59 protein-coding genes (1 of these 59 running past the window's edge) are annotated in these 57,296 nt (G+C 42.9%); 13 read left to right on the plus strand and 46 right to left on the minus strand.

Annotated elements, in window-relative coordinates; genetic code table 11:
• Positions 1–62: 62 nt before the first annotated feature.
• The 12 genes from FEM55_RS21390 to FEM55_RS21440 all read right to left on the minus strand — a co-directional run bounded on the left by FEM55_RS21390 (position 63) and on the right by FEM55_RS21440 (position 14,202).
• A complete protein-coding gene (locus FEM55_RS21390; protein WP_138283445.1) occupies positions 63–929 on the minus strand; it encodes a sacsin N-terminal ATP-binding-like domain-containing protein in 867 nt (288 codons plus the stop codon).
• Between the two features lie 592 nt (positions 930–1,521).
• The gene (locus tag FEM55_RS25240) at positions 1,522–1,881 is read right to left on the minus strand and encodes a recombinase family protein (RefSeq protein ID WP_229209369.1); all 360 of its coding nucleotides are present in this window, start codon (positions 1,879–1,881) and stop codon (positions 1,522–1,524) included.
• Between the two features lie 662 nt (positions 1,882–2,543).
• Positions 2,544–3,236 (minus strand): DUF3800 domain-containing protein, encoded by a 693-nt coding sequence (locus tag FEM55_RS21400; RefSeq protein ID WP_138283446.1) that lies wholly within the window; start codon positions 3,234–3,236, stop codon positions 2,544–2,546.
• A gap of 208 nt (positions 3,237–3,444) precedes the next feature.
• Positions 3,445–6,114 carry a DEAD/DEAH box helicase gene (locus tag FEM55_RS21405; RefSeq protein ID WP_138283447.1) on the minus strand — a complete coding sequence of 890 codons (2,670 nt, stop codon included), beginning with the start codon at positions 6,112–6,114 and terminating at the stop codon, positions 3,445–3,447.
• Positions 6,115–7,758: a site-specific DNA-methyltransferase gene (locus FEM55_RS21410; protein WP_138283448.1), complete on the minus strand. Its 1,644-nt coding sequence runs from the start codon at positions 7,756–7,758 to the stop codon at positions 6,115–6,117.
• Positions 7,755–9,545: an AIPR family protein gene (locus tag FEM55_RS21415; RefSeq protein ID WP_138283449.1), complete on the minus strand. Its 1,791-nt coding sequence runs from the start codon at positions 9,543–9,545 to the stop codon at positions 7,755–7,757. The genes FEM55_RS21410 and FEM55_RS21415 overlap by 4 nt, the downstream gene beginning before the upstream one ends.
• A 282-nt stretch (positions 9,546–9,827) precedes the next feature.
• Entirely contained in the window at positions 9,828–10,124 is a 297-nt protein-coding gene (locus FEM55_RS21420; RefSeq protein WP_138283450.1) for a recombinase family protein, read from the minus strand.
• Positions 10,125–10,261: 137 nt separating this feature from the next.
• Positions 10,262–10,465, minus strand: coding sequence for a hypothetical protein (locus tag FEM55_RS25245; RefSeq protein ID WP_229209370.1), 204 nt, complete (start codon positions 10,463–10,465; stop codon positions 10,262–10,264).
• Positions 10,466–10,500: 35 nt separating this feature from the next.
• The gene (locus FEM55_RS25250) at positions 10,501–10,866 is read right to left on the minus strand and encodes a recombinase family protein (RefSeq protein ID WP_229209371.1); all 366 of its coding nucleotides are present in this window, start codon (positions 10,864–10,866) and stop codon (positions 10,501–10,503) included.
• A 202-nt stretch (positions 10,867–11,068) separates the two neighbouring features.
• Positions 11,069–12,316 (minus strand): PDDEXK family nuclease, encoded by a 1,248-nt coding sequence (locus FEM55_RS21430; RefSeq protein ID WP_138283451.1) that lies wholly within the window; start codon positions 12,314–12,316, stop codon positions 11,069–11,071.
• Positions 12,317–12,360: 44 nt separating this feature from the next.
• Positions 12,361–13,476 (minus strand): type II restriction enzyme NmeDI-related protein, encoded by a 1,116-nt coding sequence (locus tag FEM55_RS21435; protein ID WP_138283452.1) that lies wholly within the window; start codon positions 13,474–13,476, stop codon positions 12,361–12,363.
• Positions 13,477–13,581: 105 nt separating this feature from the next.
• Positions 13,582–14,202, minus strand: coding sequence for a recombinase family protein (locus FEM55_RS21440; protein WP_138283453.1), 621 nt, complete (start codon positions 14,200–14,202; stop codon positions 13,582–13,584).
• 641 nt (positions 14,203–14,843) lie between these two features.
• Here FEM55_RS21440 and FEM55_RS21445 point away from each other — a divergent pair.
• The 4 genes from FEM55_RS21445 to FEM55_RS21460 all read left to right on the plus strand — a co-directional run bounded on the left by FEM55_RS21445 (position 14,844) and on the right by FEM55_RS21460 (position 18,743).
• Positions 14,844–15,473 carry a DUF305 domain-containing protein gene (locus FEM55_RS21445; protein WP_082217961.1) on the plus strand — a complete coding sequence of 210 codons (630 nt, stop codon included), beginning with the start codon at positions 14,844–14,846 and terminating at the stop codon, positions 15,471–15,473.
• Between the two features lie 2 nt (positions 15,474–15,475).
• Positions 15,476–16,873, plus strand: coding sequence for a YncE family protein (locus FEM55_RS21450; RefSeq protein WP_229208587.1), 1,398 nt, complete (start codon positions 15,476–15,478; stop codon positions 16,871–16,873).
• A gap of 102 nt (positions 16,874–16,975) precedes the next feature.
• Positions 16,976–18,010 (plus strand): sensor histidine kinase, encoded by a 1,035-nt coding sequence (locus FEM55_RS21455; RefSeq protein ID WP_229209372.1) that lies wholly within the window; start codon positions 16,976–16,978, stop codon positions 18,008–18,010.
• Positions 17,979–18,743, plus strand: a complete 765-nt coding sequence (locus FEM55_RS21460) for a LytR/AlgR family response regulator transcription factor (protein WP_082217964.1) — start codon at positions 17,979–17,981, stop codon at positions 18,741–18,743. The genes FEM55_RS21455 and FEM55_RS21460 overlap by 32 nt, the downstream gene beginning before the upstream one ends.
• A gap of 300 nt (positions 18,744–19,043) precedes the next feature.
• On the opposite strand, the gene FEM55_RS21465 is transcribed toward FEM55_RS21460, so the two are convergent.
• The 6 genes from FEM55_RS21465 to FEM55_RS21490 form a co-directional block, all read right to left on the minus strand.
• Complete coding sequence (locus FEM55_RS21465) at positions 19,044–19,967, minus strand: molybdate ABC transporter substrate-binding protein (protein ID WP_082217998.1); 924 nt, start codon at positions 19,965–19,967, stop codon at positions 19,044–19,046.
• A 26-nt stretch (positions 19,968–19,993) separates the two neighbouring features.
• The gene (locus FEM55_RS21470) at positions 19,994–20,455 is read right to left on the minus strand and encodes a DsrE family protein (protein ID WP_082217965.1); all 462 of its coding nucleotides are present in this window, start codon (positions 20,453–20,455) and stop codon (positions 19,994–19,996) included.
• A 36-nt stretch (positions 20,456–20,491) separates the two neighbouring features.
• Positions 20,492–21,505 (minus strand): c-type cytochrome, encoded by a 1,014-nt coding sequence (locus FEM55_RS21475; protein ID WP_374756488.1) that lies wholly within the window; start codon positions 21,503–21,505, stop codon positions 20,492–20,494.
• Between the two features lie 192 nt (positions 21,506–21,697).
• On the minus strand, positions 21,698–22,636 hold the full coding sequence (locus tag FEM55_RS21480) for a LysR substrate-binding domain-containing protein (RefSeq protein WP_229213953.1): 939 nt from the start codon (positions 22,634–22,636) through the stop codon (positions 21,698–21,700).
• A 35-nt stretch (positions 22,637–22,671) separates the two neighbouring features.
• Complete coding sequence (locus tag FEM55_RS21485; protein WP_082218000.1) at positions 22,672–23,649, minus strand: YeiH family protein; 978 nt, start codon at positions 23,647–23,649, stop codon at positions 22,672–22,674.
• 573 nt (positions 23,650–24,222) lie between these two features.
• The gene (locus FEM55_RS21490) at positions 24,223–24,810 is read right to left on the minus strand and encodes a chemotaxis protein CheB (protein ID WP_082217967.1); all 588 of its coding nucleotides are present in this window, start codon (positions 24,808–24,810) and stop codon (positions 24,223–24,225) included.
• 376 nt (positions 24,811–25,186) lie between these two features.
• On the opposite strand from FEM55_RS21490, the gene FEM55_RS21495 reads away from it, so the two are divergent.
• Both FEM55_RS21495 and FEM55_RS21500 read left to right on the plus strand, forming a co-directional pair.
• Positions 25,187–25,369, plus strand: coding sequence for a helix-turn-helix domain-containing protein (locus FEM55_RS21495; protein WP_229208588.1), 183 nt, complete (start codon positions 25,187–25,189; stop codon positions 25,367–25,369).
• Positions 25,370–25,466: 97 nt separating this feature from the next.
• Positions 25,467–26,456 (plus strand): DUF1259 domain-containing protein, encoded by a 990-nt coding sequence (locus FEM55_RS21500; protein WP_082217968.1) that lies wholly within the window; start codon positions 25,467–25,469, stop codon positions 26,454–26,456.
• Positions 26,457–26,840: 384 nt separating this feature from the next.
• Here the strand turns inward: FEM55_RS21500 and FEM55_RS21505 are convergent, their stop codons facing one another.
• Together FEM55_RS21505 and FEM55_RS21510 are read right to left on the minus strand one after the other, a co-directional pair.
• The gene (locus FEM55_RS21505; protein WP_082217969.1) at positions 26,841–27,845 is read right to left on the minus strand and encodes a phosphotransferase; all 1,005 of its coding nucleotides are present in this window, start codon (positions 27,843–27,845) and stop codon (positions 26,841–26,843) included.
• A gap of 20 nt (positions 27,846–27,865) precedes the next feature.
• Positions 27,866–28,639, minus strand: a complete 774-nt coding sequence (locus FEM55_RS21510; protein WP_166444593.1) for a DUF547 domain-containing protein — start codon at positions 28,637–28,639, stop codon at positions 27,866–27,868.
• 154 nt (positions 28,640–28,793) lie between these two features.
• On the opposite strand from FEM55_RS21510, the gene FEM55_RS21515 reads away from it, so the two are divergent.
• The 4 genes from FEM55_RS21515 (at position 28,794) to FEM55_RS21530 (ending at position 31,600) form a co-directional block, all read left to right on the plus strand.
• Positions 28,794–29,486 (plus strand): TIGR04283 family arsenosugar biosynthesis glycosyltransferase, encoded by a 693-nt coding sequence (locus FEM55_RS21515; protein ID WP_082217971.1) that lies wholly within the window; start codon positions 28,794–28,796, stop codon positions 29,484–29,486.
• 68 nt (positions 29,487–29,554) lie between these two features.
• A complete protein-coding gene (locus tag FEM55_RS21520) occupies positions 29,555–29,887 on the plus strand; it encodes an arsenosugar biosynthesis-associated peroxidase-like protein (protein WP_082217972.1) in 333 nt (110 codons plus the stop codon).
• 38 nt (positions 29,888–29,925) lie between these two features.
• Positions 29,926–30,972: an arsenosugar biosynthesis radical SAM (seleno)protein ArsS gene (arsS, locus tag FEM55_RS21525; RefSeq protein WP_082217973.1), complete on the plus strand. Its 1,047-nt coding sequence runs from the start codon at positions 29,926–29,928 to the stop codon at positions 30,970–30,972.
• Entirely contained in the window at positions 30,923–31,600 is a 678-nt protein-coding gene (locus tag FEM55_RS21530) for a TIGR04282 family arsenosugar biosynthesis glycosyltransferase (RefSeq protein WP_229208589.1), read from the plus strand. Before arsS ends, FEM55_RS21530 begins: the two co-directional genes overlap by 50 nt.
• A 1-nt stretch (position 31,601) precedes the next feature.
• Here the strand turns inward: FEM55_RS21530 and FEM55_RS21535 are convergent, their stop codons facing one another.
• The 7 genes from FEM55_RS21535 to FEM55_RS21565 form a co-directional block, all read right to left on the minus strand.
• The gene (locus tag FEM55_RS21535) at positions 31,602–32,735 is read right to left on the minus strand and encodes an MFS transporter (protein ID WP_082217975.1); all 1,134 of its coding nucleotides are present in this window, start codon (positions 32,733–32,735) and stop codon (positions 31,602–31,604) included.
• 358 nt (positions 32,736–33,093) lie between these two features.
• Complete coding sequence (locus FEM55_RS21540; RefSeq protein WP_082217977.1) at positions 33,094–33,843, minus strand: metallophosphoesterase family protein; 750 nt, start codon at positions 33,841–33,843, stop codon at positions 33,094–33,096.
• On the minus strand, positions 33,840–34,616 hold the full coding sequence (locus FEM55_RS21545; protein WP_082217978.1) for a metallophosphoesterase family protein: 777 nt from the start codon (positions 34,614–34,616) through the stop codon (positions 33,840–33,842). Before FEM55_RS21545 ends, FEM55_RS21540 begins: the two co-directional genes overlap by 4 nt.
• Positions 34,617–34,627: 11 nt before the next feature.
• Positions 34,628–35,665: an ACR3 family arsenite efflux transporter gene (gene arsB, locus FEM55_RS21550; protein WP_082217979.1), complete on the minus strand. Its 1,038-nt coding sequence runs from the start codon at positions 35,663–35,665 to the stop codon at positions 34,628–34,630.
• Entirely contained in the window at positions 35,662–36,111 is a 450-nt protein-coding gene (gene arsN2, locus FEM55_RS21555) for an arsenic resistance N-acetyltransferase ArsN2 (protein ID WP_082217980.1), read from the minus strand. Before arsN2 ends, arsB begins: the two co-directional genes overlap by 4 nt.
• 15 nt (positions 36,112–36,126) lie before the next feature.
• Complete coding sequence (locus FEM55_RS21560) at positions 36,127–36,699, minus strand: DUF6428 family protein (protein WP_229208591.1); 573 nt, start codon at positions 36,697–36,699, stop codon at positions 36,127–36,129.
• A gap of 56 nt (positions 36,700–36,755) precedes the next feature.
• Positions 36,756–37,088, minus strand: coding sequence for an ArsR/SmtB family transcription factor (locus FEM55_RS21565; RefSeq protein WP_082217981.1), 333 nt, complete (start codon positions 37,086–37,088; stop codon positions 36,756–36,758).
• A 108-nt stretch (positions 37,089–37,196) separates the two neighbouring features.
• Between FEM55_RS21565 and FEM55_RS21570 the strand changes: the two genes are divergently transcribed.
• Together FEM55_RS21570 and FEM55_RS25520 are read left to right on the plus strand one after the other, a co-directional pair.
• Positions 37,197–37,898 carry a low molecular weight phosphatase family protein gene (locus FEM55_RS21570; RefSeq protein ID WP_138283454.1) on the plus strand — a complete coding sequence of 234 codons (702 nt, stop codon included), beginning with the start codon at positions 37,197–37,199 and terminating at the stop codon, positions 37,896–37,898.
• 353 nt (positions 37,899–38,251) lie between these two features.
• Complete coding sequence (locus FEM55_RS25520) at positions 38,252–38,596, plus strand: four-helix bundle copper-binding protein (RefSeq protein WP_082217982.1); 345 nt, start codon at positions 38,252–38,254, stop codon at positions 38,594–38,596.
• A gap of 356 nt (positions 38,597–38,952) precedes the next feature.
• Here the strand turns inward: FEM55_RS25520 and FEM55_RS21580 are convergent, their stop codons facing one another.
• From FEM55_RS21580 to FEM55_RS21655, 16 genes are all read right to left on the minus strand, one after another.
• A complete protein-coding gene (locus tag FEM55_RS21580; RefSeq protein ID WP_082218003.1) occupies positions 38,953–39,468 on the minus strand; it encodes a TlpA family protein disulfide reductase in 516 nt (171 codons plus the stop codon).
• Positions 39,469–39,479: 11 nt separating this feature from the next.
• Complete coding sequence (locus FEM55_RS21585) at positions 39,480–39,917, minus strand: rhodanese-like domain-containing protein (RefSeq protein ID WP_082217983.1); 438 nt, start codon at positions 39,915–39,917, stop codon at positions 39,480–39,482.
• Positions 39,918–39,946: 29 nt separating this feature from the next.
• Positions 39,947–40,837, minus strand: a complete 891-nt coding sequence (locus FEM55_RS21590) for a substrate-binding domain-containing protein (RefSeq protein ID WP_229209373.1) — start codon at positions 40,835–40,837, stop codon at positions 39,947–39,949.
• Positions 40,838–40,876: 39 nt separating this feature from the next.
• Positions 40,877–41,338, minus strand: coding sequence for a DsrE family protein (locus tag FEM55_RS21595; protein WP_082217985.1), 462 nt, complete (start codon positions 41,336–41,338; stop codon positions 40,877–40,879).
• A 207-nt stretch (positions 41,339–41,545) separates the two neighbouring features.
• Positions 41,546–42,130, minus strand: coding sequence for a TlpA family protein disulfide reductase (locus FEM55_RS21600; RefSeq protein WP_082217986.1), 585 nt, complete (start codon positions 42,128–42,130; stop codon positions 41,546–41,548).
• 18 nt (positions 42,131–42,148) lie between these two features.
• Positions 42,149–43,267: an efflux RND transporter periplasmic adaptor subunit gene (locus tag FEM55_RS21605; protein WP_171036627.1), complete on the minus strand. Its 1,119-nt coding sequence runs from the start codon at positions 43,265–43,267 to the stop codon at positions 42,149–42,151.
• 8 nt (positions 43,268–43,275) lie between these two features.
• Positions 43,276–46,404, minus strand: a complete 3,129-nt coding sequence (locus FEM55_RS21610; RefSeq protein ID WP_229208594.1) for an efflux RND transporter permease subunit — start codon at positions 46,402–46,404, stop codon at positions 43,276–43,278.
• 48 nt (positions 46,405–46,452) lie between these two features.
• On the minus strand, positions 46,453–47,733 hold the full coding sequence (locus FEM55_RS21615; RefSeq protein WP_171036628.1) for a TolC family protein: 1,281 nt from the start codon (positions 47,731–47,733) through the stop codon (positions 46,453–46,455).
• A gap of 186 nt (positions 47,734–47,919) precedes the next feature.
• Positions 47,920–48,357, minus strand: coding sequence for a hypothetical protein (locus FEM55_RS21620; RefSeq protein WP_082217990.1), 438 nt, complete (start codon positions 48,355–48,357; stop codon positions 47,920–47,922).
• Between the two features lie 155 nt (positions 48,358–48,512).
• Positions 48,513–49,868, minus strand: coding sequence for an MBL fold metallo-hydrolase (locus FEM55_RS21625; RefSeq protein WP_082217991.1), 1,356 nt, complete (start codon positions 49,866–49,868; stop codon positions 48,513–48,515).
• 33 nt (positions 49,869–49,901) lie between these two features.
• Positions 49,902–50,411, minus strand: coding sequence for a DUF6691 family protein (locus FEM55_RS21630; protein WP_082217992.1), 510 nt, complete (start codon positions 50,409–50,411; stop codon positions 49,902–49,904).
• Positions 50,412–50,417: 6 nt separating this feature from the next.
• Positions 50,418–51,038 (minus strand): class I SAM-dependent methyltransferase, encoded by a 621-nt coding sequence (locus FEM55_RS21635; protein WP_082217993.1) that lies wholly within the window; start codon positions 51,036–51,038, stop codon positions 50,418–50,420.
• A gap of 4 nt (positions 51,039–51,042) precedes the next feature.
• Positions 51,043–51,606, minus strand: a complete 564-nt coding sequence (locus FEM55_RS21640) for a YeeE/YedE family protein (RefSeq protein WP_082217994.1) — start codon at positions 51,604–51,606, stop codon at positions 51,043–51,045.
• A gap of 20 nt (positions 51,607–51,626) precedes the next feature.
• Positions 51,627–51,935: a rhodanese-like domain-containing protein gene (locus FEM55_RS21645; RefSeq protein ID WP_082217995.1), complete on the minus strand. Its 309-nt coding sequence runs from the start codon at positions 51,933–51,935 to the stop codon at positions 51,627–51,629.
• A 9-nt stretch (positions 51,936–51,944) separates the two neighbouring features.
• Positions 51,945–53,366: an MBL fold metallo-hydrolase gene (locus tag FEM55_RS21650; protein WP_082218004.1), complete on the minus strand. Its 1,422-nt coding sequence runs from the start codon at positions 53,364–53,366 to the stop codon at positions 51,945–51,947.
• A gap of 140 nt (positions 53,367–53,506) precedes the next feature.
• Complete coding sequence (locus tag FEM55_RS21655) at positions 53,507–54,307, minus strand: sulfite exporter TauE/SafE family protein (protein WP_170916749.1); 801 nt, start codon at positions 54,305–54,307, stop codon at positions 53,507–53,509.
• Between the two features lie 177 nt (positions 54,308–54,484).
• Between FEM55_RS21655 and FEM55_RS21660 the strand changes: the two genes are divergently transcribed.
• A complete protein-coding gene (locus FEM55_RS21660) occupies positions 54,485–55,129 on the plus strand; it encodes a Crp/Fnr family transcriptional regulator (protein WP_082217997.1) in 645 nt (214 codons plus the stop codon).
• Between the two features lie 77 nt (positions 55,130–55,206).
• Here FEM55_RS21660 and FEM55_RS21665 read toward each other — a convergent pair whose 3' ends face one another.
• The 3 genes from FEM55_RS21665 to FEM55_RS21675 all read right to left on the minus strand — a co-directional run.
• Positions 55,207–55,359: a lmo0937 family membrane protein gene (locus FEM55_RS21665; RefSeq protein WP_138283681.1), complete on the minus strand. Its 153-nt coding sequence runs from the start codon at positions 55,357–55,359 to the stop codon at positions 55,207–55,209.
• A 242-nt stretch (positions 55,360–55,601) separates the two neighbouring features.
• Positions 55,602–55,997 (minus strand): YidH family protein, encoded by a 396-nt coding sequence (locus tag FEM55_RS21670; RefSeq protein WP_082218093.1) that lies wholly within the window; start codon positions 55,995–55,997, stop codon positions 55,602–55,604.
• A gap of 368 nt (positions 55,998–56,365) precedes the next feature.
• Positions 56,366–57,296 carry the 3' portion of an efflux RND transporter periplasmic adaptor subunit gene (locus FEM55_RS21675; RefSeq protein ID WP_166444595.1) on the minus strand. It continues 170 nt past the right edge of the window, so the window shows 931 of its 1,101 coding nt (coding positions 171–1,101); its start codon lies beyond the right edge, outside the window; its stop codon occupies positions 56,366–56,368.

Genomic DNA, 57,296 nt, shown 5'->3' on the forward strand with positions numbered 1-57,296 from the left:
CATTACAATGAAAGTCGCCTGCATCGTTCAATCGGTTTCGTGACGCCCCAACAAAAGTGGGATCAAGCAATGGTTTGTGACACAACTATTATTGAAAAAGTGTCCAACTTATAAGGGGTCAAGACAATGTTTCCGATTATTCTGTCCTCAATGTGTTTGCCATTTTTATGGCAAACAGTTTTAATGATTATGAGGTCTTCTATATCACTTTCAACTTCTTCACGTTTAAATGTTAATTTGGTTGTTGTAATCCTGCGGTCAATAACTTCAATTTCTTCTAATTGAGGTCTAAAAGTCAAAACGTATGGAATTAATTCTTTGAAACTTTCAATTCCATCATTTACAATTTCTTTCCCTTTCAAAGAAGAATAGGCGTTGTCAATATGATATGTAAATGACGTTTGAAATTCATCTTCTGGTAGTTCGTCAATTTCTTTAAGGTTTTCCCGATACTCAGTTTCTGCGTCTTTAATTGACTGAATTAAAAAATCCTTGTCGTTTCTTTCGCTTCTGTCAAGGTGAAAATTGAAGCTGTAAAGTTGCTGGTCATCTTCTATTATTCCTTCAATTTGAATTATCTTGGAAAGTATATGTGTTGAAATAAAACCTGTCCCAAACTGTCCGATAACACTTTTTTTGTGTGTTGTTTCGTCATCTTTGGTAGAGTCGGGCATAATTAAGTTATATGCTTCGTCCAATGAGAACGGCTTTCCGTTGTGGCTAAATTTAAGTCTGTCAGCAGTTATCTCAAATCTTGCTTTTACATTGTCGCCTAAATCACTTGCATTTTGAAGTAATTCCCACATCCATCTTTGTCGCAAGTCGTTTGATTTGCTTAGGATAGGTTTCAAATGTTCCATTACCCTTTTCGCAGGAATACTATAACTCTTTTGGTCTTTAAGGTCTCTAAGTTTATTCTGTATGTTCATTCGTTGAAGTGTCGGTTTACCATTGCCTATAACTTGTTGATTGACGCACTTTCAATATAAAATACGCATTTTGTATTGTTGTAGAGTAAGTATGTTTGAAAATATACTTGTAGGGCGGGCCTATTTAATAGGCCCACAAAATGTCCAATCAGAGCGACGGATTAAATCATAATGGGGTAGGGAAAACTTATCTTGTGAATAGGATTTGCACTCTGAAAGATTTTTAAACTTCTCAAATTGTCATCTCACAAATCAACGTCTCACATTTACGCCATTGACTGAGTTTGTGAAAAATATTGCTTTAAACAGAAAGACGTTTTAGCAAGCGATGGACTGATGTACGGTGCCACTGTTTCCCCTCATTCCGAAACGTCTTAATAGTTCGTCGGTTTAGCTCGTCTGAGATCCCGCGCACACTTGTACTGCCTTCTGCTCTCAATTTATCGACAATTGATCGCATAGTTTCTGCAAATTGACTTGCAGCTTGCGCGTTCTTTTTACTTTCAATCTCCCGGCCATGCTTACCAATTTTCACACCACCGCGCTTCGCGGCCTGCAATGCCTCTTTCGTCCGAGTACTAATCTGCTTCCGCTAATGCTCAGCAAATGCGGCTAGTAAATGCACCATCAAGGGATTTGCATGTGGGTTATCGACTGCCAGGAACTCAACCTTGCTTTCCATTAAATTGGCAATGAAAGCAACATTCCGACCAAGCCGATCCAGCTTCGCAATGATCAGCGTCATTTTCTGTTTTTTGCACAGCAATAAAGCCTTCATCAGCTGCGGCCGCTCATTCTTTTTACCACTCTCAATTTCGGTAAATTCAGCTGTGACTTGGTATCCTTGATGTTGTGCGAACACATGAACCGCTTCGTGCTGCGCTTCCAGACCCAAGCCGCTCTTTCCCTGGCGATCTGTCGAGACTCGAAAATATGCGACGGCTTTTTTCATGCCGGTAAAATCAATAATTTCAGAACACTTTGTCCACATATATACGGTCGTATGTATGTGGACAGCCTATTAATTCTAGATTGCACTCAACATAGTAGCTGCTATACAACAAAATATTATTTGGTTTAGAGCTTAAGAATAACCAAAAATTACAGGATACGTTCATGGAAAGCTAACCTTTCCAGAAATGGATCGAATAGCAGCCATTAAACACATTAATTATTCCCTACCAATATTATATTCAATATAAAAATTTATATTTAAGGATGAAATAACATAAATACGATGCTGTTAAGGTCTGGAAACCCTTTCAGAGTTTTTTGTAGAGTGGCATTTGAAGGAAGTGTTAGTGGTTACAATTAGCCATGTACTTATTCACCCTAAATCTAGTTTTATGGAAATGACGAAAACTATTGTAATACATTTATTAACAGGGTTATGCCTGGCTTTTTTAAGCAACCTGATGTTGCTAATTTGTGGTGGTGTTGGCGTCGAGGGTGAGTTTGCCAACTAACTGCTGATAGTGTTTACATACAAATTGCAAAGTCAGGGGCCTGGTTCGACGCCAGGACTCACCACTTTTGTGGCAACAGAACTTAGTATCAAGAATACATTTTCTGTTGCCCTTTTCTACAAACTTGTAGGTTAAAATCTTATAATTATTATAGCCGCTCGCAAAGCCCGTGCTTCACCCCACCAACTTCATCGAAACGATCATGAAAAATTGAAAAGAAATCATCGTCTCCGTGCTCGTACTGTCTAAATATTGAGTAAGCAATAAGATCTGCTAACTGTATTAATCGCGACGCTTTTGAGTCTAAAAATAACGGCACTTCAGAAAGATTTCTTAAAACACCCCACTTATGTCCAATTGTGCGAAAGTCAGTTGCTAAGCCTTGAATGGTTGTTTCATATGTAGACTTATCAAAGATGATAATACCTCTCTGCGCGTTGTTCTCTTTGTGAAGTCTGGATAAATAATGATCAAATCGACTAGCAAGTTGCTCGAAGGAAAACTCGACAGGGTCATTGGGAGAAATTTTTGTCTTATCAACTACACAAGCAAAAATTCTATTCGATTGATGAGAATAGGCAAAGATTTTTAGCGCCTCACGAATTATTCGGCACCTATCTGCCTTCATGTGCTTTCTCCAAATTCCTTTACCACCAAACATTGGGCTACCATGAAACTCAATGCTACTAGGGTCGGCAGGATTTATCTCCCTAGCCAAGTTATCTAACTGATTGGCAAGCCAATATCCTTGTCTTTCAAACAGCGAAATACCGGCTAAAACAAAGTAGGTTTGGGCAGCATCACCGGTATTTCCTGATTCATCGGCGTAGAGTAGATGCATAAAAAAGGCAGTTAAGGAGAAACCATGTTCTCACGGTCTAAATTAGTCAGACCTCTCAACTGCAATACAAAGTTAACGTATTTTTAGATAAATCCTAATGATAACCATTATGTAAATAGCATATCTAGCAATTAGAAATGCAAATCTCTAACGTTGGTCGGAAGCACAATTCACATGAAATACACGTAATCAAATCTATTAACTAACTTTATATTGTGGTTAATCCAGAAAGCGTTAAATTTTCTGATATGACGTCATGAGGAACAAGGACATAAATCCACCTTTTCCCATTGTGCTTTAATGCATATTCAGTCGCATTGCTGCACCATTCTTCGGCCGCATGTTTTTTTGCCAATACCACAGCGGCATCAATCTCACTCTTTCGCTTTGCTTCAAGCATATATATCAAATCGTTGGCCTCTGCAACAAAATCCGGTTGGTATTCAGACACACCTAACTCATCTCGATAAGAGATTTGGAATTGACCTCTTACCGGCTTAAACCATTTAATTGCATCACGTTCCAAAATTACTGAAAGAATTCTTTCGGCCTCAGAATCAAATTTTTGAATTGCGTATAGACACTTTGAAAATCCTTTAAATAAATACTTTGACATATTACTTTTATCCGAAGGAGAAATTTGATAGTCTATGATAGGATCTCCTTGAAGAATTTTGTAAGCACTTGGTTTAAGCTCAGTAAATCCCTTATTGACTATTACCTCATAACCCGAATCAGATTTGGTCCATGCATGTTTCTGCATTTGTGCATGGATAAATTGACCAATATTTTTTTTATATACGAGAACAACCTTTCTGATATCCTCATACGAAAGATAAGTTTGAAGATGTCGAATGGTCTGGCCGGCTAAATCAAAAAGAAGATCTGACTGCTGTTCATAAAATATGTCATCGAAATCATTCAGTGCCTCAACGATTAACTTTTCCAGCGTTATCTCATTATCATCGTTATCTATCAAAGATATGACGTCTCTTTTTCCAGTTCTCAAATGTTGTATCCATAAGTCATCCGAAACTGGTGGATATTTTAATGAACTTAATTCTAGGCCAAATGAATTAAAGCCACTTTCAACTTGGCCCTTTGGAATAACCAATATAAACGGTATATCTATACTCTGTTGATTTACTGTTTTAATTGTTCGACTAACAATGTCTTCTACCGAAATTCCGGGGTAATTCAATTCGAGTTCCAATTGTGAAGATGGCAATTGCTCTCTAACAGATCGAGCTATATCCTTTTGAATTAACGGATCCAATAAATAATTTAAATGGCTAACAACATTGGGTTGGTTCTCAAATTTTCGTATAATGGAATATGTAATTTGTGCTACCTTTTGATCACCTGGCTTAGTAAAAATTGGTGTGGTATTTAATTCGGATAAGTATGTGTTATTAATTAACAATGACGGATTTAAACCAAGGTGATTTGCCAATGATGACTGAGAAATAATAATTTCCGCTTTTCTTGTTAGCTGTTCTTGGTCCAACATCAATAATTTTATTCTGATTGAAGAATTTGGTTTGCGAGCTTCGTCAACAATCTCCTGAAACTTATCGTGAGCAATAATGTTAAGCCGATCAATAGAGGCCATCCCAGTTCTCTTGCCATAAGGAAGTCGGAGACCTCGACCAATCGATTGCTCAATAAGAGTCCTTGCGTTCGCTGCCCTTAGAGGAATAATTGTATAAAGGTTTGTGACATCCCAGCCCTCCTTTAACATGTTAACGTGTATTACAATTTCAGTAGGCTCATCTGAATTTTCTACTTTCAAAAGTCTATTTATTACCTCATCCTCTTTTGTACTAGAATCAACCTGAATTACCTTATCTGAATACCTGCCTTCAAAAAAACTATTAGATTTTATATTGTGTAACAATAGCCCAGCATGTGATGTATCGCGGGCAATTATTAATATGAACGGTTTAACTACTGGTCTTCCAGCTTCTATAGCATATGTTTCTAAGTCAACCTTGACACTTTCATGAAGGCGAATTCCATCTGAGAGCTTCATTGATTCAATCGCTTCGGAACTCATCCCAATAGGACTAAAATCTTTTCTTGTGACAACCGCAGGCTCCTTTACAAAGCTATCCGCCATTGCATCAGCTAATGGATAATCATATATGATATTCTTGAACAAAACATTTCCACGGGAAGTCTCAATAAATGGTGTTGCAGTTAACTCTAGACCTAAAATCGGCTTGAGCTCATTGATGGCTCTCACACCTGCACTAGCACGATACCTATGTGACTCATCCATTAACAAGACAAGATCCGGTAGAGCAGACAGATATTCAAAGTAACTTATTCCAATGTATTCTGACAACTGTTTAATTTTAGGAGCTTTACCCCCTCTTACTTCGGAATTAATTTTTGAGATGTTAAAAACATTTATCTTACATGTATAGGCATCATCAAATAAGGTGCCAACTCTTTCACCATATGTCTCACCAGTAATAATTTCCGGTGGAGTTGTGGAAAACTCGGCAATACCCTTAAATACATATTTTGGCGTTCCCGGAGTGAAATCAGTTACAAGTTTATCATAAACAGTTAAGGATGGCGCGAGAATAAAAAAATTATTTATTCCATGTGCTAAGTGCAAATATGCTACAAATGCTCCCATCAGGCGAGTTTTTCCAACACCAGTAGCCAATGAAAAGCAAACTGAAGGAAATTCTCGTTCAAAATCTGAAATCGATGGAAACTCTGTTCTCATTGCATTAAGAGCAACTTCTAAATCGACGTTCTTCTGTAATTCAATTAGTTCAGTAACCCGGTCAAGGAGTTCTAAGGACCTTTTTTGTGGAGCGCGTAAACTTAGTCGCCCTGATATAGCATTTACATGTCGATTCATTTATTTAACGTTAAACAGGTTATGCTGATAACCAGATTCCAGAGGGGCTTGTGTTAAGTTTTCAATTCTGAGACTATAATCATCATGTCCCCATTCACACCGATTTAGAACATGTTTTGGTATCTTCTTAACTGTCAAATTATAATAATCTCCCGATCCACGAAACGCAGGACAAAGAACTAACAGTGTTTGATCTGCGCCAACTTCTTCGGAAAGCTGTTGAAGTTGTTCGTGAGTCAATACTGATGTAGTAACATAAAGAAAATCATTCTCAGTGGAAAACCCATGCTTCCAATATACCGACTCACTAGGAGCAAATTTAAACCCTTCCAATTTGCACAAAGCCTCAGTAAGCATTTCCGGATTGTAGGACTTGTTAATAATCCAATTACCCCATTGATCTTGTTCTAATAAAGATGGAGCTAATTGATAATACCTAAAACCTCCACCACCATTCCAGCTAACAGCATTAGAAATACCATTTTTATCATTACCATCAATTACTTTTTTTAGTCTGGGAACAATGTGTGTTTTAGCATGCTGCCCCAATTCAATCATGATCCATCGCCGTCTCATTTTTTGTGCAACTGCACCGGTGGTACCAGACCCCGCGAAAGAATCTAAAACTAGGTCACCGGCATTCGTGGAAATTTCCAAAATCCTTTTAAGAAGCCGCTCTGGTTTAGGAGTGGAAAATACATCTGCAGGGTTGAAAGCTTTAACCTCTTCCTTTGCTTCATGGTTGTGTCCTACCTCATTCGAGGGCCAAAAAGAAGAAGCGGGCCGAGTTGAATCATCCTCTTTGTATTGTTTAACATAAAGCTCCCACCTATCTTTGACTTTTACCCACTCCACCAAATCAGGTTGTTCTTCAATATTTTTCAAATAAGTACTTTGACCCCATCGCCAATTTCCTTCAATACCGTTGGGTTTTATAGGTAGAACCTCTATACCGTCAGGAGCAATAATTGGATAAAATAAGTTAGGTCGATCAATTCTAAGTGAATTTGAGCCCTCTTTTCGCAACGAACGCCTCCGATAATATCTTTGCGTCCGTTCGTCAAATAAATTGAATTGCTTGTCCGCTTGATCAAATTTGAGTCTCTGCATCGAAAAAGCTTCTGTTTTTCGATATGCAAGGATATGATCATGATCCATACTAACAGACTTCGCATCCATTCTTACACTGTAAGCTTTTTGCCAAACAATATTTCCTATAAAATTTCTTCTGCCAAATATTTCATCACATATTACTTTTAAATAGTGCGCTTCATTATCATCAATCGTAATCCACAAAGAACCATCATCTGCTAGCAGCCTTCTAATAATGTCAATTCGATCTCGCATCATAGAAAGCCAGATCGAATGCTCCAACCCATCGTCATAATGCGTAAAAGCACTACCGGTATTATAAGGGGGATCAATAAAGACACATTTTATTTTTCCAGAGTAATCAGCCTCTAGTGCTTTCAATGCCAATAAATTATCGCCATATATTAATCTATTATCAAACAAATCATTGTCAGTTACTCTATGTTTTGCGTGATAGGAAATACTTGGATCCTCTAAAAGTATTCTGGGTTCCAATTTTGGTCGATTATCTTTACCCACCCAGGTGAGCTCAAGTCGCTGATTTCTATTCATGTTAAATTACCAATCTGCGGAGCCTTCTTAATTAAATAATCAAAAAGATCCATCTGATAAGGTTGTCCAGGCCTCTGAGTTTTTTTCTTTATGATTTGATCATCTCCCAATTTAAAATGCTTTATCAGGACAGTGATAAGCAAGGGAATGACGTCTGTTTGACTCTTAAAAAAAGCCAGAGGTCCCTTATATAGTAGTTGTTTTTTTGTTTCATCTAAAAAGACTTGCCGTAACTCATCAAAAGGAACACTTAATTGTGCTTCTAACTTTGACCCATCCATTATTGCATGTCCTGCTTGTTGTTGAAATATCTGTTTGGCCAATATCCATCCAATTGCGAATGCCCCATGCTTATAAATCAATCGATCATGAGGATTTTGTGATGAGGACACCTCAGAATTAATTCTCACTTGAATGTATCTTAAAAAGCATACTGCGTCAATGATTTGCTGTGAAGTCACACTACTAAAAATATGCTTGTATTGTTCCGAGTCAATATTTAACAAAATGGATGGTTCTCTTTTGAGAGTAATTACAAATCGTGGGTCCGTAGAGAATAATGCTAATGCAGATGCAGCCTCATTGATATGAAGATAGGCTACATCTGTTACCCCCTCATATATACCAGCCTTGTAAATATAAGTATACTTTAAAAATGCAAGCTCTTTCCTTAATCGTTCCTGAATATCATCTAATGCCGCGAAATTGTAAATTGCAACAGAATTTTGATGGTTGCGCGCCTTTGTAACCTTTTTACCAAACTCACTATCTGAGGATGACTTGATAAGGGTAATAAAAACTTTGGCCGCCGTTATATCTGCTTCTGGATGATCTTTTAAAAATTGTGCCGCTGACGCAATTGTTTGCGCACCATTTATAATAGATAAACCTCTGATTCTTAGGTTTTTCTCGTTATTCCTAGCCGATTTTGTTTTAATTTCATCACAAAGAGCTGCTACACCATTATGGAAGTATAAAAAATCAAGAGGCGTTTCGAATAACGTATTCCGTATGGCAATGTTTACGTCTGTCTTCTGGCCAAGAAACGACCTGATATTTTTTTCATAAAGACTACTCTCATAGTCGTTATGTAGTTTTACTAGTGCAATTAGTGGTATCAAACCAAAAAATGTGATTTTCGGAAATTGAACTGATCCATAACTACTTATCTTAAGGTCTACATTAATCTTTGGAAGCGCTTTCCTGTCTAGCAGATTATTATAAACCTGTGCTGCGTCAAATTTGATAAAAGGTCTAACCAACCTTTCATCAAGGAACTTTTCTTGGTCAAATAAATCATTTAAAACGTTGATAGCTGGATTTGAAATTCCCTCACCAACATAAGCTATAATTAATTTAATAGCATTACAATTATCGATAACTTGTTCAATTTCAGATTGTCTATCTTTCACATGTTTATTAAATGCCTCAATATCTTGCCGCATAAGCTTTTGAACTCCTTGACAAAAAGACATCGCATCTTCTTGCTTAAACATTTCTGAAGCTTTTAATTTCGATTGAACTAAGTATAGTGTATCCTGCTGTGCATGATAGAATATCGCATCAATACCATTATCGCCAAAATCATCCACCACCGATTTACATGCTAGCTCAGGCGAAATTTCACAAATGCTTGCCAGGGCAAACGCGCTAAATGCTCTTGATAGGTTCTTCCCTTCTTGTTGATCTTGTGGTTTCTCTTCAAGCAGCGGCGGGAGGTGGGGAACAAAAGCATATTTTAATTCGGCTTTGAGTAAGTCCAAGTGAGAATTTGAGAGGCTGCTCATGTTAATTGACTGTCTTAGGAGGATTGAACTTAAATTTTGTACCAAAAGTACCTTTTTTTAGAAGCAACCAGTCTATTTGTTCTTTAATGTTTTGCATAAGTTGTCACTGCTCTACTCCAGCCGTCAATAATGATCCCCTCATGCCTTAGGTAATTATACAAAGTTGCTTTACTGCGAATTTTCAATTGCTTACAAATTTGAGTCGTTGTGTATTTTTTACTTAGATACAATGTAGCTGCTAGCCTTGCCAAATCTTTATATTTCTGGGTCAATCCTTTTGGCCTACCACAAACCCTTTCCCGTGCTCGTGCAGCCTCCATACCTGCTAAGGTACGTTCCATCAAAATTTCTCTCATTTTCAGCGAAAACTGAACTGAGCATATACCAAAGCTGTCCCATTTTGGTAGAAGTATCAATCCCTTCAGAAATACTCCGGAAGTCTACGCCCATTTCTTTCCATTCCACCATCAGCTTGATCAGCTCATAGGTTGTTCTTCCCAGACTGTCAATTCTCCAGACAACTATTACATCTTCTTTACGAAGCTCGGAAATCATCTTGGTATATTCAGGTCTGTGCATGGAAGCTCTTGATCCCTATTCATGATAAATTTTTTCACAACCTGCTTTCTTAATGGAGTCAAATTGCAGATCCTGTATAGCGATTAAAACGAATTCCTGAATTTAGCCAAAACAAATTCAGGAATTCGCCGTACACTTTAATCTTCTCTAAGCTTTCTGGTTCTTATGTAGCTTTCAACTGTTAGCCGGTTAACGCCTAGGATCCTTCCGATTGTAGACACACCAACTTTCTTGTCCAATAATTCCCTGATCGTATCTTCCTTGCCAGTCAGTTTGGTCTGCTTTGATAAAGAGCCAGCCGGACGGCCTATCGGCAGGCCTTCACTTTTCATGCGTGCCATCGCTTCCTTTGTTCGCTGGGATATCAGGTTACGTTCTATCTCAGCTGAAAGGGAAAAAGCAAAGCCAGTACTTTCGAGTAAATATTATTGCCCAGTTCGTATCCTTCCTTGATGGCAAACACCTTGCATTCCTTCTGCATACAAATATGCAGGATGCTCATAACTTTCATCAGGTTTCTGCCAAGCCTGGAAAGCTCTCTGACTATTAAAATATCATTCTTCTTTAAACCTGTTAAAACATTGCCCAGCTTCCGGTCTTCCGGTCGTTTGCTGCCACTTACAATTTCTTCAATCCAATCATCAACATGTATTCTTTTGCTGGATGAATATTTTAAAATTTCATAGCGTTGGTTTTCTACGGTTTGTTTGTCTGTGGAGACCCGGATATAGGCGTAAATCATAGCAAAAATCACAAAGTTAGGTTAAGGGTACTTTTTAATATTTAATTATACAATTAAGCGGTAAAATTAGGGTATAATTTACTATCATAGCTACCGCTTACTTTAAGGTACCCTTTTCATAACTCTCTCTAAATGAGCTTGTCCAATTTTTTACGCTTTCGACACACCAGTATGTCTACGGTAATTCTCAATTGAATGAAATCTATGTTGAAGAATAAGCATTTTGTCCCGCTACTGTGACCTCTTCCAAATATTTCTCTATCCTTTGCATAAATCGGTCATATTGCGGTATCAGGTCTGAAATAGTACTGTTTTTATTCCAGATTTCCAATTTATCTCTGTTTTGTTCTATTCCAGCAAACATCTGAGCGGTATCAGCACAAAAGCTGTGATTGATCGTAAGAGGAATATTTAAAGAGATGAGTTGCTTTTCAGCATAACCCAACTGAATATGGCCCTTTTTATTAATTGTCAGAATGCTCAGATTTATTCCACTCCTTGACGGATCAGGAAATTGCAGCCCAAAGCTTCCTATGTTCCATACAATTGCAAGACCAATTTTTTTGCTGTCAGCAATTACTCTTTTTACAAAATCCACTTTGGACTGATCTGTATTTTGGCCCAGTTGCTCAAAGTAATCTTGCGCAGTCAGTGTGGTCCGTCCATATGACTGTTTTTGGGTTTGTGCTGTTTCAACTCCCAAGTTCGTATCTATATTGACTTTTAGACCATCCGTATAATCACCTTCTATACGGACAATAGCTCTTGTAATTTCACGGGTTCTGGTAACTATCTGAGGAATAATCAGCAAAGAATTCGCATCACTACTTAATTTATAGACCTGGAGTTCAACTAATGCCAGCGTGAAATGCAATTGCGGAGACTGTGAAAGGTATTCGACCATTTCTTCAACGCTTTCACGTATACCATCCCCAACGATCATCAGCAAAAACCGTCCCCTTCTCAGGTTTCTGCTGATGTTATCAATCATTGTATGCTCATCCATTTCAGCAAACTCGGCTTGCCTGCAAATCACTGAGATCAGCCCTTCAGGATTCTGATTAACATGTTTGAATGCATCATCAAGATCGGTAAAAGTCCATTTGCTTAATTCCTTGGCGTAATCAAGAACCTGCCCTACAACTTCCCTTCTGGCCTGCGGATTTCGCCAGAGTTTTGTTTCAACGATTGTAATGTAGCCCTCAGGCGAAATCAGCAGGTTATCAATATAACCGGCAGTTGTTTTTACTTCCCTTCCGATAGAAAGTGCAGGTGCAAATCCGGATTCAATATCACTGATAGGAAGTATTCCGGCATTTTCGTGTATTATCTTTTGTATCCAGCTTTCACTAAACTCATTTGTATATAAGGGGATCCGTTCAGTAATGCTTACTATATTATTTTTAATCAGCATGGGCTGACCATTTTGTCTGTTACCTTTCGTTACCATACATTTCTAATATTAGCTGTTGACCATTTTTTTAAATAATGCATCTAGCGCTCTGACTCCGCAGCATATTCTTGAAACTCGTCAAGTACTTTATCAGTCATATACTCCAGCCTTTTTTCTTTCGCTAATTCTTCAACGGCTTCGTAAGAAATAAATGTGCATGATTCTGACAATGGCCCTTTTTCCAGCAAAGCAAAAACTGGACGTGAAATTTCCTGCATCACCTTGCTTTTTCTGTTAGTAGGAGCAACAATATGCGCACGGATATCTAAATTAGGTTGCAAAGCCATCAGATCAGCCATTCTCAGGATTCCTGAATATATTGAAGTTGTATGTTCTACCTCAAAAGCACGTACGATTGATCGGCCTTTCACCCAAAGAACATCGATATTTTCAATTGTTTTAAGCGTTGTGTCATCATAGTTCAAAGGAAGCGCTTCAAGCAAAGAACCACTTTCAGGTTTCCATACAGCAAGTACCCGCTGCCTATCGCTTTTGGGAAGCCAGATTTTCAAATTCATTCTTTCTCCAATTTTTGCAAGCATGGCCTGAACCTTGATTGACTCCCGAATATCGTCCTTGTGGCTATCCGTTGAATTTTCATGTTCCTCTTTTGTGGGCACCGACACTTCTACCTCCTTGCTATCCTGAGTCTTGACAGTCATAGACGCAAGCTTCTTCTTATCGGTGTCACTTAAACCAAATACTGTTGGATTTACTATTTGATTTATCAGATATGTCTCAATCCATGCTCCATCAACCTCCTCAAAGCGGCGTAGATTACCTCTTACCATATTGGTCCATGCTGAACTTTTTTTAGGAAGAGACTTGGTAAAACTGAGGTTATTCCAGCAATCATCATTATCAATAGGAAGAGACTGATCCAGAGGAAGCCATACGATCTCCTTAATGGGAAAACGAAGCGTATATACATCGTCTTCTAAACTATACACCGGAGTGTTACTAATGAAATAATCCCCGGTTACTTCAAGTACACCGACCCAACGTGAGAGTTTAGTCACATAAGCAATGAGTTTATCTCCTTTTTTAATTACACTCGCCTGCGATTTTTGCGATTCCCTAAAGCCGGAAATTGACCTCTCTGAGCTTGTAAATAAATTGTACGTATCAGGTGAAAATATAGTAACGTAGTATGCCATTTGATATAAGGAACATGTTCTATCAAAGGTGAATTAAATTTACAGAAAGTACAAAAAGCAGGATGATATCTCAGGAGTTGGTAATTAGTATTCGGCTTTGAAATTTTACGCTAAAAATTTCATTTCCTTCTTATTGTTACGCACCCATCCTTCAATCTCAATACCTTCATGCCGCAGATAATTATAAAGGGTAGCTTTGCTTCCTATCTTTAACCGCTCACAAATCTGCATGGTTGTATACTTCTTACTTAAATACAGAGTCGCAGCTAAGCCTGCAAGCTCCTTTGATTTTTGAGTGAGTCCCTTTGGTCGTCCCCCTACCCTGCCTCTGGCTCGTGCTGCTTCCATACCTGCCAGGGTACGCTCCATCAAAACTTCTCTTTCATTCTCAGCAAAAACCGAGCTGAGCATATACCAGAGCCGGCCCATTTTGGTAGAAGTGTCAATCCCTTCTGAAATACTCCGGAAGTCTACTCCCATTTCTTTCCATTCCACCATAAGCTTAATGAGCTCGTAAGTTGTTCTTCCCAAGCGGTCGATTCGCCAGACAACGATAACATCTCCTTTACGAAGCTCGGAAATCATCTTGGTATATTCAGGTCTTTGCATGGTAGCACCTGAGATTTTTTCATGATATATTTTCTCACAACCTGCTTTTTTAAGAGAGTCAAATTGCAGGTCCTGATTCTGCTCGGTTTTTGAAACCCGTATGTATCCAATCACCATTCCAAATAGTACAGTTTAACGTGGTTGTTTGCAATATACAGTAAATAGTTTTGGTGTACCACAAATCTGTAATTTTAAAATGCCAGAAATGGCTGTTTCAAGAACTAAAAGGGAAGTAAAGTCAAGGTGTCTGAGAGTACAGTTTAACCACCGAATAAATTAGCTAAAATTTCACATAGATATTTTCTATATGTGAACGTCCAACAAAAAAGCCTGCACTTATGGAACAGGCTCGTGTAGTAAGTATAGAAAAACAAATCCGACTCAGTGTTTCAGCTGAAATCCCCGGGTAGGAAGGAATCAGGCTTGGGGGAAAGCGCCTAATAAATTCAGAATATGTTTTTGCAATCTGTTCGTATCGTTCGTCTGCACCAAGGCTGGTGGATGATTGGATTCGCTTCTGGGTGGCTATGGTTCCTGTACGGTCAATTTATCTGAACATCAGATCTACGGCAGGGACGGTTTTGATAATCCTGCATACTCCCATGCGTAATGCGCAGCACATCTGGATCTTCCGTCATTTCCAATATAGTAATCAGCCTGAATTCTGCCGCTTTTAGCTTCCAATGTGCCGGTTTTAACAAAAGCCGCTGCAGGAAATAAATCTCATCCTCCTAGTTTTACTATTAAATCTGAAAGACATGAAAAATAAAATATTTAATACGTTCAAAATAATGCTGGTATTAGCGTTGCTTACAGCCATCAGGCCCGTTAAAGCGCAATCTATGCAGATGCATCATCAGCATTCGTCGGCAGGTAAAAACATGCTCCTTACCCTGATGGATTCCATGATGGTACAAATGAGTAAACTGCCAAAAGCCACTTCACCGGAATCTGATTTTATACAGCAGATGATACCGCATCATGAAGGTGCCGTAGCCATGGCAAAGTATGAAATTCAGCATGGCAAAGATTTTAACATGATACAGCTCGCCAGAAGTATTCTGACTGAGCAAACCAGTGAGATCCAGCAGATGAACCTGTGGTTAAAGCAAATTTCTGCAACGGACAAAGAAATGCCCTCCGGTTACCAGCAGTCTATGAACCAATCGATGCAGACCATGATGAACACCATGCCTTCAAATGAGCAGCTGACAGATATTGATCATGCTTTTGCAGCTGTGATGGTCCCGCATCACCAGGCCGCTGTTGATATGGCCAAAATCATATTAAAATATTCCGGTGATCAGCTGATTACCGGTTTTGCCAAACAACTTATTTCCTTACAGCAGGTTGAAATTGAACAAATGTCCTTATTCTTAAATAAATGAAAATGAAAACAATAGCGCTTGCAGTCATATTAAATCTTGTTGGTTTAATTACCGCTGCCCAAAGTCCGTATGCTCATGACCGTGTTTATACAGGTAACCAGGTTTCCAATACCGTTTCTGTTGTAGACCCATCAACGAATAAGTTATTGGGAGAAATTAAACTGGGTAAACCCTACCCTAACGTATTGAGTCCCTTATACAAAGGCCAGGCGCTGGTGCATGGCCTTCGATACTCACAGGAGAAAAAAATACTGGCTGTGGTGTCCATCGGCTCCAATGCTGTTACCCTGATCTCTACGGAAACAAACCAGATATTGAAGACCATTTATGTTGGCCGTTCCCCGCACGAGCCGACGTTTACGCCCGATAGTAAACAAATATGGGTGTCTGTGAGAGGAGAAGCATACATCAGTGTCATTGATGTTGAAAAAATGGCAGAGATCAGGCGCGTACCCGTTGCAGACGGACCGGGCATGGTATCCTTTACACCGGATGGCAAACTGGCCTATATATGTTCCAGCTTTACGCCGGAGGTAGATATTGTGGATGCAGCAACTTATACAATTGTAAAAAAGATTCCGGTTACCAGCCCCTTTTCACCCAATATATTTACCAGTCCCAAAGGTGAATGGATAGCCATGACGCACAAGGATACTGGGAAAGTTACCATTATCAATACCGCTTCTCAGTCTGTTGCCAAAGTGATTACGACCGGCGCGATAACCAATCATGTTTCTTTCAGTTATGTGAAAAATAAACTGATGATGCTCGTTACAGTTGGCGGTGAAAACAAACTGCGGGTATTTGATGCAGCTCAGGATTTTAAACAAACCGATACGGTTAATATCGGAGCTTTGCCTCATGGCCTGTGGCCTTCGACGGATGGAAAATTACTGTATGTAGGCCTGGAATTCGCTGACCAGGTGCAGGCTGTTGACCTGCAAACAATGAAAATAATCAGCACGATCCAGATTGGACAAAGTCCGCAGGCACTGGTTTATGCTGAAAATGCGGTAACTAATATCAACGCTAAATCCGGTCTTTCTGCCCTGAATGATACGGCTTCCACACAGGTAATTGCATTAAATGCAGTTAACACAAATCAAAAATCACATGGCAGAATTGCTGTGCGAAGCATTGGCCTGGCTGATCTGGTGGAGCAGATTTTCACTTCATTACAACCGAACACCTCTTATACCCTGGCTTTATCAAGGTCAGATAAAGCGCCGTTTTCTTCTGATTATCAGATCAATACTTTTGATACCGATGCGAATGGCAAATACATGGGTCAGTCTACCGGGCTGGTTAAAACGATTAACAGTGTTGATAGTCAGTCTTTCCGTCATGTGATTTTAACCGACACTAAAACCGGGAATGTTGTATTATCAGATCAACTTTAAAAAGTAGATTTACAACAGACTGTTTGATAAGCCCTTATGATTTTTTAAGGTTATCTTTGGCCGACTGTCAACTATTTTATGATTACCAAAAACAATGTCCGGTTGAGTAACAGCACTGTGTTTCGTGTCTCTGCCAGAGTGATATGGTTCAGTGCTTTATTTATGGGCGTTCTGGCGTCTATACCGAAAATACTTCAGCTGCATATTACGCTTATCGAACTGGCTGTGGATGCATCCGTTGCTTTTTTGTTTTCCCTTTTTGTATGGTATTTTAATATATACAGTCTGCCTAAATTTTCAAACCGACAATTTACCAGCCGGTTTTTCAATCTCAGACTGCTCTACAGTTTGCTTTTGGGCATTGGTTTAATGTTTCTGCTGGTCAGTGCCCATCAGCTATTGTTTCCGCATTATAAATTTGAGTCGATGATCATGATGTATGAGTTTCGCGGCATACTCATCAACCTGACCATTTATATGTTTTTATACCTGCTTTATCAAAGTTATCATACACAGCTGATCGGTATAGAACTGGAACGTGTAAAAGCAGACCATATCGGGGCACAATATGAATTACTGAAACAGCAGGTCAATCCACATTTTCTTTTTAACAGCCTGAATACATTGAAATCGATGATTGAGATTGGCGATGCGCATTCCGTGGAGTTTGTTCTTAAACTTTCTGATTTTTACCGTTTTACACTGAACAACAGACAACAGGATATTATTCCGCTGTCAGAAGAATTAAATATATTGCAGGCTTATATGTTTTTACTGGAAGCGAGGTTTGAAGAAGGCATCAACCTGAATATCAATATTGAGACATCCGCAGCTTTTACTTTCATTCCTCCTTTTACATTGCAGTTACTGGTAGAAAACTGTGTAAAACACAACGTGATTTCTCTTGAACATCCTTTAAATATTAAATTGTACACCGCTGATGATACGCTGATTGTTGAAAATCAATTGCAGTTAAAGAAAAATCCGGAAGCATCAACAGGAATGGGACTGGAAAATATCAATCAGCGTTACCAGCATCTTACTCAGAAAGAAATCAGAATAGAACAGAATACAATTTCCTTTAAGGTTATTTTACCTCTTATTTATGAAAATCCTGTTGATCGAAGACGAGATTAAAACAGCCAAGGCATTAGGGCAATTAATTTTGTCTATCAATCCAACTGCAAAAATCCTGGCTACTATACAAAGTGTTGAAGCAGCAGTTAAATACATCAGGGAAAATGAAAGTCCTGACCTGATCTTTATGGATATTCAGCTGGCGGACGGCTTGTGTTTTGACATATTTAAGCTGGTTAAAGTCGTTTCGCCGGTTATATTCTGTACCGCTTTTGATGAATATGCACTGGAAGCTTTTAAAGCTAACGGAGTAGATTATGTGCTTAAACCGTTTTCCAGGGAAAGTTTAACGGCAGCACTGGATAAAGTCGTTCACCTGAAAAACTTTTTTCAAACACATGACAATGCTTTGCCGGATCTGGAAGTTCTGCTGAATAAAATTGAAGTCCGTGGTAAAAAAGGCTTTCTGGTATTTAAGAATAACAAATATCTAACCATACAAACAGAAAATATTGCGTTCTTTTACACCCATCATGATACCACCACGATAACGACTTTTGATGGCCAGGAATTTCCCGTAAACCAATCCTTGGATGAGATTTACCAGCAATTGGCACCACATCAGTTTTTCCGCATTAACCGTCAGTACCTGGTAAACTATACGGCTGTTAAAGAAGTAGAGCATTATTTTACCCGCAAACTGGTCGTATCTTTATCCGTTGACACTCCCGATAAACTACTAATCGGAAAAGATAAAACTGGCTCATTCCTGAACTGGCTGGACAGCAGATAGTAAGTAAAATAAAACAATTACTCTCATCCCCACCTCCTGGTTACATATCCTTTGATGGTTTATGACAAACTATGCCAGCATAAATTCAGATCCTCCAAAAAATTCCTGCATGTACCCTTGCACTTTTCTGTCATTTTTCTTCAGGTCCGATTGTTATTTTAACCCTAGCCTATTGTGCACATTTGTTAACAGCATAAAACGGGCTTCCCGGATTGTTAAATAGCACGTGCCGGGCTGTGCATTTGCCGTCGCTGTTATCAGAAGCCTCTGGCTAAAAAAGTCTTTTCATAGACCATTGGCTTAATCCACTGTAAAGCCATACTGGCGGTAAATCTTTTTTGCTTCGCTGCTGACCAGAAAGTTCATAAAATCTTCGGCAGCTTTGGGATGTGGCGCGGTTTTGAGCTGCCCGGCCATATAGATTGCCTGGATATTTTCCTTTTCCGGAACCGGGATCATCTCGATTGGATTGCCGATCATCTTCTGATAATAGGCCTCAGAATACCACACGGGCCCGGCCTGTGATTGTCCGTACATGATGCGCATGGGCGTCTGACGATGATGGATCTGGGTCAGATACGTTGTTTTATCTTTTACTTTTAGCTCCATGATCTTTTTTCGTAGCATTTCGCCACCGGCTTTCACATAGGCTTCTTCTATCCTTTTTCCAATTCCCTCCCATTCAGGATTGGGCATGCTCACCATCACATCTGCCCTTCCAAGATCACAGAGCCCTTTTACATTTTTAGGATTACCTTTTTGCACCATGATTGCCAGATTGTTTTTAGCATATACTTCGCTGCGGCTAAAAAAATCCTGCATCTCGGAGATCTTGGATTTGCCCGCCGTATAAACATCAGGCTGATGCGAAATCCGCATGTTGCCAACTGTTATTGATCCACTTTTAATTTGCTTGGCCAAAATACCGGGCGGAAGTGTCTCAGCAAAAATGCGGGTGTAATCAGGATAGGCTTTTTTAAAGCCGGCCAGAAGGTCATCAATGACCATAAACTGGTTTCCGGCAAAAAACACAACCAGCTGCGGATCAACGATATCTCCGTACAGATCAGGCACATTGTCAACACCCGCTACGGTAAAGGAAAGGCCTTCGTTCCAGGGTTTGTTCCAGGGTGGGTCAAAACGGTGTTCCTGCTGCTGGGCATGAAGCTGACTTAGGCTTGTTAAACTCAAAATGAGTGCGGTGATGATTACTAAATGTTTCATATCTGTTGTTAATAGGTTGATGATGATCATGGATGTACAATGGCCCAGCCTTGCTGCTGACGGATAATGATTTCTCCGTTTCCGCTGGGCACATAAGAAATAAAGTCAAAGAGCTCATCTTTGCTGATTTTTCTTTCTCGCATCGTGTTCTCGCATTCAGCCAGAATCACCCCTCGCTGCTGCAAAGCTTTTAGCTGGGTTTCATAGGGCTGGTCCTTTTTAAACACGGTCACTCCCCCGCCATGCGCCACAAGTTCCACTTCCAGTTTTCCATTTAAACGCGGGTCATCCAGCGCATTCATAATGTTTCTCATCGTTGCTTTAATTACTTTTTCGTCATCACTATTAAGCTGATAAACCACCTTATAGGATTTCTGATCTGCAATAGCTCCGTGAAAATCTGCTGGACTTACGGGAGATTTCTGCGCAATCGCACCTGCAGAAATAAGCATTGCTGCTACATACATCATTGTTTTCAACGTTTTCATCTGTTTTGGTTTTAAAAGATTAGGGTACTGTTTAAATTATTTTCTTTCTTTTTTTGCATCTGCAATAGCCTTGAATGGACCAAGCTTATGCTGTTTCTCTGTAAATTCGTCAGCATAGGGTGCAAACGGAAAATCAATTGGTTTTTTGGTAAGGTCCACCCAATCATTTTTTTGGTCTTTGTGCGGGCGTGGCTGTGAATTGACAAATGCGGCAAGATCCCAGGCTTCTTTCTCAGTCAATAGCCTGTTTTCATAACTCGCACCGAAAGGCATGTTGTTTACCACATAGCCTGCAAAGGAGGAAAGCCGGTAAAGTCCTGCCCCGTCGTTGTAGCTGTTTTTACCCCAAAGCGGCGGATAGATGTAAGACCCTTTCTCCGGATTGGGTATTCCTTCACCGTTAACACCATGACAGCTTTCACATTTGGCTTTGTAAATAATCTGCCCATTTTTAGGATCTGCGGCTCGGTCAAGGTAGGCAAGCTTCTCTAGCCCCGTTCCTTTCGGCACGATACCTTTGGGAGTATCCTTCCCCAGCCACTTCATGTAAGCGATCATCGCTGTCATTTCCTTGCTGGCGCTGTCGGGTTTCGTTCCGTTTAAACTTCTTTCAAAGCAGTCTGAAATGCGTTTGATGATGGTCTCTTCTGTGCCCGAACGTGCCCTGAATTTGGGATAAGTGCTGAATACCGCCGCATAATTATTGCCCATGATTTTGGTACCTGCGTCAAGATGGCAGTTCTGGCAGTTCATCCCATTACTAATCTGCATCACAGTTCCTTTTGGCCCCAGGTAGTCAGCGGTGTGTGCAATCAGCTCTTTTCCATACCGGATCAGCTCTATCTCGCTGATTTTGGGAATAGAATCTGTCTTCGGCGGCTGCCAGAGTTGATTTTGCGGCCGCACTGATTCCGTTTTCTTTGGGGCACTAGCAGCACTGGCTGATGGAATTTTAGCCGGTCTTTGCGCCAGGCCAGGCAGTAGAATTCCAGTGATCAGCAGCAACAGACCTGCCAATCCAAGAAGACAAGTCAGAGTATTTTTCAGCAACTTCAGAAAGGTTATTGGATCCTTCATATTTATTAGGTTTAGAAAATTATTGTTCAGGCAGATTCAAGGGTATGATGACGTTCTGCTGATTGATGATACAAAGATAGGGTGAACACAGCCCTAATAGAAATCATTAAAAGTAATGTGCCATAACATTTCATTATAGAAGAGCGTACCATTCATATACTTTCATCACCTGGGTAATCCGGCATTACGGCAGGCAAATTTCATAAACAGTTCAGGAAGCGCTTCTTGCTGACCATGAAGCTGTGTGAAATAAAAATACCTTTCTATGTTAAGCCCTTCAATATCGACAATGTAGCACTCCTTGTTTTGAAGCTCCTTTAATACCGCATGGATCGAAAGCAATGCCATACAATCAGAATGAAGCATGTATAATTTTATACTTTCGCTTCCTCCAAGCTGCATTTCGCTTTTTAAATCAGACAGGCTCATGCCTGCCGCTTTTAGTGCATGTCCGATTACTTCCAGTGTTCCCGAACCCGGCTCCCGAAGAAGAAGCGGAATTTCTTTGAGCTGCTGCGGCAGAATAGACCCTGATTTTACAAATGTATTTTTCAAACTGGAAACCAGCACGATTTCATCTTTCAGAAACTCTGAATACCGGATGGCTGTATTTTTAGAATAACCCTCGATCACGCCCAGGTCAATTATTTTGTTCTGAAGCAGCTGCTCGATCTGCTCGGTATTATTAACCGTAAGTGTCACCTGCACATCCGGTAACTTATTATGGAATGCGGCTAAAATAGGAGGTAAAACATATTGTGCAAGCGTGGTACTGGCACCTAGCCTGAGTATACCGCTATGCCGTCCAGCCAGCGCATTGATATCAAATTCCAGGTTCCGGTAGGCTTCAAGTATCTGCTTGGTATGCACCAGCAGCAGCTGTCCGGCCTGGGTCAGGGTGATTTTTGAACCGTCTCTTTCAAAAAGTTTTATCTTAAGCTGGCTTTCAAGCTCATGGATATGTTTGGTCACAGCAGGCTGGGATATAAACAACTCAGAAGCTGCTCTTGTAAAATTAAGCCTGGTAGCAACTGCTTGAAATACCTGCAAACGAAAATCGAATAGCATAGCTCTTTTTAAAGTTAGTTTAGCCGGATTTTCCATCCGTTCATTATATTTTATTTTTATAAAGTCCTTTATCAGGCCCAATGCACAACTGCATACAAGGCAACGGCCGAGATCACGATCCAGAGTGCAAGGCCCTGAAGTAACGGCTTGTACCCAATGGATGTAAGCACTTTTCGTGACAGGCCAGCACCGATCAAAAACAAAGTAAGCGTTAACCCCGCCTTAGCGATACCGGTTAACAAGGGCTTTACCAGGGCGATCTGAGGGACATTGGTATTGACCACCATGGCAAGTATGAAAAATCCTATAAAGTAAGGAATATTAATCTTTTTAGATTCATTCTTAAAGATAAAGGTGGAAGCAAAGGCAACCGGTATAATCCACAGTGCCCTGGCAAGCTTTACTGTGGTGGCTACTTCAAGTGCCTGCTCGCCGTATTTGCTGGCCGCCCCTACTACCGAACTGGTATCATGGATCGCCAAAGCACACCATAGGCCAAACTCAGCCTGGGACAAATTATAGTAATGTCCGACTAGCGGAAAAATGATCAATGCAGCTGAATTGAGAATAAAAACACAGCCAAGAGCTACAGATATCTGTTTCTCTTTCGCCTGGATGACGGGAGAAATTGCTGCAATCGCGCTTCCGCCGCAGATCGCCGTTCCACTCGAAATCAAAAAGGACGTTTTTTCTTCAATACGCAGCCATTTTCCCAGCAGATAACCGAAGCCCAAGGTCATACTGATTGACCCTAATGTGAAAAGTATGCCCTCACTGCCTGCTTTAATCGCACTGTGCACATTCATGCCAAAACCCAGGCCAACAACAGAAGCCTGTAAAAGCCAGTGCGTTGCTTTATGGTTTAAGTGCAGGTATGGGTGGCCGCTTAGCTGAGCAACAACCAAGCCCATCAGTAAGGCCATGGCCGGACTTACCAATTGTGTAATGCTAAGCACAACACAAACAATGAATATTATTTTTCTGCCGTTTTCGCTTAGGTTAACAAGTAATCCACTCGTTTGCTTTGTAATCTGATTTTGAGTATTCATGACTTTTCTGTTTTGATACTCAAAGGTCCTGGATTTAGGATTCATATTTTCATCACAAAAAGGCATGTGTTATAACTAAATGTTATCATACATAAATTATCTTTCCCAACATTGTACCAGTCAGGTTTATTATCAAAGGTGCCAGATGCTCTTTACCCCACTTTCAAGTTTCGGGCAGGTCAACTCATTGCATAACCCTGTCCAGTTGTCTTTTTCAACCAAAACGTCGGTTGAATGGTCAACGCTTTTTAGGACGGGTCAATATTTATAAAATACGATTTAACGTGTACGGCAAACCATTATATGTACCAAAAGAGCTTATGGTATCTCAGAAGTGAATAATGTTGCATTTTTACCAAAGTTCGTTTATACCACCGATTAAATTCGAGGTATGACATATAGATATCGTTTATATGTCAGTGATTAAATTGAAATATCACGATCCTTGGTACCCGCCGCATCACGAAATAGTAGGAATTCCTTGCGGTGAATCTTGCTGAAAAATGGAGCCTCAAATCGCCAAGGATATATGGCCTTTGTCATTTGCGCTCGTTGGCGATTATTAAGAATTTGTTACACGAGGTGACGGGTCTGCAAATAAGTTGTTAACGCGTTAGCTAGTTTGCGAGGCGAGAGTATCTCATCAGGGCTATCTTTTATAATGGCAGACACAGGCATGCTATCAAACAATGCAGTTGACGGGTCTTGAACTAATACAATGCCCCCATGCTCATGGATGCGGACAGCCCCTTTGGCACCGTCAGAGCCCAAGCCAGAAAGGATAATGCCGACTGCTTTATCGGCAGAGTCATCAGCCAGGGAGTTGAAGAAAATGTCCACCGCCCAATTACTGCGATCATCTGGGTCCCGGTTAGTCGTTTGCAAATGCCCCTTAGATATCGTCATGAATTTGTTGGGAGCTAGCAAATAAATATGATTCGCTTCGACAAGGTCCTGATCTGCTGCCCAACTAATGGGCAAGTTGGTATTTGGCATTAGCAAAACGTCCGCTACACTCGGGTGGTCACGGTTTAGGTGTTGTAATACTATGAAAGCAGCATTCGGGGCTTTAGGCAGATGCGAAAAGAAATCATGAATATCTTCCCTTCCCCCCGCTGAAAAGCCAATGGCTACTATAAACAATTCCTTGCGGCCCCCCATGATATAAAGCGTTTAGCACTCTTTATGCAAGCTAACCATTTAAAATTGGACTGAAACCTGCTCAGGTAGTACTAGTACCTTTATAGAATTCGAATCTTATGTAAGAAATTATGACAAGGACAGAACACATACCCCATTTTGCTCCAGAGCTACATACCCCTAATGAAACAATTGAAATTACTGTGAAAGTAACAATCAGCCCGGTCGCGGTATTAAAATTTCAAATTGCTATCTAACTAATCAATGTTTAATATTTCTCCTTTATGCTGAGTTAGTCAGACGACTTAGCAATAAGTTTAAGCCTGAAAGAAATTTCGGAAGGCCTACAAATACATCCCTCGTATGTCTCCGGCGAGTTTTTGAAGTATTTCAGCACTTGTCCTTTGGTGAATATATCCGGAAGTTGCGCATCGAAAAAGCAGTAGACCTGCTTGCCAGCTTTGACCATACCTTATCAGAGATTGCCTATCTGACGGGCTTTTCAGATCAGAGCCGTTTTAACAGAATATTCAATGCGCGCATGCGAAAGCCCTTCCGATTTCAGAAAAAATTGGCCTAAAAAGTAATCCCGGTACAAATCCGTCATTTTCATACTATCATTTAGCTGCACTTTAAGTTAGTATTGCACCGCTAGAAGCAACCACCAAATGATACATATGAACACAGACACATTTTTTTCTCGCAGGAACTGGCTACGCGCCAGCGGAGTGCTCGGGTCTGCCCAGCTTCTGGGGCTAAGGCCGTTGATGGCAAAAACCAATAGCGTGGCAAAGACGCCTGCCTTGACGCCAGAAGAAGTTGCCGCCATTGAAGCCGCGATGGGCAAAAAGGGCACCTACAATGAAGGGCAAGCTGTGCATACTACCCCGTTGCCACGTAACGATTTGAAGGTAACTGTGAAAGGCGAAGCTGTCCCGATTCCATTTGGATTTGGCGGCTGGGCTTCCATCAAAAAGACCCTGGACGGCAAATCGGCTGTACTGATGAGCGATACAGTGCTTTTAGAAGAAGAAGTAAACCTATTAATATCAGCCGCACATGCAAATGGGCTGGAAATTGGAGCGATCCACAACCACTTCTTCTACGAACAGCCACGGATTTTCTATATGCACCTTCATGGCATGGGCACGCCGCAAGAGCTGGCCAAGAAATTCGCTGCAACTATTAAAGATGCCAAAATCTCCCCGGCCAACCAGCCTGCGCCTTCTGCGCCACCAACCACCACCGGGAAAGAACTCTTTGATATAACCGCCCTTGACGCGGTTGTTAAGTATACCGGCGTAGTGAACGGCCCAACCTATAAATATACTGTTGGCCGCGACGATCTGACGGTGATGGCTATGGGCGCAGAAATGACAGCTGCCATAGGCCTGAACTCCTGGGCAAGCTTTGCAGGAAATAAAGACAGCGCCCATATAGCGGGTGACATTGCCATGCTGGAAGACGAAGTCAATACAGTCATTAAAGCACTTCGGGCCAACAACCTGGAAGTAGTTGCATTGCATAACCATATGTTTGGTGAGAACCCAAGGATCATTTTCCTGCATTATTATGGCCGTGGTCCAGCCACTACGCTTGCAAAAGGGTTTCGATCGGCCTTGGATGTTCTTGGAAAACCTGTTAAAGCGGCGCATTCAACGCACTAGAAAAATGAACTCAATTACCCAAAAACGCCCAAATCGGTCAGATCGCCTGCTCGTAGCTGATCAAAACTTTGTGGACAGCCAAGGCTTTTTCCCATTATGTGCCCAAAGACCAGGTTTCTGAAAGGGCCCGCGGCTAAGGGCGATCCCATAAGATATTGAAGGTACAGGGTATTTCCCATTATGGCCATGCGATGAGTGCAGCTTTGATTACATCATGGCTAAACACCAGATTGATGACCTTGCAATTAAAGCTCGCGCTCATTGTCAGAGCAGCAAACATAAAGGCTTTCCGCCTGTATGGACGGAATCAGCTTGGAGTTATATTACTGCGCTCACACCCTTACATGTAGTATTCCCGACAACCGACGATGAAATTGAGATGGCCTAATCTGCGCTTGTATGTGGTAGAATTAAAGTCCTTGCAAATCTTAGCAGCTCCTGCTTTTGCTGTAATGTTCTCTGCATGGGTAATTGTGCCAATCCAATTAGCCGCCGGATAATTTCAATGCCAACAAACTGATTTAAGGTGAAGTAATCAATTTGATTGATCAAGTTGTATCTATCCAGCGTAAAATCAACTATTATTTTACGTTGGCCTGCTAGGTGCAGGTGCGCAATCATGACGCCCAGATCAAACTCGGCAGGGCCATAAAAGCAGAACTCGGGGTCGATAATTTTTATTCCCTGCGTTGTATCAAGCCAGCTACCCGGATAAAAGTCCCCATGTAAAAGAGATTTTCCATCAGAAAGATAGGTTTGTCCCAAATGTGCAGCCTGAGTTTTTAGCTCATTATCATTCTTGTAGACAGTAGCGACAGCTTGCAATCCTGGCTGGACTGTATCAAGATCAAACCCGTTCTCTTTCATAAACGGGTATTCGAATATGTGTTGATGGTTCAGCGCCCTCATAGCATTGTTTTTGAGCGAATCGGCGGGCGATACGCAGGAAAAACGCGTATGAAGCGTGCTTAAAAAATCCGTTAATTGCGAAACTTGGGAGATTTCAAGAGCCCTGGACGAATTGTATAGATATATAAAATCGCTGGCCGCGCCCAAGTCTTCCAAGGCCATGATATTGTTCACCGGATCAAGGCCAATCAGATCCGGGGTGAAGTCTGCGATCAACGGGTCAACGTTTGTCGTTTGATAAAAAGCACCTTCCATCAATACCCTGTCGGCGGGAGCACTCACATGCGGGTACTTTTCGACATATCCCCTGGATTGCTTGACAATGAAGGATCTGTCCTGGGTGGTTATCCGGAGCACATAGTTCATATTTCCCTCCCCCGGCACTGAAACCTGACTTATCCGTTCCCTATTTGTTAACCAGCCCTGGCTTTGCAGGTAAGTCTCGAGCGTAGCAATGTCGTTTGCACTTAGAATAAACATGTAAGGCTTTTTAGGATAAATTATGAGTCAAAGTTTTTCATTTTTTGCGTCCAGTCATACTCTTTGAATTTCAACGAATATTCTGAAAAGTCTTCGCCCAGGTATTTTTCCAAAATTATTTTAATACCCTGATTTCCACCAAAATCTGCTTTGAACCACTGCAATATCCGGCTAACCATTACTGTTTTTTTCTGCGGATTGATCTGTGTATCCGTCTTTAAAAACGATGATGCAGCAATGCCGAGCTGTTTGTCGATCTTATCATAGTCATAAAATGCGATTGGTGGACAACTGGTTGCACCACAGTTAAGGGCAAAATGAATACGATAATCAATTTTAGAAACAGCTAATTGTTTAATGATCTTACCAGGAAAAAACTGAGGCAGATAGCCCAAACTCAATTTCGCCCGGTAACGTCTGAGGATACCATGTTCGATCTGGTCAAGGCTCAGTTTTACCCCTCCGATCGTTATCAGTTTTTCCTCAAAAATGGCTGGCCTGGTTTTCTTTTCCTTTGTAGCAAGGATCTGAAAGTAAGCATTGTAGATGTTGATCCAGAATGTTTTACGGGCATCATCGTCAGCCAATCCGGAAATCAGGCAATCGGTTTTGATGGCTTCCAAAGCCTTGTGAATACTATCTACTGGCTCATCCATCTTCACCTGCAAGAGCAGTTTTCCTGATAGTGCAATCAGTTTTCGGTCAGGTTCTTTGTTAGATTGGCCGGCAACGGGTAGTAAACCAACTGCCCATATAACTAAAACAAGGCCTGTTATTACTAATATCCACTTCATTTTTTTTACCATTAACCATCAATATATCACGCAGGAAATCAATTCAACATCATTTTTTAGAAGTTACCCTGGCAATAAAACTGTTTACTTCTTGTCCCCGTACATACGCGTAGTGAAATTATTTAGATTGCTCACTGAAATCGTTCCGATACCTATGAAGCTCAGTATAATCATTCCAACCTACAATGAAGCAGCTAACATTGCACGCCTGTTACAGGATTTGTTCAGATATGCAGGTGATCAGCCGATTGAAGTCATTGTATCGGATGGTGGAAGCAAAGATGCTACCTTGGAAATAGCGCTCCAAGCCGGTGCAAGCGTGCTCAAATCTCCCAAGCCAGGCAGGGCAGCACAAATGAATTATGCTTCTGGTTTTGCAAATGGAGATGTGCTATACTTTGTTCACGCCGATGTTGGCATAAATCAGGATTATTTTCAAGACATTGAGCGGGCTGCGTCAGACGGGTTTGAAGCGGGCTGTTACCGGTTCCGCTTTGATTCAAACCGGGCAATCCTTAAAATCAACAGTTATTTTACACGTTTTAACAGGCTGATGTGCCGCGGTGGTGATCAAACCCTTTTTATAACCAGAAAGCTGTTTGACCAGCTAAATGGGTTTGATGAATATTATACCATTATGGAGGACTATGATATCATCATCCGGATCTGGAAAATAGCCCGGTTCAAGATCATCCCAAAAGAGGTAACCGTCTCTGCCCGAAAGTACCAGAACAATAGCTGGCTGCGGGTCCAAATTGCTAACTTAACTGCTTTTACCATGTTTTATTTAAAAAGAGAACCGGCTAGCATTGCCTTAAAATATAAATCCCTGCTGGATTACCGGTGAGACAAGCGCCCGCTTAATCTTTGCTATTCTGATCATCGTATATAAATGCCAACCTTAATCTGCCAAAGATGAATACCTATTATAATCCCGAAGACCTAAAAAAATTTGGTTCAATTGGTGAATTCCAGAAAGAACTGGCTGATAAATTTTTCTCTTATTATGGCTCTGTATTTGCCGAAGGTGCACTTACTGCCAGGGAGAAATCGCTGATTGCACTCGCTGTTTCCCATACTGTCCAGTGTCCTTACTGCATTGATGCCTACACGACAGATACCTTGGAAAAAGGGTGTTCGGAAGCAGAAATGATGGAAGCCGTGCATGTGGCCGCCGCCATTAGAGGGGGAGCGACTTTGGTGCACGGCGTTCAGATGATGAACAAAGCAAAAGATCTTTCCATGTAAGCGATTGTCGGCGTTTCACCAGTAACCCAAGTAAAGCAATGAAATCACTCAAGGCAAGCGGGCATTTGCTCTCGGATTCTGCGTCGCAGATCAAGACCTTGCATGACCAGGTGTTTGATAAGCTGCAGCTTCCTCTTTTTGAACAAAAAATGGAGGCTGCATCCCTGTATCCTTTAAAACCGGCCCGCACCACCACCATGCAGATTAATGTTGGTAAAATGTGCAATCAGATTTGCAAACATTGCCATGTGGATGCGGGTCCCGACCGGAAAGAGATTATGACCAGGCATACCATGCAGCAGTGCCTGGATAAACTTGCGGATTCTGAAATTACTACCGTCGATCTTACGGGAGGGGCACCTGAGATGAATCCTGATTTCCGTTGGTTTGTTGCAGAACTGACTGCAATTGGTAAACATGTTATTGTCCGCTGCAATTTGACTATTATCGTAGCCAACCCAAAATATCACGACTTGCCTGACTTTTTTAAGCAGCATCAGGTTGAAGTAGTCAGCTCGCTGCCCTTCTATAACGCCGACAAGACAGACCGGCAGAGAGGCAAAGGCGTTTTCGAGGATTCTGTGAAGGCATTAAGGATGCTAAACGCGAGAGGCTATGGAGTGGAAGGCAGCGGGCTTATCCTTAATTTGGTTTACAACCCAAATGGGGCATTCATGCCTGCGCCACAACAGGGCTTGCAGCGCCAATTCAAAAAGGCCCTGCATGATGAATTTGGAATTTTATTTAATGAGCTTTTTGCAATAACCAATATTCCTGTCAGCCGGTATCTGGATTACCTGATCAGCTCGGGTAATTATGATGGCTACATGGAAAAACTTGTTAACGCCTTTAATCCCGTAGCTGCAACCGGTGTCATGTGCCGGTCAATGGTTTCGGTCGGTTGGGATGGCTCACTATATGATTGTGATTTTAATCAAATGCTCGATATGCAGTTTGATGCTGCATACAACCACATCAGTCGCTATGACCAGGAGCTGATCGATAATCGTGAAATTAAGACTGGTCAGCATTGCTATGGCTGCACAGCTGGTGCTGGTTCAAGCTGCGGCGGTAACACGATTTAGCCCGTTTCCTATGAACAACGCTTTAATTGTTTTTTTGAAGAATTTAACGCTTGGAAAGGTTAAAACCAGATTGGCAGCTACCATTGGCGACCAGAAGGCCTTAGAAATTTATAGCCAACTTGTGGAACATACCTTAAATCAGGTGAATACGGCTAACTATGAGAAATTGCTTTACTTTTCCGATAACCTGCATAGTGACCTTCCTGTAATTGGACAAGATTTTCTGCTTCGCCAACAACAAGGCGGCGATCTGGGAGAGAGAATGTCAAATGCTTTCAAAGAAGTCTTCGAGTCGTCTGCTGAGAAAGTACTTATTATAGGAACTGACTGTCCTGGCCTGGATACATCTATTATCGAGCAGGCTTTTGATGCACTTGATATGCATCAAGTTGTGATAGGGCCAGCAAACGACGGAGGTTATTATCTTCTTGGAATGACTGGTTTCCATAGCTTTCTTTTCGAAGATGTACCATGGAGTACTTCAAGTGTGCTGGAATTAACGCTTCAAAAATGCGCCATGCATGGGCTTAGTTATACGCTCCTCGAAGAACTTTCAGACATAGATGATGAAAATGATCTGAATTCATGGAATGAATGGTTAAAAGTTAATCAGTCCAGAGAATCATGATCTATACAAGTAATGTCTTGGTTCGTTTGTGATAAACCCAGGTATGAACTATTAAAAGCAAAGTGAGAGCAGTAAAGATCAGGCTCACATCGTTATTGGCCAATAAAAAGCCGCCCGCCAATGCACCAAATGCGGAACCCGCATCCCGGAAAGTGGCATTAATTGAGACAGCGCGCGTCACATCGTCTTTCCCAGCGGATGCTGCGCCCGCTGCCAGGGATGCATTGACATTATAAAACGTAAATACGAGGATCAATCCCGGCATTACCCAGCCGCTTGTTGCCAGCAGCAAACCCATGCAGATCAAAAGTATTGACCCTGAGTAAATGTTAGCAAGCCCAAACCGGTCAGCGGACCAACCCGCAAAAGGCGAAATCAAAAGCGAGCAGATCCGTCTGAAAATAAGAAACCCGGCAGCAGCGGCAGTAATTTCAACTGCCGACCAATAGGGATGCGCATCCATCAACAGGGCTCCAATTAAAACCACAAGCATACCTTCCACTGCAAAAGCCGCTAGAAACGCTAACCGGTTAAAGACTGATGGAAATGATAATTTGAAGTTAAATGGGCGAGCTCGCAAGCTGTCCCTTTCTTTTAGTTTAAAAGCGAGGCAAATTCCTGGCGTCGAAAGGAGCGCAATTACTAAAAAGATCGAGCTAGGACTGATTACTTCAAAAAGCAGTGGGCCAACCAACAACGCTAGTAGTGGGCCTGATTCGATAATGCTTTGGCTCATTCCCAGTGCCAGGCCTTTCTTTGGATAATCCATGGCATAAGTAATTGCCCCAACGCGAAGGACAGAATACGATATACCCCACAAGATCCTGAGCAGCACCAAAGTTACAATGCCAAAACCTGCACCATAGCCAGCTGTGGCTAATACGGATACAGTTGCCGCGACGATTATAGGTATACGAAATCCCACAAGACTGAAAACGCGCAAGATAAGTGGGTTAAGCAGAATCCGTGTGAAGCGATTAATTGACAGGATGGTTCCTATCCAAATGATTGGAACGTGGATGCTGGAAGCATTTACTGGCAGAAAAGAATATAGAAATGCATCACCCATCAAAGCGAAGCTCAAGCTGAAAGACGCATACATGGGCAATTTCATTTCGGCAATATTCTTTCTCATCCCTCCCTTAATTCGGTTTATTTAGCTCTTACAAACCTTAATCTGACTATGTATCTTGCGGCTGGATGATGATCAGGCAAAAATATCCTCTTTCCAGTCAGCTGCCGGATCAGATCGTAATTAAGCTTATCATCGCGGGTAAATACTTTCACTTTCCCTATAGCGCTATCTTCGCCAACAGAAAACTGTATTACAACTATACCGCCATTTTCACCAAGAACAGCAGGATAGTCAAGAAGGCAGGATAATTGATTGCCTAGGTCATACGTCTTTTCTCATCTTGTTAAAGAATAGCAAGTTGCCACTGTGGTAAAAAAGAGAAGAAACAAAACCATCAAACCTTTCATCTGAATAAAGGTTAATATGCTTTTCTTAAATTATCTGCAAAAGCATTAGGAAGTAGGCTCAGCTCTACGGCCTGCGCTGCCTTTTCTACATCGTACTTAACCCTTACAAATTCAACCTTAACAGCATCTTGATCTGTACTACTGGCTGTCTGATTAATCGTGATAAGTACATAACAAGCGCGCGCATCACCATCTTTGGGTTTTCCGACGGAACCAGTGTTAATAAGGTGATGAAAATGCTCACTGCCATTTTCACCTGAATCAATGACACGGTGATAAGGCTTGTGCGAATGTCCGAAGCAAAGGATATCCGCTTTAAATTCTTTGACTATTTCAAGCATGCACTGCTCAGGCAGTTCCTGCAACAGATATTCGTTGATGCTTCTAGGGCTACCATGTACAAGCAGTATGTTCAGCTGCTGATCATTAAGCTGAAACTCTATTCGCAAATGCCTGGGAAGTGTTAACAGGTAATCCCTTTCTTTGTTTCCAACCAGTTTATAAGCATATTCGCTGTTTTCTTCTTTGCTGCAATCGCCTTGGGAAGGCAGTATCTTTGCAACTTTCAGGTCGTGGTTTCCTGCAATGGTTGCAATGCCATGTTTGCGCACCAAACCAATTACTTGGTTAGGCCATACATTATAGCCCACAAGATCGCCCAGGCAATAAACTGCGTCTGGCTTCCTGGTTTCCAGATCCGCTAGCACTGCCTTGAAAGCGGGAAGGTTTGCATGGATATCAGATAGTAGTGCTATTTTCATTTCCCCAGACGTAATGATTCTGCATATGCGTCGGGAAGGATGCTGCCTTCTACGGCCTTGGCTGCCTTTTCAATATCATATTGAAAGCGTATAAACTCTACCGTAATGCTATCCTTACTTGATGCCAGTGCATCGGTACTAATATGCAGGATCACATAACCACCCCTTGGGTCACCATCTTTTGGCTTACCGACAGAACCAATATTGATCGCGTGCCGGAAATGATCTGTGCCGTCTGGCTCGACTGAGCCCAAGATCCTATGATAAGGTTTGTGGGTATGCCCGAAAAGCATCACATCTGCGCTGGCCTGTTCCATGATCCGCAGCATGCTTTTTTCGTCACGGTCCTCAAACAAGTATTCGTTGATCCTGCGAGGGCTGCCATGCACCAGAAGAACCGAAAGTGGTTTATCATTCAACTGGAAATCCAGACGGATGTGTGCCGGCAAGGTTCTTAGATAAGCCCGCTGCTCGTCCTTGACAATTTCGTTTGTGTAAGCAATCGATACTTTGCCGTTTTCTTTTTCATCGTCCGTTTTATAAGCGCAGCCACAATCGTCGCTGCTTCGTCCGATCCCGAAGTCGTAATTTCCGGCAATGGTAGGGATACCACGTTTCCTGATCTGATCGATTACTTCGTTTGGCCAGATGTTGTAACCAACCAGATCACCCAGGCAATAAATAGCATCAGTGTCTCTTGAATCAACATCTTTAAAAAACGCCTCCAATGCCGGAAGGTTGGCGTGAATGTCAGAAAAAAGGGCAATTCTCATTTAATATGTAGTTAATTGGAAAACTTGTGCTGCTGTTTGAGTGCAAAATTGACCATCAGGATCAATACCGGCACTTCTATTAGTGGGCCAATGACAGCAGCGAATGCAGCCCCCGAATCAATCCCGAATACTGCGATGGCTACCGCTATCCCGAGCTCAAAGTTGTTACCTGCGGCAGTGAAGGCCAGCGATGTTGATTTGGCATAATCTGCGCCTGCGCGTTTGGACAGGTAGAAAGCAGAGAAAAACATGATTGCAAAATAGATTGTAAGCGGCAGCGCAATGCGCAGCACGTCAAAGGGAATACTGACAATCAGCTGGCCCTTCAAACTAAACATGACCACAATCGTAAAGAGCAAGGCAATTAATGTGATTGGGCTGATGGCGGGAAGAAATTTCTTCTCATACCACTGCTTACTATACAGCTTCGTTAATACGATCCGTGAAATAATGCCTGCCAAGAACGGGATGCCCAGATAAATGAAAACGCTTTGGGCAACTTGCCCAATAGTAATGTTAACCTCAAAGCCCTTCAAGCCGAAAAGCGGCGGTAATACCGTTACGAAAACATAGGCATACACCGAATAAAACAAGACTTGAAAAATGCTGTTGAAAGCAACCAGTCCTGCCGCATACAGGCGGTCACCATTAGCCAGGTCATTCCAGACAATGACCATGGCAATGCAGCGGGCAATGCCGATCATGATCAGGCCAGTCATGTACTCAGGCTTATCGGGAAGGAAGATAACGGCCAGGCCAAACATCAGCAGCGGGCCAATGATCCAGTTTTGAAGCAGCGAAAGCCCCAGGATCTTGGTGTTGTTAAACACCTTTGGCAGCTCTGCATAACGCACCTTGGCCAGTGGCGGGTACATCATTAGCACAAGGCCAATGGCTAGTGGAACGTTCACGCCTGACCCAGAATTAAACTGGTTGATAAAATCAGGTGTGCCTGGCAAGAAATAGCCAATTGACACACCGATCAGCATGGCCAGAAAAATCCATAAAGTCAGGTAGCGGTCTAGGAAGGAAAGACGCGGGTTATTCATGTGGTTGTATGCTTTAAATCTCTTTTCATCACGACAGCAGATGTTGGGCAAAGGCCACTAAACTGCTTGGTTTGCTGAATTGCTTCCGGCACTTGCTCACGGTTTACGACCGCAAAACCATAGCGGTCAAAATAATGGTCAGCTGTGGTTGTGATCAAATATATAGCTTCAAGTTCTTTCGTGTCAGCATTTGCCAGCAGCTGCTCGACCAATTTTCGGGCAATGCCCTTACCCTGATGATCAGGGCGAACTGCAACTGAGCGTAACAATCCAACTTCTCTATAAAGCTCTATTCCAGCAACACCAACAAGTGCTCCTTCCTGTCTGGCTAAAAGAAAATCCGGCAAGCCAGCAGGCAAGTCTTCGGTAAGAAGGCCTGCATCTTTCAGCAGGCTGATTACGAGTTCTTTGTCTGCTGGCCCTGCTTTATCAATTTGAAGTTTCATAGCTGGTTGTTTTGATTAGCAGCACCCAGAGCCTGGCTTGCAGCTCTCACCATCGGAGGTGACCAGTTCTAATTCCTGTTTAACAGGGGCAGGCGCGCAGCATGAAGCTTCGGCGGGCGACGTGCCGCAGCTTTGGTTTCGGGTAAGTGCCTTGCATTGGGTGAAGTCCGGAACCAGGTTAACAGTGAATGTTTCACCATCGGAGGCAAATTCTCCGGGGTACATCTGGCGTGTATCAAACCTGGAATTGCCGAACTCAATTTTAACGGTTGCATTAGGGTTCAGGGGAAGGGATTTTTCAACCAGGTCAACAATTTTCAGCGCTTTGTCAACTTTCATTGAACGGTCTACTTCTTTCTCTGAGGGTTCCCATAGCTGCACGATCACTTCTGTCCAGCTGTTCATTACCCCGCCGCAATCAACTGAAACAATCGGTGCTTGTTTGATCTCGGTAATGTGGTAAGAGCTGTCTACAAATTTGCCTTCCTCATATTGGAATTGCAGGTGCAGATCAGGGTTTTGTTTAAGGGTATTTTTGAAATCACCCCAGCTCATCGGACCGCGGGTCTCCGGATTTAATTGGCTCATGGTTTTTATTGGTTAAATGTATTATTACGATTGATATTTTCAAAAAAATGCCCTGCCTAGTTGCAGCAGGATTCACTAAGGGCAAATGTATCAAGCAACGTACCGAAAGTTTTTTGCGCTTCTGACCACACGACCGGGTTTATGCAATAACATACCCTTGGTGGATTGATTTCACCGTGGATAATGCCGATCCTTTTGAGCTCTTTTAAATGCTGTGAAACAGTTGCCTGGGCAAGTTCGAGCTCATCCACTAAATCACCGCAAACACATGCTTTTCTGGAAATTAGCAGTTGCAAGATCGCAACCCTGGCCGGGTGCGAAAACGCCTTTGCCAGATCGGCGATACGGTTCTGCTGCTCTGTGAATATTTCGGTTTTAGTTACTCCCATGCTGCAAATATAGATAGCATTCTATCAATTGCAATATTACGATGAATATTTTTTTGTCTGATAAATTCTATCGTATCTTTACGATTGACTACAACTTACCTGATAAATATGAGCCTGATCCATCTTTTACTAATAACCTTTTTTACCACTGCCGCAATCATGCCAGCTAGCAAATCAGACAACAAAAAAGCACTAAACCCGAAGCTGTCTTCCTACATCAACACGATTAAAGACGACATTTTAAAAATTCCAGGCGAGAGAAGAGAAGAGCTCGACAAAATAGCCGCATTTATCCAAAAGCAGGTTAAAGCCGGCCAGCCCGTGCAGCTCACTTACATCTGCACGCACAATTCGCGCCGCAGCCATTTCGGCCAAATTTGGGGCGCAACTGCTGCTGCAAATTACGATATCCCTAATGTGAAAACATACTCTGGCGGTACTGAGGCCAGCGCATTCAATGAGCGGGCGGTCGCTGCCTGCGAGCGGGCTGGTTTTGCGGTAACGAAAACATCAGAGGGCAAAAACCCGGTTTATCATGTAAGCTACGGGGACGGAGCTGAACCTATGAAAGCTTTTTCAAAAAAATATGATGACGCTAGCAACCCTCAAAGCAATTTTTGCGCTATCATGACCTGCTCGCAGGCTGATGAAGCGTGCCCTGTTGTAAAAGGCGCAGCTGCCAGGGTTGCCGTTCCTTATGATGACCCAAAAGCCTTTGATGGCAGCGCGCAGGAGACGGCCAAATACGACGAACGCTGCAAACAGATCGCCATAGAAAACTTGTATGTTTTTTCAAAAGTGAAAATCTAGGTTATCGCGCTAACAAGCATTGGACAGTTACATTCGGCAGTATCCGGGCGACCATTTTTCCAGGCATTTGTCTACACCGCTAATCATTGACTTCTTGATGAATTCCAGGTCAGCGATCTTACGCTCATGAGAGATACTTTTTCTGATATTTTTACAGAGACATCCCTACATAATAAAGTAACTTTTCAAATAAACAGTAAACGACCGACTAACTAGTCAGCCAATAGCGGTTACAAAAGCCAGCTAGCAGCTCGCAAAAAAATAAGACAATTAAGTTCTCAAATAGCTGGGACACTGGAACCGTTTTTGTATCGAAACGCCAATTTCAATAATGTTTATTTAAACTATGAAATATGGCAAATCAACAATTTAAAGACTGCATCGACGCTTGTGCGGCTTGTGCAGTGGCATGCAGCTATTGTGCAACTGAATGTTTAAAAGAAGCTAATCCAGAAAAGTTAGTCAGATGTATCCAGCTTGATCTTGAATGCGCTGCCATCTGCCGTAGCGCCGTAGAAGTAATGAGCCTGGGAAGCGAATTCAGCGCAGATTTGTGCCGTGTTTGCGCAAATGCTTGTAATGCTTGTGCACAGGAATGCGAGCAGCATGCGCATATGGGGATGGATCATTGCCGCCGGTGCGCGGAAGCCTGCCGAGCATGTGCAAAGGCTTGTGAGCAGATGGCCACGCCAGTATGAGAATCTGAACAAAATAGGAAGCCAAACTTTATGTTTGCTTCCTATTTCTATAATGAATTTAGCGATGCAGGGCCTTTAACGCTGGCCTGCTTGGCGGTATCTAATTGATCGGCTAAGTTCGTGTTGGCTATCGGCCTCCTTTAAACGCGCGTTATCTCTAGGGCCGAGCACTTATAGGCAAAGTGTAAACCAAAGGGAGCCACGTCAGTATGTTAAAGAAAAAGACGGCTTTCGGGGGAACCTAGTGCTTTCTCCTGCGAACCCTTCCCTGAGAGCAGATTCAAGAATCCTGGACGACCGCAAACCTTGCTTAATCAGGTAACTGGTTTGGATAATCAGTTTGTTTAGTACTAAAATTACTTGCCTACCTTATCACTTAAAAACTGGTCTAGCTCTTTTCCATGCAGATTTAGTGCAATAATCGAGCCTTTTTCGTCAATGATCGCATTGAAAGGAATCCCCTCTAATTGATAAGTCTTTGCAACAGGCGATGCCCAGAATTTCAAATCGCTGACCTGGGTCCAGGGAAGACCGAGTTTCGTGATCGCCCGCTGCCAAGCGTCTCTTTTACTGTCAAGGGAAACTGCAAAAATTTCAAAATTTTTGCTTTGTGATCCAGGGCGGTGATACTTTGCATATAATCGTTTAAGCTCTGGCTGCTCCTGAATGCAGGGCGCGCACCAGGATGCCCAAAAGTCGATCAACACAAGATTGCCTTTCATGGATGAAAGCGACTTTTGTTCGCCAGTTATCGAAGGCAGCGTTATTTCGGGAGCCTGGCTTCCGATTTTAAGTGGTTGCTGAGCGGATAAATTTCCGCCAATACCATACAAAAGAACCGTTAAAAAAACTATGAGGGGTAATTGTTTCATTTTAGAAATCATTATTGAACTGGGTAATCTTTATCTATCCAATCTGTTTTAATATTCTTGGGTATATCCAGAAGTTTAGCGTTTTTAAATCCCATTTTCTTAATCTGGGAAAAGGCAGGCCTGATATTAGGACAACGATCAAAGGGACAGCAACCACAGTACAGGACCACTTCACGGTTTTTATCCTCTTTCGAAAGTAATGTTTCCAGCTTTTTAAGGTTGGCCTTTTCGTCTGCCGGGCCGATATCCACAGAACCTTTGATAACTGCCTGCGGGCCGATATTAACGATAAGGGGCATAAGAGTTTTTGCTTGCTGGATCCGGTCTGCCAATTGCTTTGGTGGCATAAGCTGAGAAGAAGACCAGGGCTCCTGCTTAGTTTGTCCCTGCACGAATGTAAATGATACTAACAGAGATAATACTGTAATAATTTGTGTGATCTTTTTCATGTTCGAAAAGAATTTTTAGGACAGGCCGTTTAATTTACATTAAAGCCATATTTGACATAAATATTTTTTGCGGTAGTACTGGTTAGAAAATCCATAAAATCCTTCGCCGCTTTCGGATGGGGTGCTTTTTTTAGCAAACCAGCCACATAGGTTGATTCAATATTATCTTTCTCAGGAATTTCTACCAGCTCAATCGGATGCCCGATCATTTTTTGATAATAGGCCTCAGAATACCAGACCGGACCTGCATGTGATTGCCCGTACAAAATTCGCATCGGTGTTTGCCGGTGATGGATCTGGGTTAAAAAAGTTGTCTTCGCATTTACCTTGTCATGCATAATCAGCTCGCGAAGCTTCTGACCGCCAACTTTCGTATAAGCTTCTTCGATAAGCTTCCCTATCCCTTCCCATTCCGGGTTTGGCATACTTACCAACACGTCCTTATGGCCCAGATCTGCCAGGCTTTTTATCTGCTGCGGGTTGCCTTTCTGAACCATAATGGCAAGTTTGCTTTTAGCATAGGTTTCTGTTCGCAAAAACATGTCCGAGAACTCATCAATTTTCCCTTTTCCGGCGGTATAAATGTCCGGCTGATGACTGATACGCATATTCCCAATCGTTATAGATCCAGACTGGATCTGTTTGCCCAAAATCCCGGGCGGTAACGTCTCTGCAAATACCCGTTGATACTGCGGATACTGTTTTTTAAATGCTGATAACAAATCATCAATCACCATAAACTGGTTACCTCCAAAAAATATGATTAATTGGGGATCAGTAATATCTCCATACAGATCAGGTACATTGTCTATGCCTGGTACTGTAAACTGTAAGCCTTCAGTGGGCGGCGTATTCCAGGGCGGATCAAAAGAATGATCCTGCCCGCTCACCCTGCCCAAAGCAAAAAGGTTTACGAGCATAATCGTAAGAAAAACAATTCTATTCATAGCGGTAGGCGTTTATGGGTGTACAACCGCCCACCCCTGCTGCTGACGGATTATGATCTCGCCGTTACCGCTAGGGACAAATGATATAAAATCGAAAAGCTCATCCTTACTGATATTACGCTCCCGAAGTGTGTTTTCGCATTCCGCCAGGATAACCCCTTTTGCCTGTAAGGCCTTCACCTGGCTCTCATAAGGATTGGTTTTTTTGAAGACCGCAACTCCCCCGCCGTGAACTACGAGCTCAGCCTTGAGCTTTCCTTTCAAACGGGGATCTTCCAGGGCATTCATTATGTTTTTTAGGGTTGCCTTAATTGTTTTATCATCGTCGCTATTCAGTTGGTAGACGACCTTATAAGACTTTTTATCGGCAGTTGCACCGTGAAACTCACTGGGGCTAAACGGTTTATTTTGCGCCCAGGCTCGGCTTGAAAGCAACAATAAGGTGGCAAATAAAAGGCATGCGATCTTTTTCATTTCTTATAGTTTTAATTGATTTACTTATTAAGTATGATTATGCTGCTGCATTGGACTAGGTGCTAAGTCAGACAGCCTGTAAAGTTTTTCAAAATGCATGATCTTTCCATTGATTGGAATGATACATAATCTGATAAACAAGCCTACAAACTTTGGTGAGATTTGTCATAAGCAGTTTGCTTCATAATGATTATTAAGTGGCCTTTCCTACTTTGCAAGCTGTGCGATCATATCAACAATTTTAGGACTACTGTAGTCCGCAGCACCTTCCTGTCTGTATACCATTTTGCCTTGCCTATCCAGAATAACCGTAGTAGGAACGGCTCCCTGCATAAAAACCGGCGGTATCTCGCTGGCCGGACTTACCACCTCCAAAGCATACTGGTGCTTCTTCATGAAGCTATCTGACTTCTGGTGATTACCATCTACATCCACCATCAAAAAGACCACCTTTTCATTCTCCTTAAACTTGCTATGCAAATCATTGATCGAAGGCATTTCTGCAATGCAGGGCGGGCACCAGGTTGCCCAAAAATTGATAAATATGACTTTTCCTTTTAACGAGGCCAGATCAATCGTCTTTCCACCACCATCTTTAAAATAAACATTTGGTAAAGGTTCTGCGGCAGCTTCATCAGGCTGCCTGTCAATTTTGGGCTGGAACAGGCCGATTTTCATCAGGCTCTGAATTGTCCATCCTTTTACCTGTGGGCTGATCACCATAGCTGCGATAAATACCACCATCATGGCCGAGAATATGTTTGAAGGCGATAACCATTTCTTTTTCATCATTATTTCTATTTTAAAGTGTTATTTAATTTTAACCTTACCGGCATTGAGCAGCTCTTCGCTGCCAATTTTGACAATCTGGTCTTTTCGATCCAGCTCGCCAAATACCTCCTGGACCGAATCCCGTCTTGTTCCCTCACTGATGGGCACTTTTCTGACCGCCTGGTTTTCCACACGCAATACGAATGTTCCCGACTGCGCGTGCACGATGCTGCTGGCAGGCACCCATAAAGTAGAATCTGGACGCCTTAGCTTCATCGTTACCTGGGCATACTCCCCTCCATCCAGGGAATTATCCTTGTTTTCCACATCAAATTCAGCGGTTACCGAGCGGTTCTGCTGCTGTAAAACCTGGCTTTTCCTGGATAGAACAGACGTAAACATTTTCCCAGGCAGATTGGAAACCGTAAAGCTGGCCATGGCATTTTTTCCAACAGACTGTGCATGTTTTTCCGGAATTGCAACAGTCAGCCTTAGCTTTTTGTTCTGGGCAATAACCAGCAGCGGTGTTGTATTATTTTCCCCCACCAAGGCTCCCACTGATACATTCCTTTCCACTACTACGCCATCGAATGGCGCAATAATTTTTAGATATTCTTCGATCTGTCCAAAGGATTGGGCACTCGATATAGCAGATTGATACGCAGCACTGTCACTTCTTAGTTTGCTTTTAGCCCTATCCAGCTCGATGGCGGCAACAGAACCGTCCTTTTGGGTAGCTTTCAAAACCCTTTCATACATCTGACGGCTCAGCTGAAAATCTTCATAGAACTTCTGCTGGTCAGACCTGGCTGACTGAAAGCGTTGTGAGACCTCCGGAGCTTCTAAGATGGCAAGTACCTGTCCTTTCTTGACTACACTGCCACGGTCAACATGGATGTTTTTTACAAAGCCCTTGACCTTTGCAAATAGGCTGACCTGTTCATAAGGTTTTAGCTCACCTGGCAACGCCAGCGTGTAGTCTGGCTGGTCTTTCACTGGACTGATTACCTGCACGCTCACAGGGCCTTTCACATTTGGCTTGCTTTGGCTGTCTGTTTCTGGTTTGCTATCGCAGCCATTTATACCAGCACTTATCAGGGCTAGGCCCAGAAAGAGAACGGTTGAATTTTTATGAGTTGTCATCATGTTTGACAGCATTGTCCTATTCATTTAGTGATTGCAATTAATTGAGCCTCGGTGTCGTCCGGATCCAGTGATGGACTTTCTCGGCCTGTTTTACGCATCGCCCATGTAAAAAGGTGCGGCATAACCAAAAGCACAGTAAGCGTGGACAAAAGAAGGCCACCGATTACAGCCTGTCCCAGCGGGGCGACCTGCTCGCCGCCATCTCCCATGCCCGAAGCCATCGGGACCATACCGGCAATCATAGCCAGCGTCGTCATCACGATGGGCCGCAGGCGCGAGGATGCCGCAGCAAGGCCTGCCTGCCGTGCCTGCATCCCCATGTACAACCTGTTATGCTCAGCCTGGTTGATTAGAAGCACCGCATTAGAAACAGATACACCCACCGACATGATAATACCCATGTAGGACTGTAAATTAAGTGTGCTGCCAAATAACAAAAGCATCAGGATACTTCCACCGATCACAGCTGGCACGACAGCAAGTATCATCGCAGATATTTTAAAGGACTGATAATAAGCTGTCAGCATCAAAAAGATCACCACAATTGCAACCACCAAACCGGTCTGGAGTCCCGACATGGTCTCATCCAGCAGCTGCATGAGCCCTTCGCTTGAAACAATTACCCCGCGTGGTGCATCACCCGCATCCGCCAGAACTTGTTTGACTGCGCCGGAAGCGCTACCCAGATCTTTTTGGTAGGTATTGGCTAGTATAGTAACATACCGGTTTGATCCCTGCCGGTTTACCTGTCCTGCTTGCTTAACCATTTCCAGGCTGGCCACGTCTTCGAGTACCGGTCGCGGCTCGCCCGATTTGAGAGGAATAGAGCGAAGTTTGTCCAGCGAGCCCATATCAGATTCCGGTATCTGCACCTGCACCTGAAATACTAGACCTGACTTAGGATCAACCCACAGGTTTTTATTGGTAAAACGGGTTGATGATGTGGCAATAGCCAGCGCCCGTGAGACGTCTTCCATAGTCAGACCAAATTGGGCTGCAAGCTGCCTGTCTACATTGATCTTTACACTCGGATAATTGACCGGCTCGGCAATACGAACATCTCTTAAAAAAGGGATTTTATCCATTTCCCCTTTCAACTTCAACGCATACTGATTAGCAGCTTTTAGCTGCCCTGCTGCAACTTTGATCTGTATGGGAGTCATGGCCCCCTGGCTCATAATCTTTTCAACAAGCTCCATAGGCTCAAAGTTGATTTTCAGCTCAGGCAGCTCTTTTTTTACTTGTGACCTGATCCTTTCCTTGAGTGCTGAAATGGACTCTTTAAAAATCGTCTGATCAATCGAAATCTGCAAAACCGCTTCATGCGAACCACTGGTGAACAGAAAGATGGGATTAATAGCGGTAGCCGATGGCTGAAGGCCTACAAAGGCAGAGCTGATTTTAATCGAATTTTCAGGCAGTGCCTGCTGGATGATACCCGTCACTTTTTTTAGGTATGCTTCTGTATTTTCAAGCCTGTTGCCCTCGGGGGCGACAATCCGTAGCTGTATATCACCGCTGTTGCTAGCTGGTAAAATATCAGTTCCGACTGCCAGAAAAGATGCCGCCACCATAACACCTACTGCAAGCGCATAGACCGTCAAAACAGCTACGGGCCTGCCTTGCAAACGGCGGGTGAGCAATAAATATTGGGACTTAAAAGCGTCAAACCATGTCCGCTTTGCGCCTTTAACCCTGTGATGGGCTTTTAGCTTTTCTGGTTTCATTAGCCAGTTTGCCATGATGGGAACAAATGTCTGGGAAGCCAGAAAAGAGGCGATCATAGCAAAAGCCACAGCCAAAGAGAGCGGCATAAACATATCTTTTGGAATGCCACTCATCATAAATGAAGGGATCAGTACCGCTAGTATACAGAGCAGAATTAAAAGCTTAGGGACCGAAATTTCAAGCAGTGCATCCAGGATAGCCCTTTTTTTGGGTTTATCCATTTCAAAATGCTGATGGATATTTTCAATGGTTACCGTAGCTTCATCTACCAGGATCCCAATGGCAAGCGCAAGACCGCTCAAAGTCATCACATTGATGGTTTGACCGAGCATGTATAGCATAATCACAGCGGAAAGGATCGCGATGGGTATGGTCATTACCACAATCAATGATCCACGCGAATCTCCCAGAAAAAGAAATACCATCAGCCCTGTTAGCAGCGCCCCTAAAATGCCTTCGTGGATCAGGTTTTCAAGTGAACGCTCGATATAACCCGACTGGTCGAAAACATACCGTATATCTACATCTTCCGGCAAGGCTGCTTTCAGCATGGGTATGGCAGCTTTCAGGTTTTCAACCACTTTGAGCGTAGACGCATCTGATTTTTTGATCACAGGCAAATACACAGACCGTTTGCCGTTGATGATCGCATAGCCGGTGGTGATATCGGCCGCATCTTCTACACTGGCAATATCTTTGACATATACATTGGTCCCTGAACCCTTCCGGATTGGAATATCTAAAAATTCCTGTGGATCATTGGCAATCGAGTTAAGCGGGCTCATCAAATTTTGGTTGCCGATCCGGATGTTTCCAGCAGGGGCCGGAAAATTATTCTTGGCTATTGCAGTAGTGACTTCTTCCGCTGAAAGCCCGTAGGACTGCATCAGATCGGAATTAACCTTGACAACCATCGTACGGATATTACCACCGAAAGGTGCAGGGGCCGTCACACCAGGGATGGACACAAACATCGGCCTGATCTTGGTCAGGGCCATATTTTGAAGCTCAGTGATTGATCTTTGAGGGCTTTCGAACACCAGCTGCCCGATCGGGATCGAGCTGCCATCAAAGCGCACGACCTGAGGCGGCACTGCTCCAGGTGGCAGAAAGCCCATAGCCCTGGAAACCTGGGTTGAAACCTCGCCAGAAGCCTGCGCCATATCGGTACCAGGGTAAAATGTCAATTTCATCAGCGTAAAACCCTGGATACTTTTAAAGTCAATATCCTTGACACCGCTTACAAATATGAGCACTTTCTGAAACTCGTTGGCCATAAAACCATCCATATAGGCTGGTGATAGCCCACCATAGGGCATAGCAATATAGATGACCGGAAGTTCGACCCTAGGGAATATATCCACATTGATCTTGCGGATCGCCGTGAAAGAAAAGTAAGCTATACCAATAACAGCTACCATTATCGATAAAGGTCTTCGCAAAGCAAGCCTTATAATATTCATCGTATTCTATTTAAATTGGTTTTGCAGATAGGAAAAATCGCCCGATGCCTCCGAGCGGACCAGAACGTGCTCCCATAGTTGACTATGGGCATCGATATTGGTTTTCTCTGCTTGCTGTAAGATCAACTGGATCTGCAATAGTTCTGTCAAACTGATCAGCCCATTCTCATATCTTGATAAATAAAGCTCGTAAGCCAGCCTGGCGTTTTTAACCGCTGCATTTATGCTGCTGATTTGTCTTAGTTGGCCTTCGATACGTTTTGAGGCAGAAATATGCCGAATGTCCAGATCGAGTTTTTGAACATCGTAATTTGCCTGGCGTGACCTAACTCTTGACAATATACGTTTCTTCTCAAGACTACTGTTTGAAGCGTTGGTTATGTTCCAAGTAACAGCCAGACCCAACAAGTAGTTGGTGGACCCGTTTGCATAGCCATCGAAAACCCCATTTTCAACTAAGCCATCCTGACTAATACCGCTGCCCCTCAGGGCAAGCCCTCCAAGTGCTGAAAACGAGGGTAGCGCCTGGCGGCCGGCGAGCTCAGCCTGAGTTTGACCATACCTTACAGCATCATCAAGTACTTGCAGGTATGGGTGGGGATTCTCTATCATGCCGCCTTGCATTACAGGTGCCGGGGCCAGGTAAGGCTGATAATATAGCGCCTGGGCTGTATCAACCTCAGGTGCGAGTTCAGTCAGCGCTTGCAGGTCTGAGCTTAATTGTGCGTGCCATGACTCCTGCTCTGCATCCGTCTGCAAATACGCAGACAGGGCAAGTGAACTGTCTGCTCCCGGCTTTAAGCCTGCCACAGCCAGACTTGCTGATAACTCAAAGATTTGTTTTGTACGTGCTTCATTTTGAAGTGCCCATTGCAAATTAACTTTACTGTTTAACAGCTTCAAAAATAATTGCGTAGACCTGGTTTTTAGTCTGAGCTGCTCGGCACTGAGCTCATTTGTCGCCTGATCAATACCTTGATCAGCAGCTTTGATGGCCAGATTTTTGCGGCCAAATTCAAAGAATCTCCAATCTGCTACAACGGAACCGAAAGTATTGAATGCTGCTGTCGGCTGGCCTGGTTGCCCTGCTGCCCGGCCGTTAATATTAATCACGCCAGGAAGCGGAAAGAACGCGCCGCTACTGCTGGCGTAGGTCCCCATCGAATTTTGAAGCTGCAATTGCACATTGGGCATATAGGCATTATTCCGGGTGAGCCTTCTGGCCAATCTGGATTCATCCAGTTGCGCCTGTTTCGAGGCTAGTGACGGATAATTAGAAAGGGTCATTTCCCAGATTTGGGTAAGTCCCAAACTGGATTGTGCATGCAAAGATGAGCCGACTAGCATGATCAAAATGCTTGTCAGACAAAGCTTAAGCCTTATCATATTAAATCTGTTAGTTTTAAAACTGCGACATCAACAAGAGTTAAAATCCTGCTAGTGCCAATAAAAAGTTAGATTTATTATGTAGGCTCAAATGAGAAGATATCTGTTTTTGATGTAGATGGGACTGCCACTGTCGGCAGGTAAAACTTTAAAAAGATGCGCTAAAGGGCTATGCACATCGCCAGAAAATCTAGTGAAAATCAGCAAAAACGGTAGATACGTCAGTATAAAGAACTCAACCACCGGCAAGGTGGCCGTATCTGATGTAGCATGAAGATCCTGATCAGCATAGGCCGAGTTATTAAGCACTCCACAAGCCTCATGCTGGGTCACCTTAGTAGCAGCAGGTAAACCCTTATCAATTCTCTGTGTGGTATTCGCTTGGCGTGAGTGATCTAGAAGCGCATCACTTAAAGATTTTTTAATTTGACAGTTGGACAACAAAAATAAAATAAAAAACAAGAAGACTACCGCCCTGACAGGCTTGCATCCTTGAACTTGATGTTTTATATCGTATTGTTTCACTATGAAAATTAAATATTGCAAGGTAAAGTAGTATCCGATCACGCCTCCCGACCGCTTGCTGTAATACTACTAACGCAAACGATCGGGTTTTTAGTGAGCCAAATGACATTTATTTTAAAAAAAGCTATTGGCAGATTAACCTATTCAATAGAAGGCTACTGATCAAACTCTTTGATGTGTTTCCCAATGTCATATACCGGTTTGCCCTCGCCAATTAGCGAAGCAATCAGTGAGCTGCCAATAGCGCTCCGGTATCCACCCGCGCAGTGTACTGCAATCGACTTATCAAGCGGGATTTCATCAATCCTGCTTTTCAAATCGGCCAGCGGAATCGAAATACTACTGCTGAAAATCGGATTCTCAGACACTTCCGAGCTGTTTCTTACGTCAACAATAGTGTATTTGTCCTGATGAGCCCTAAAATCTTTCAGGTCCAAAAGCTGAATAGTTTGCTGCCCACTATTTAATACAAAAGCTTCCTTGATCTTGGCTTCATATCCGATGGATGCTGTGCGCTTGATAAGCTCTTTCAAAGTTTGTATATCCTGGGCAGCAAGATAAAACTGCTCCGAAGGATCAATCATGCTTCCCAGCCACGTTTCAAACTTGGTTCCATCCATAATATTAATGGATCTGGCCAGATGCCCGTTTTTAAAATCCTGTTGGTCGCGGCTATCTACAACCCATAGATCAGGATCTAATTGCTCAGCCTTACTTTGCCCTAATGATGAAGCCAGCTTTACTTTACCAACACTTTCACCAAATGCTGGTGCGCCTTTTTTGTTAAGATCGACATCAAAAGGAAAATAGCCTGGAATAAAGGGCTGATCAGACGTTAATTGTTGTACAAATGCTTCCTGACTCATGGGCTGTAAAGACCAATTCTCTCTCTTTTGCTCTCCCATACTGCTGCTGGAAGCATCACTCAGCGCTTTTCCGCATAAAGTGCCCGCTCCATGCGCCGGGTAAAGGATAACATCATCAGGTAATGGAAGTAGTTTATTGCGAAGTGAATCATACATTTTAGCTGCCAGTCTGTTGCGCTGCGCGTCCATGTCTTTGCCAGTTCCTCTCAAATCCGGACGGCCACAATCGCCAATGAATAGCGTATCCCCACTGAACAAATACTTAGGTTTACCATCATGCTCTAAAAGAACAGATATGCTGTCATCCGAATGGCCTGGTGTGTTAATAGCTTTCAATACGATTTTGCCAAAGGCTAATGTGTCTCCTTCGTCAAAAGGCGTCAGAGTATAAGCAGCATCAATTTTTCGGCTCGCATAAATGGCAGCTCCAGTGGTCTGGGCGATTTCCAGATGGCTGCTGACAAAGTCGGCATGTGAATGCGTTTCTATAACAGCGATAATCTGGACTTGATGCTCTTTTGCAAACGCATAATACGGCTCTGGATTCCGGGCCGGATCGATTAATACCATTTTTGATTCGCATTCACTCAGGATGGCATAACTGTAATGTGCCAAGAATTTATCTTCGAACTGTTGGATTTTCATAACAAATGTTTTTAATTCAACTCTAAACTGTAACTAATGAGGTAATTGATCCCTAAACCTGCCATATACCCAGGTTCCTGCCACTGCGCTAATTAGCGTGACGATTACAACAGTTGCCCCCATACCAATCTGTGCAAACAAAGGCCCTGGACAAGCGCCAGTCAGACCCCAGCCCAACCCAAATAATAGGCCTCCATAAATTTGTCCTTTATTGAACTTCTTATCAGTGAAGGTGATAGCTTCCCCTGAAATGGTTTTGATCCGGTACCGTTTGATAAGCCACACTGAAATCATTCCGACCAGTACGGCGCTTCCAATAATGCCGTACATATGAAACGATTGCAGCCTGAACATTTCCTGGATCCTAAACCAGCTGATCACTTCTGCTTTCACAAATAGTACGCCAAAAAGTAATCCAACCACAAGGTATTTTAAGTTGTAATACCATTTATGTTGTTTTTGACTCTCATTGATGCATATTGAATCAGTTGCCCGGATGTCATGCTCGCTTTGTGCCGTCTGCTCTACTGATGAATTGGCCATACTCTTTTAATTGTTTATTTTGATGAAATCCGCAAAAAGGAAATCCTGACTTGTTTGAAAAGGCGTAATATGCGTTGCGTAGCAATGAGTTTCTACGGCAAACGAATCTTTAAAGACATCGGCAAGTGCAGTCATATCGTACTGACTCACCGGCAATCCACTGCATTTCTGAGGGCCGGACAAAGAAAAAGTGCCCAAAATCATATGCCCTTTTGCGACCGCGTTTTCAGCGATGCGCTTGTAGTGCGCTTTCTGCTCAGCAGTGATCAGGAAGTGAAACACCGCCCTGTCGTGCCAGAGTGCGTATTGTCTTTCCGGTTTAAAATCCAGTATATCAACCACCAGCCAGGTAACCTGCTCAGACTTTGCGCCAAGCCTTTTTTGGGCTTTCTCTATCGCCTTGGCTGAAATATCCAAAACAGTTATATCCCTGTAACCTTCCAGCAATAAATAATCTACAAGCAGGCTGTCACCGCCACCAATGTCAATGATTGCACTATCTTTCGCGGTATTTGTATCCTGAATCAGGGCCAATGAATACGCTGGCTTCTGTTCTGTCCAGCTTAACTGCTCTGGTGAGCTGGTACCATAAATATTTTCCCAATGTGCTTTTAAGTTATCTTTCATCTGCTTACATCATTAATATGAAAGGCAATATCCAGTTTGCCATTACAAATCCGCCAATCATAAAACATACTGTTGCAACCAGCGAGGGCCATTGCAGGGTAGCAAGTCCCATAATCGCGTGACCGCTCGTGCAGCCACCCGCGTAGCGCGCACCAAACCCTACCAGAAACCCACCACCAACCATCATGATCAATCCGGGCAGCGTCAAAAGTTTATTCCAACTTACCAGCTCAACAGGCACGAGCGATGAAAAATCAGTAACACCATAAATGCTCAGCTCTTTTACCAATGATGGGTTCAGCTGGACTGGTTCGGTGTTAGCCAGAAATGTCACCGCTATCATCCCTCCCAAAAAAATACCCAGCACAAAAAACATATTCCACAACTCCTTTTTCCAATCGTATTGAAAAAACGGGATTTTAGCCGGAACGCACATGGCGCAAACATGCCGGAGCGATGATGAAATCCCAAAGGACTTATTACCCAGTATTAAAAGTGCAGGCACTGTTAGCCCGATCAGCGGCCCGGCCACATACCAGGGCCAGGGCTGTTTTATAATTTCCAGCATAATAGTATGAAGGTGTTTTTTTATTGAATTTTTTGTCTGAGCTTATCCCAGGCCCCACCGTTATAAACCTGGACCCCGGCCATTTTTAATATCCCTTCTGCCAGCCCACTGCGCGTGCCACTACGACAACAGGTAATGACAGGCTTTCCACATTTTTTCAAAAATGATGCTTTGTCGCTGATCTTATCCAGCGGAATATTAATGCTCTCATCAATATGGCCCGATGCGAATTCCTCAGGGCTACGCACGTCAACGATCAATGCCCCGTGCCCGACAAGGCCTTTCAAGTCTGTTTTATTATTTCCGAAAAACAATGACATAATTCCCATGATCTTTTCTTACAATAGTGTACTTGGACAAACATAGTTGCTTACTTCAAGCTTGCCTGAATCCTTAATTGCCTTAAAACCTCCCCTGACATCGATCAGATTGTCATATCCCCGTGCTTTGAGCACTGAATTAAAGATCATCGACCGGTAACCGCCGGCGCAGTGTACGAAGTACGTTTTGTTTTTATCAATCTGCGCCAGGTGATCATTGATATAATCCAGGGGGATATTTTCTGCATCCAGCATATGCTCAGACAGGAACTCACTTGCCTTACGTACGTCCAGCACGCCGATGGCAGGGTCCATTTTCAAGCGCTGACTCATCTGGTCAGCGGTTACTGACTGGATCTGGCTGGTTTCTTTACCGGCTTTAACCCAGGCATCGATCCCACCTTTTAAATATCCGATCGTATGGTCATAGCCCACACGCGCAAGACGGGTCACCACTTCTTCTTCCCTACCCTGCTCAGTTATTATCAATATGCTTTGTTTGATGTCGGGAATAAGCGCTCCAACCCAGGGAGCAAAGCCCCCATTTATTCCGATGTTGATCGAGTTAGGAACGAATCCTTTTGCAAAGATTTCTGCATCCCGCGTATCAAGGACGACCGCGCCAGTTTGGTTTGCCACCGCCTCAAAAGCCGCCGCATCCAAAGCCTGGGCTCCCCTTTCAAGAACCCTGTCAATGCTTTCGTAGCCATTGACATTCATCAAAACGTTCTCGGGAAAATAAGCAGGGGGTGGCATCAGCCCACCCGTAACTTCTTCGACAAACTCTTCCTTGGTCATATCCACCCTGAGTGCATAGTTGGAGGTTTTCTGGCTACCCAATGTATCGGTTGTTTCTTTGCTCATGTTTTTGCCGCACGCACTTCCTGCGCCGTGGGCCGGATAGACAATAATATCATCAGCAAGTGGCATAATCTTATTACGCAGGGAATCAAACAGATGCTCTGCCAGCTTTTCTTGTGTCAGTCCGGCGGATACCTTTTGTGCCAAGTCAGGACGCCCAACATCACCAATGAACAGGGTATCCCCTGTAAAAATGCCAACCTGTTTTCCCTGCTGATCACTTAAAAGATAACAGGTGCTTTCCATGGTGTGCCCGGGTGTATGCAATACTGTAAGCGACACATCGCCCACTTTCAGAACCTGGCCGTCTACGGCTACAAGCGCATCAAAGCTAGGCTTAGCAGTCGGGCCGAAAACGATTTGTGCACCGGTTTTTTCAGCCAGGTCAATATGGCCTGATACAAAATCCGCATGAAAATGCGTTTCCAGGACATATTTTATTTTTGCCCCATTTTGTTCTGCACGGTTGATATAGGGCTCAACTTCACGCAGTGGGTCGATTACCACAGCTTCCCCATTGCTTTCGATATAATAGGCTCCTTGCGAGAGGCAGCCGGTATAAATTTGCTCAATTTTCATATTGATGATTTTTTGATTTTTCAACCCTTTTTGAATTAACTATACAAATTTCAGGATGTTTAGCTGGCTGGTCAGTGACAAGAGTCACATTGCGAAAAAGAATGAAAATCATTTTCACCTGCTTGGCTAGTGATCGGAAATTATTTGAGATGCATCAGCTCGGAGGATATAATATAAATCCCCATCACCAGCACAAACCAGCCAAACCCCTTCTTCAAAGAAGTAGCATTAACCCTTTTGGCTAGGATGCCCCCGATTAAAATCCCTGCCATGGCAATACCAGTGATTTTCAGTAGAAAAGCCCAGTCAATCACGAAATGTCCTATATCCCCTGCAAAACCGATCAGCGAATTCAGCGCGATAATCAGAAGCGAAGTGCCCACAGCTTCCTTCATAGGCATCCCCAGGATCAATACCAATGTCGGGATCAGCAAAAACCCGCCCCCTGCTCCCAGAAAACCCGTAGTTAATCCAATCCCAATGCCGCTTAAAAGCATCCGGGCAATATTACCTTTTAAGTCACACTCCAAACACCCCGGTTTTCGCTCTTTGCTTTTGATCATGCCTACCGATGCCGCTACCATCAGCACAGCAAAGAGCACCATCGTCAGTAAAGGTTCGGTGATCTGAAAGGCTCCAATGCTAAAAAGATCATGGGGCACCAATGGAATTAAAAACTTACGCGTCAGGAAAACCGTTGTGATCGATGTGCTTCCAAAGAGCAGTGCCGTCTTAATTTTGACTGCGCCTTTCAAATAATTGCTGTATGCCCCGACAAGACTGGTGGATCCGACAATGAACAGCGAGTACGATGTTGATACCAAAGGACTAATACCGAACATATAGACCAGGACCGGCACAGTCAAAATGGAGCCGCCCCCGCCGATCATACCCAATGAGATACCAATAAATACAGACGCTATGTAGGCGATGATTTCCATTTTTTGCATTGTTTATGCTGCAAAAATCAGAAGTGTCAAGCGCCGGGAAAGTGATAAAGGTCACATATGGGAAATAATATTTATTATGTCCCAAAACTTGTACTTCCAAGCATTTCGGAACCTTTTAGGGTGCATTTTTTTTATGACTTTATGCCTCGCTTAATTATTTAGCTACTTATGAGTGAAGATATTTCCTACTATCTCGATACCGTTTTTGCGGACTTTGAGCCTGAATTAAAACAACACTTGATCCGGGAATGCAGCCTGAAAAAGATTCCAGCCGGAGAAGTAATCATGCGGGCCGGACAGTACATTAAACACACCTTGCTTATTGGAAGCGGGAGAGTAAAACTTTACCGTCAGGGAGATGATGGTCAGGAAGCCTTTGTTTATGATCTTCAACCAGGAAACGCATGCGCCTTATCGATGATCTGTAATACAAAACAAGAGGCTAGTGAGATCATGGCCAAAGCCCTGGAAGATACCGTGGCAATTCTGATACCCATCCAGTTAATGGACGAGCTGATGCAGAAATATAAAACCTGGTATTACTTTGTCATTGCCAACTACCGGGCCCGCTTTGAAGAGCTGCTGGTAGTATTTGACAATGTAGTATTTAAGGGCATGGACGAAAGGCTGGAATTTTATCTGAAAAATCGGTTTAGAACTACTGAGACCAGTCAGATTTTAATTACCCATCATCAGATTGCCAATGATCTCAATACTTCTCGGGAGGTAATATCAAGATTATTAAAGAAAATGGAACAGGATCAAAAAATCAGACTTCAAAGAAATAGTATTGAATGGGTTACCCGGATGTAATTTACTTGATCTCCCAACTCTGATTTAGTGAGATAAATCCAGCTAACATGCAATTACAGTAGGTTAATAATTACCTTTTAACCTCGAATTACTCTGAGAAGAATAGCTACAACTGCTATTACAAGTAAATAATGAATGATGATGCCCATCCCAAAGCCGTCAAATCCAAGATACCCGATCAGCCAAAGGATTATTAATACAAGTGCGATCGATGATAGCATGTTTCCAATAATATCTTTCAAAAGTATTGACAGTTAAATAAAACGGCGGTCCCAGACAGCCATCGGTATTGAATATAGCTAGATGCGCAATTCGGTTGTTGAGCCCAAAATAAATATCTGTTTGCAGACGGCTTTCCCCTGAAAAGGTATCTTTGGGATCATTGGCTGCTTTGTAGTAAGCCTTGTAAAAGGGTGAAAAGCATGAATTAAGATTTAATCTTCAACCATTTTGCATAATACTTATGCTGGCACTATACACTCTGTAATAGATATGCAATCAGCAGAATGCTAATCAGGAAAATAACCCCAGTTAACACTGTGGTAAGTACTGTAGTGGGTTTGTACTCTCCGGTCTGGAGCTGCCTTTCAGTCCTGCGGTATTGTAAGAAAGCAAACAGGATGGAAAGCGTACCCAGGCCGACCAGAATAATTCCGATTATCGATGAATAGCCATGAGAGGGCGCAGTTACTTTCGTATGCAATACAAAACCAATCTGTTTAACGAAAAGCGAAAATTTTACTACCACAAAGCCAAAAGCCATGATGCCGATGCCAGTTCTAACCCAAGCCAGATAAGTCCGCTCGTTGGCAAGGTGGTCATTGGGCTTAAATGGTGATAGATTATCTTTTTCTTTATCGGTGTTCATCTACGAGATTTCTTAGGGTTTAATAAGTATTATTATGTGCCTCATAAGTCCATACAACTTCCGAATATAGATCAGATAATTTATCAATCAATGGGTTGGCTCTTTCATAGTATTGCTGCTCACTAATACTGCCCTGATTGTATTGCACCAGTAAATTATCCAGTTCCTTTTTAATCTGGGATTTAGACATCTTCCTTTTCTGCTTTGCTCGCAGTCTACGTTTATTTCTGCTTTTGTTTGAAGTAAGGACAGTAGAAAGATAATGAACCCAAAAACACACTACACCCAAAATAAGCAGGCATAATAGATCAAGTAGTATCATGGTAATGACAAGTTAGAGATCCAAGTAACTTCAAATTTCCCTCGCTCTAATTCATGGCAACCTGCGCCCCATCTTTCATATCATTTCGTGGATTGACAATAATTTGGTCGCCATCCCGAAGCGCGCCAAAAACTTCTGTCATCTCATCCGATTGCATGCCTTTACGGACTTCAACAAACTGGGCTTTTCCCTGATTGACCTTAATCACATACTGCCCTTCTGTCGATGTGACGACCGCTTCTGCTGGCACGGTAAGAGCACCCTGTGTACCTTCCGGAGTGAAGACAACTTCGGCGAACATACCAGGCTTAATTCCCCCTTTGGCATTTGCTACATCTATTTCAATAGTCTCTGAGCGGAATTTTTGGTTCATATTTCCAGAGCGGCGGCTGACCTTACCCTTGAATTGCTCGCCAGGCATTGCATTAACTGTGAAACTGACCTGCTTTCCTTGCTTTAATCCAACGCTATATGTCTCAGGCACATCTACGACCAACCTAAGCCGGTTTTGCTGCTGGAGCATCAGCATCGGCCCTTGCAGGCGCACTCCGGAGCCAACCAACGCACCAGGGTGAACATTCCTTTCCGTAATGACGCCATCGAAGGGCGCGCGCACTGTAAGATAAGATTTGATCTTGGTAAGCGCATTAAAGTTAGCCTGCTCCCCCATCGCCGCTGCACTGTCTGCCATCATTTTCGCATTGGCGCTTTCCAGGTCCAGCGCTGACACAGATCCACGGATGCCGGCACTGGCTTTTAGCCTTTTGTAATGCTCGTGACTAGCCACCAGCATGGCTTTTGCTTTTAGGTAATTGGAGCGGGCTGCTACCAACTGCTCTTCGGTTTCAGGAGCCTCCAAGACCATCAACACCTGCCCTTTGCGGACATTGCTACCACGGTCTACAAGCACTTTTTCTACGAACCCGTCTGCTTTTGGGTAGATGCTCACTTCCTGAAAAGCCATGAATTCGCCAGGC

Source organism: Dyadobacter sediminis (genome assembly GCF_005860765.1).
Taxonomy (GTDB): domain Bacteria; phylum Bacteroidota; class Bacteroidia; order Cytophagales; family Spirosomataceae; genus Dyadobacter; species Dyadobacter sediminis.

Excerpts from the sequence above, each read along its gene's own strand:
- FEM55_RS21390 (WP_138283445.1), bottom strand. The coding sequence starts at position 929 with ATGAACATACAGAATAAACTTAGAGACCTTAAAGACCAAAAGAGTTAT.
- FEM55_RS25240 (WP_229209369.1), bottom strand. The coding sequence starts at position 1,881 with ATGAAAAAAGCCGTCGCATATTTTCGAGTCTCGACAGATCGCCAGGGA.
- FEM55_RS21400 (WP_138283446.1), bottom strand. The coding sequence starts at position 3,236 with ATGCATCTACTCTACGCCGATGAATCAGGAAATACCGGTGATGCTGCC.
- FEM55_RS21405 (WP_138283447.1), bottom strand. The coding sequence starts at position 6,114 with ATGAATCGACATGTAAATGCTATATCAGGGCGACTAAGTTTACGCGCT.
- FEM55_RS21410 (WP_138283448.1), bottom strand. The coding sequence starts at position 7,758 with ATGAATAGAAATCAGCGACTTGAGCTCACCTGGGTGGGTAAAGATAAT.
- FEM55_RS21415 (WP_138283449.1), bottom strand. The coding sequence starts at position 9,545 with ATGAGCAGCCTCTCAAATTCTCACTTGGACTTACTCAAAGCCGAATTA.
- FEM55_RS21420 (WP_138283450.1), bottom strand. The coding sequence starts at position 10,124 with ATGCACAGACCTGAATATACCAAGATGATTTCCGAGCTTCGTAAAGAA.
- FEM55_RS25245 (WP_229209370.1), bottom strand. The coding sequence starts at position 10,465 with ATGGCACGCATGAAAAGTGAAGGCCTGCCGATAGGCCGTCCGGCTGGC.
- FEM55_RS25250 (WP_229209371.1), bottom strand. The coding sequence starts at position 10,866 with ATGATTTACGCCTATATCCGGGTCTCCACAGACAAACAAACCGTAGAA.
- FEM55_RS21430 (WP_138283451.1), bottom strand. The coding sequence starts at position 12,316 with ATGGTAACGAAAGGTAACAGACAAAATGGTCAGCCCATGCTGATTAAA.
- FEM55_RS21435 (WP_138283452.1), bottom strand. The coding sequence starts at position 13,476 with ATGGCATACTACGTTACTATATTTTCACCTGATACGTACAATTTATTT.
- FEM55_RS21440 (WP_138283453.1), bottom strand. The coding sequence starts at position 14,202 with ATGGTGATTGGATACATACGGGTTTCAAAAACCGAGCAGAATCAGGAC.
- FEM55_RS21445 (WP_082217961.1), top strand. The coding sequence starts at position 14,844 with ATGAAAAATAAAATATTTAATACGTTCAAAATAATGCTGGTATTAGCG.
- FEM55_RS21450 (WP_229208587.1), top strand. The coding sequence starts at position 15,476 with ATGAAAACAATAGCGCTTGCAGTCATATTAAATCTTGTTGGTTTAATT.
- FEM55_RS21460 (WP_082217964.1), top strand. The coding sequence starts at position 17,979 with ATGAAAATCCTGTTGATCGAAGACGAGATTAAAACAGCCAAGGCATTA.
- FEM55_RS21465 (WP_082217998.1), bottom strand. The coding sequence starts at position 19,967 with ATGAAACATTTAGTAATCATCACCGCACTCATTTTGAGTTTAACAAGC.
- FEM55_RS21470 (WP_082217965.1), bottom strand. The coding sequence starts at position 20,455 with ATGAAAACGTTGAAAACAATGATGTATGTAGCAGCAATGCTTATTTCT.
- FEM55_RS21480 (WP_229213953.1), bottom strand. The coding sequence starts at position 22,636 with ATGGAAAATCCGGCTAAACTAACTTTAAAAAGAGCTATGCTATTCGAT.
- FEM55_RS21485 (WP_082218000.1), bottom strand. The coding sequence starts at position 23,649 with ATGAATACTCAAAATCAGATTACAAAGCAAACGAGTGGATTACTTGTT.
- FEM55_RS21490 (WP_082217967.1), bottom strand. The coding sequence starts at position 24,810 with ATGGGGGGCCGCAAGGAATTGTTTATAGTAGCCATTGGCTTTTCAGCG.
- FEM55_RS21500 (WP_082217968.1), top strand. The coding sequence starts at position 25,467 with ATGAACACAGACACATTTTTTTCTCGCAGGAACTGGCTACGCGCCAGC.
- FEM55_RS21505 (WP_082217969.1), bottom strand. The coding sequence starts at position 27,845 with ATGTTTATTCTAAGTGCAAACGACATTGCTACGCTCGAGACTTACCTG.
- FEM55_RS21510 (WP_166444593.1), bottom strand. The coding sequence starts at position 28,639 with ATGAAGTGGATATTAGTAATAACAGGCCTTGTTTTAGTTATATGGGCA.
- FEM55_RS21515 (WP_082217971.1), top strand. The coding sequence starts at position 28,794 with ATGAAGCTCAGTATAATCATTCCAACCTACAATGAAGCAGCTAACATT.
- FEM55_RS21520 (WP_082217972.1), top strand. The coding sequence starts at position 29,555 with ATGAATACCTATTATAATCCCGAAGACCTAAAAAAATTTGGTTCAATT.
- arsS (WP_082217973.1), top strand. The coding sequence starts at position 29,926 with ATGAAATCACTCAAGGCAAGCGGGCATTTGCTCTCGGATTCTGCGTCG.
- FEM55_RS21530 (WP_229208589.1), top strand. The coding sequence starts at position 30,923 with ATGGCTGCACAGCTGGTGCTGGTTCAAGCTGCGGCGGTAACACGATTT.
- FEM55_RS21535 (WP_082217975.1), bottom strand. The coding sequence starts at position 32,735 with ATGAGAAAGAATATTGCCGAAATGAAATTGCCCATGTATGCGTCTTTC.
- FEM55_RS21540 (WP_082217977.1), bottom strand. The coding sequence starts at position 33,843 with ATGAAAATAGCACTACTATCTGATATCCATGCAAACCTTCCCGCTTTC.
- FEM55_RS21545 (WP_082217978.1), bottom strand. The coding sequence starts at position 34,616 with ATGAGAATTGCCCTTTTTTCTGACATTCACGCCAACCTTCCGGCATTG.
- arsB (WP_082217979.1), bottom strand. The coding sequence starts at position 35,665 with ATGAATAACCCGCGTCTTTCCTTCCTAGACCGCTACCTGACTTTATGG.
- arsN2 (WP_082217980.1), bottom strand. The coding sequence starts at position 36,111 with ATGAAACTTCAAATTGATAAAGCAGGGCCAGCAGACAAAGAACTCGTA.
- FEM55_RS21560 (WP_229208591.1), bottom strand. The coding sequence starts at position 36,699 with ATGAGCCAATTAAATCCGGAGACCCGCGGTCCGATGAGCTGGGGTGAT.
- FEM55_RS21565 (WP_082217981.1), bottom strand. The coding sequence starts at position 37,088 with ATGGGAGTAACTAAAACCGAAATATTCACAGAGCAGCAGAACCGTATC.
- FEM55_RS21570 (WP_138283454.1), top strand. The coding sequence starts at position 37,197 with ATGAGCCTGATCCATCTTTTACTAATAACCTTTTTTACCACTGCCGCA.
- FEM55_RS25520 (WP_082217982.1), top strand. The coding sequence starts at position 38,252 with ATGGCAAATCAACAATTTAAAGACTGCATCGACGCTTGTGCGGCTTGT.
- FEM55_RS21580 (WP_082218003.1), bottom strand. The coding sequence starts at position 39,468 with ATGAAACAATTACCCCTCATAGTTTTTTTAACGGTTCTTTTGTATGGT.
- FEM55_RS21585 (WP_082217983.1), bottom strand. The coding sequence starts at position 39,917 with ATGAAAAAGATCACACAAATTATTACAGTATTATCTCTGTTAGTATCA.
- FEM55_RS21590 (WP_229209373.1), bottom strand. The coding sequence starts at position 40,837 with ATGCTCGTAAACCTTTTTGCTTTGGGCAGGGTGAGCGGGCAGGATCAT.
- FEM55_RS21595 (WP_082217985.1), bottom strand. The coding sequence starts at position 41,338 with ATGAAAAAGATCGCATGCCTTTTATTTGCCACCTTATTGTTGCTTTCA.
- FEM55_RS21600 (WP_082217986.1), bottom strand. The coding sequence starts at position 42,130 with ATGATGAAAAAGAAATGGTTATCGCCTTCAAACATATTCTCGGCCATG.
- FEM55_RS21605 (WP_171036627.1), bottom strand. The coding sequence starts at position 43,267 with ATGCTGTCAAACATGATGACAACTCATAAAAATTCAACCGTTCTCTTT.
- FEM55_RS21610 (WP_229208594.1), bottom strand. The coding sequence starts at position 46,404 with ATGGTAGCTGTTATTGGTATAGCTTACTTTTCTTTCACGGCGATCCGC.
- FEM55_RS21615 (WP_171036628.1), bottom strand. The coding sequence starts at position 47,733 with ATGACCCTTTCTAATTATCCGTCACTAGCCTCGAAACAGGCGCAACTG.
- FEM55_RS21625 (WP_082217991.1), bottom strand. The coding sequence starts at position 49,868 with ATGAAAATCCAACAGTTCGAAGATAAATTCTTGGCACATTACAGTTAT.
- FEM55_RS21630 (WP_082217992.1), bottom strand. The coding sequence starts at position 50,411 with ATGGCCAATTCATCAGTAGAGCAGACGGCACAAAGCGAGCATGACATC.
- FEM55_RS21635 (WP_082217993.1), bottom strand. The coding sequence starts at position 51,038 with ATGAAAGATAACTTAAAAGCACATTGGGAAAATATTTATGGTACCAGC.
- FEM55_RS21640 (WP_082217994.1), bottom strand. The coding sequence starts at position 51,606 with ATGCTGGAAATTATAAAACAGCCCTGGCCCTGGTATGTGGCCGGGCCG.
- FEM55_RS21645 (WP_082217995.1), bottom strand. The coding sequence starts at position 51,935 with ATGGGAATTATGTCATTGTTTTTCGGAAATAATAAAACAGACTTGAAA.
- FEM55_RS21650 (WP_082218004.1), bottom strand. The coding sequence starts at position 53,366 with ATGAAAATTGAGCAAATTTATACCGGCTGCCTCTCGCAAGGAGCCTAT.
- FEM55_RS21655 (WP_170916749.1), bottom strand. The coding sequence starts at position 54,307 with ATGGAAATCATCGCCTACATAGCGTCTGTATTTATTGGTATCTCATTG.
- FEM55_RS21660 (WP_082217997.1), top strand. The coding sequence starts at position 54,485 with ATGAGTGAAGATATTTCCTACTATCTCGATACCGTTTTTGCGGACTTT.
- FEM55_RS21670 (WP_082218093.1), bottom strand. The coding sequence starts at position 55,997 with ATGAACACCGATAAAGAAAAAGATAATCTATCACCATTTAAGCCCAAT.